The organism is Candidatus Pelagibacter ubique HTCC8051 (assembly GCF_000472605.1).
GTDB classification, from domain to species: domain Bacteria; phylum Pseudomonadota; class Alphaproteobacteria; order Pelagibacterales; family Pelagibacteraceae; genus Pelagibacter; species Pelagibacter communis_B.
This window is the reverse complement of sequence record NZ_KI421440.1, coordinates 230,687-288,357: the sequence shown is the minus strand read 5'-3', so window position 1 is coordinate 288,357 and position 57,671 is coordinate 230,687. Positions and strand designations below refer to the sequence as shown.

Sequence of the window (57,671 nt, the reverse complement as noted above, 5' to 3'; positions counted from 1 at the left end):
GTAAGCTTCTAAAACAGATGGAACTAATTTATCTAATTTCCAGCTATTAACCGGAATATCAAAATATTTATCTGCTTTAAAACCTATGCCATCAATAATTTTGATTTCAAATTTTTTTTCTTCAGTATAGAAATTATTTAAATGGTTAATATATTCTTTGATGGGATAAACACCGATAGTAAATAGAACTCGCCAACCCATACTTAAAAAAGGTGATATGCTCTCAACTTCTGCCGTTAATTCTTCACCATTAATTGAAATTGGAATATGCTTGTTTAAAAGTTGTTTGATATCTCCAGGATCTTTGTAAGTTACAAATGTAAAGTTATTCCATACTTTTTCACAATCATGTCCAGATTGAATAAAAAAGTTTAAGTTATCTCCATGGATTACTTCACCTGAAACTCTAGCATAAGACATTGAGTCTAATTTTTCTATTCTCCACTCTTCTTCCTGAATGTGAGTTTGAGCTTGTGCTTGATATACAATTACTAGTAAAAAAAGAAATAAATGTAAGGAAATAAAGATAAAAAAGCGTCTCATGATTTGAGCTCCACTTTAAATCCATTGTTTGTAAAGATTTTAATTATTTTTTCCCAAACTAAGCTGTTATGTGAACCTGGGCTTATTTCGAATTTGAATGTTTTTTTGTAGACGGGATCGCAATTATCATAAGCAACGTAAGCACTAACGTGACAGTACTTACAAACACGGTCTATTTCCATATATTGGAACTCCTATTATTGATTGATTTTTTTATGGTTAATATTTTGTAGTTTGTGATGGTTCCACTCCTCTTCTTATCAAGAGGTTTACGTAACAAGGAAGATAATGAAAATATCCGTAAACGTGAGAAAAGGAATGAAATCCAATGCATGATTCTATTTTAATCAATACTGTTTGTTTAAAATCTGCTCCAATATTGTTTTATTTATGAATGATAAAAAAAATTAAATACCCCATACTAGCAGTTAGACTCATGGTTAAAGATTTGTTAGTCTTTGATTATGATCTCACCAAAGTTAATAAATAAAGATCTTAAAACTAATTTATTTGAATATGATGGAGGAGATTTATGGGTTAGAGAGAATGTTTCTTACTGGGACGACCAAGATTACTGTTGGGATAATGATATTTTAAAGTTTATTAATGAGACAAAATCTATCAAAGAATTTTTATGGAAAATTAACTACACCATTCCTTATGAGTCTCAAATTAAAGATTTAAAAGATAATCAAGAATATAAGATAAGAAAAGATAATAGCTTTTATAGTGAAATAATTAAATATTCCAAAAAACAGTTAAATTTAGTTGATGATATTTTATTATATGATCCCAAAATCATAGTTAAATTTATCAATAAATTAGATAACGTAGAGAATATTTATATAGCTCTGAATATGATGTCTCCTTCAGATATATTTATGAATGAGGATGATGACTGGATACAGCAAGGGTTAAAGAATCCAGACTGGAATACAGCCGCTTATGATCCGTCTAATTCTGATGATTTAGATGATATTAAATATATTAAAGAAAACGTTGATCCGAGTATTAAATTTGACTTTGCATTTGATGAAAAACAAATGCAAATTTTAAAAGATAATAAAATTATATGAAAAAACTTTTAGGGATTGTGTTTCTGGGTTTATTGTTGAGTGGGAATGCTTATTCTGCAACATCCTCTCTTAAAGATTTTAAGATTGATAATACTAATCAACTATATGCTAAACGTAATATGAGTTATTTTATAAACCAAGGTTATAAATTGGTACTTCAAGAAACAAGAGGTATCAGAACTGCTTATGTACTAAAAAAAGGTAAAGATTATGTTGGTTGCCGTACAGAAAGTTTATCTAAAGAGGAAACTTGTTATATGATGGAGTTAATTAAAACTAAATGAAAACTTTTGGTATCCATAGTTCTTAGTTTGAACACAAACTGAACACATCCATATTGTTTTATAAAATTATATGTCGATACTAGAAACAATAATAATCTTTGAGTTAATGTTATTTGTTAGTTACATGATCACTAATTAAAGCAAATAGACTCAAAGTTAAGATTCTGCTAATCTTGGATTATGATTTGCTCTCAGTGCAGTAAAGAATTCACTCCAATTAAAAACGTTATAAACCCCAGGATCAGAGTAAGTCATAAATATTGTTCTAAAGAATGTAGTAAGGTGGGCTACAAAAAATATAATGATGAGTACAATAAAAAATATCAAAAATCAGGCAAGGCCAAAAAGGCAGGTCAAAAATACAGAAAGTCAGACAAAGGTAAAGAGAATATAAAAAAGCGTATTAGTTCAGAAAAATATAAAGAACATCAACGTGAATACGGTAGAAAACTCTACGCACAATCAGAAACATACTTAAGGAAAAAAAAAGAATTTCAAAAAGAATATTATCAATCAGATAAAGGTAAAAAGTGGAAAAAAGATAATAAAAGTAAGAGAAGAAAAAATGACCCACTTTTTAAACTTGAAGAAAATATGCGAACTCGTCTTCGTCATTTTTACAAGGCTAAAAATATAAAAAAAACAAACCCAACATTTAAAATGGTTGGATGTACTCCAGCTTTTTTAAAAAAATATTTAGAGAAACAATTTTACTCTCACCCTACAACTAATGAAAAGATGACTTGGAAAAATCATACATTTTATGGTTGGCATGTAGATCATAGAATTCCTTTAAGTTCAGTTAAAACTATAGAAGATAAGTATAAATTATGCCACTATACTAATCTGCAACCAATGTGGGCAAAAGAGAATATGGAAAAAGGTAATAAGATAATTTAATGAATTAAATGAAAATAATAAAAGATAAATTTTTTATATCACCAAGTGATTTAAACAACTTCGTAGCTTGTAAATACACTATCAAAAATGAGATTAAATTTCTTAATAAAGAAATTACAAAAAACACTGATCGAGTTAATGATAAACTCTGGAAAGAGATGGGTATTGAGCATGAAAAAAAGCATCATAAGATTTTAAAAACTAAATACAAAAAAAGTATTGAAATTAAGTCAGCGAAAGATGAGCAAACAAGGTTTAATGAAACAGTGGCTGCCATGCAAAAAGGCTATGATTTTATTTATCATGCTTACTTAATTGATGAAAATTTTAGAGGCGAAGCTGATTTTTTAATTAAAACAAACACTCTTTCAGATCTAGGAGATTATAGCTATGAGGTATATGACACAAAAATTACTAGAAACATTAGACCAAGACATATAACCCAAATTACTGCTTACTCCGACATGCTCGGTAAAGTACAGAAGTTATTACCAGAAAAAATGTATCTTATAGATGGTTCAGATGAGAAACATTCTTTTAAAACAATAGAATACATCGATCTATTTAATCATGGAAAAAAAGAGTTTATTAAACTTTTACCAAAAATTTCTAAAGAAAAAATTTACCCTGAAAAATGCTCTTATTGCAATTTATGTGATTGGAAAGATGTTTGTGATCAAATTTGGCAAAATGATAATTATATTAACCTAGTTGCAGGATCAAATAAATCTCAAATAGAAAAACTAAAAAAAAATAAAGTAAGAACTGTTGAACAGTTATCTAATACAAAACTAGTTGCAACAGATCTTAAAATTAATGCTGATAGTTTTAAAAAAATAAAATCTCAAGCAAAACTTCAAGAGGAGAAGAGAAAAACTGGAGAGGATAAAATTATAATCTTAGACCCTGATTATGGTAAAGGTTTTTATAAACTTCCTAAACCTGATGAGGGTGATGTTTTCTTTGATATTGAAGGTTTTCCAAGAATGGACCGTCCTTTTGAGTATCTTCATGGGCTTTACTATAAAGAAAAAGGTAAATTAAAGTTTAGAGATCTTTGGGCTAAAAATTACGATAAACAAAGTGAAAAAGATATATTCATTGAACTTATAAATTTTTTTGAAAAACATTTTCAAAAACATCCCAATGGACACATTTATCATTATGCACCTTATGAAAAGAGGGCTGTTAGAGAATTAGCAGCCGCATATTCAGCAGAATTTCCAAAAGGTGATGTGGTTAATGATGATTTGCTGAGAAGAGAAAAGTATGTAGATTTATTTAGTATTGTTAGCCAAAGTATTCGCACTTCTGAAAGAGATATGTCTCTTAAGTCTATCGAAAAATTTTACAATTTTAAAAGAAAAGCAGATATTGTTAAAGCTGATGATAGTGTTGTTAAATACGACAATTGGATAACAACCAAAAATGCTAAAAATAAAAAAGATATAATAAGTTACAATGAAGAAGATTGTATATCTACTTATGAGCTTAGAGAATTTCTAGTTAAGAACAAACCTGATAGTATTGATTGGTTTGCAAAAAAAGAAGAGATTAAAAAAGAGGATAAAGAACCCAATCCGTATAGACGTAAAACTCCAAATAAGCTCTCAAGAGAAGAGGTAGAGCTAGATCTTAATATTAAATTAGAAAAGAAGAAAAATAAAACTAATAAGGATTTTGTTGAACAATTAAAAAATTTCATAGGGTTTCATTGGAAAAGTAATAAACCTGAATTTTGGGAAGTTTTTGATAGAGCAGAAAAAACGCATCTGGAGCTTGAGGATGATACGGAATGCATTGCAAACTGTGTTTTAATTGATGATGAGCCAGAAATTACCAATGAGGGTTCAATATATTCTTATAGGTTTAATGACCAAAATTATAAACTAAAAGAAGGTAAAACAGCGTTTGATGCCCATCAGATTAAAGCTGTTGGTACGATACTATCTATTGAAGAAAATTTCCCTGATAAAAATGTAGTTGAAGTTTTTGTATCAAAAAGAAGAAAGAATCTAGAAATGCCCAGTTTATTAACATTGGGAAACACTACTCCACCACAAGTTCATCAACATGATCAAGCACTTAATAAATTTTTAGAGGACTATATTTTAAACGATGGAAAAAATTATAAATCAATAATGGATATGCTTGAACGTAAATGTCCAGATATCAAAGATATTAAATCAGGGTCAAAATTAATTAATGAAGATGAAAAACTAATTTCTCAATCTGCTGAAATTGTTAAAAATTTAAATAATTCATACCTAACTATCCAAGGTCCCCCTGGAACAGGTAAAACATATTCTTCAGCAAATATTATTATTGAATTAATGAAGGCTGGAAAAAAAGTTGGTGTCACTAGTAACTCACATGAAGCGATTAAGACATTACTTATTGCAATTGAAAAGCAGGCTGTGGAGCAAAATTTTGATTTTAATGGAATGAGAAAAGCCAGAAGTTCAGATAAATATGATTGGAAATTCATACAAGATATAACAACAGGTAAACCTCTTAACTTTAGTGATTATTCTCTTTATGCAGGAACGTCTTGGTTTTTTGTTGATCCTAGAATGAACAAAAGTTTGGATTATTTATTCATTGATGAAGCTGGACAAGTGGCATTAGGCACAACAATTGCAAATGCAACTGCAGCAAAGAATTTAGTTCTAATTGGAGATCAAATGCAACTCTCTCAACCAATGAGAGCTAAACATGAGGGATATGCAAAGTTAAGTTCATTAGATTTTATATTAGAAGATAACGATACTATTCCTGCTGATAAGGGTGTTTTTTTAAATATCACTAGAAGACTTAATAATAAAATTTGTAACTACATATCAACAAGCTTTTACGACTCTAGATTATCTCCTGATCCCATAACTGAAACTAGATCAGTTAATTTAAAATTGGACCCAATTAAAGATGAAGGTTTGTTTTATGTTCCAATAGACCACAGTGGTTGCTCTCAAAGATCAGATGAAGAAGCAGATTTGGTAGAAAAAACATATAACAAGATAATTGGTAAAGAATTTAAATCTGGCAAAACTAAAGGCAAGATATCAGCAAAAGATATTATGGTTGTTGCTCCTTATAATGCTCAGGCAAATAATATTAGAGAGAGACTTAAAAAGAAATTTAAAGATGATGTCAGAGTTGGAACTATTGACCTATTTCAAGGGCAAGAAGCAAAAGTAGTCCTAATATCTATGACCACATCTGATGTTGAAAGCTTACCAAGACATAAAGATTTTTTCTTCAGCAGGAATAGATTGAATGTAGCAATATCAAGAGCTGAATGTGTTGCTATTATTATATTTAATGAAAGCCTACTTCTTGCATCAGCCAACTCTATAAAAGAGATGAAATTAATGAATAGTTTTTGTAAGCTTTTAAAGTTTAAAACAAATTATAAATAGATGAAAAAAAAAAAATTATATTACCCTTTCTATGATGAAAAAATATCCAAACATTTAATTAAAAATAATTTTAATAATGATTGCAATGGTTTTTGGTTTATAGGTGGAGATCTCTTAAAAAGAAAATACGTTTTTAAACATTCAGAAATTGATGACAGTTTTAAAATATTATACCCTCAATTATTAAAGAAAAGTAGACTAAGTAAAAAATTAAAATTTTTCTTTTGGGCAATCAGATATTATGTACCAAATATTAGTCAAATTAAAAAATATAAAAAAGAAAAAACTTATAAACATGATTGGAAAATAACTTCACATCTTTTAGAGCTAATAAATTCTGACTATAATAATAGTAAAAAACTCTATGTATCATCAGATTTATTCATATCAAATAAAAAAGAAAATAAAGCCCCTCATGGAAAAGAAATGGAGGCAATTATATTAGTTACAAATCTTTTAAAAGATTTAAGAGAAATAAAATTTAGAATGGGTTTTTTGCAAAAAAGTATAGAATATGGTTGGCTTAAACCTAATAATAAACAAGATGAATATATTCAAAATAAACTTAAAAAATATGGTTGGTTCAGCCCAAAAATTGATATTAAGAATTACCTTTTAGATAAAAGTTCTATTTATAAAACTACTGATAAAGAAATAGATTATTTTAGTAAATTTAGTAAAAAAAGTATCACCGAAGTTGAAAAAATACATGAAATACTTCGTAAAAATTATGCTAGAGAAGTTAAAGGTAAGATTTATGGAACAAATCTTAAGGATTTAGTTTATTTAAGAAAAAAAATTAATCCTAAGATTAAATTTACATTTTATAAACTAGACAAGGTTGAAAAGAAAATTTTAAAGAAATATAAAATTATATAATAATAAAGTCTAATTATTATAAATCATAATAAGTAATCTCTGATATAATCTTATAATGACTAAATTTAAATTAGCTGAATTCTTTAGTGGCCCTGGCGGCATGGGTTATGGCGCAAGTATAAGCAAAATAAAGGATAGTTCCATTGAACATGCTTGGGCAACCGATTATGACCAAGATTCTTGCAACACTTATAAAAGAAATATTAAATCCAGAGATGTTTATTGTGAAAAAATAGAAAATTTCTTTAATTTAGTCGATAAAAAGAAAATTATTTTACCTAGGTTTGATTGCTTTGCTTATGGTTTTCCTTGTAATGATTTTAGTAATGTTGGTGAACAATTAGGATTTAAGGGAAAGTTTGGCCCTCTATACTCATATGGTGTTGAGTTAATTAATAGATACCACCCTAAATGGTTTGTGGCAGAAAATGTTGGAGGAATTAAAAGTTCCAATGAAGGTAAAAGTTTTACCAAGATTTTAAAAGACTTAGAAGAAGCAGGTAAAGGTTATGATTTAACTGTTCATAAGTATAAATTTGAAGAATATGGAATACCCCAAGCACGACATAGAATAATTATTGTTGGGATTAAAAAAGAATTAAAACTTAAATTTAAAGTACCTAAACCTACATTCAAAACAATAACTTCAAAAGAAGCTCTAAGTAACATCCCAAAAAACGCCTTTAACAATGAGCTTACTAACAATTCAAAACAAGTTATTGAAAGATTGAAATATATCAAACCTGGAATGAGTGCCTTTAATTCTATTATACCCAAACATTTACAGTTGAACGTAAAGGGAGCTAAGATCAGTCAAATCTACAAAAGATTAGATCCCAATAAACCATCATATACTGTTACAGGTAGTGGTGGTGGAGGTACTCACGTGTATCACTGGAAAGAAAACAGAGCATTAACAAATAGAGAAAGAGCTCGATTACAAACTTTTCCTGATAGCTTTGTTTTTGAAGGATCAAAAGAGAGTGTTAGAAAGCAAATTGGTATGGCAGTTCCAGTACTTGGTGCAAAGATAGTTTTTGAAGCTATATTAAAAACATTTGCTGGAGTAAAGTACCCTAGTATCGATTAGTTAATTAAATGTTAGTTAAACATAACAAAAATTTTAGACATTCTTGGATGATACCAAGAAATATAAGACGTATAGACTCTCATAAGATAGCAAGAATTCTTTGTTTAATTGAAAAAAATTTATCTGAAGATTGGGAAGGTAACATACAAAATCAAAAGAAATTTACAAAATTACTTGAAGAATATCTTATTAAAAGACCTGGAGATCAAAGAGATAAAAATTCAGGTGGAGCAAGAACTTATTTAAATCAATTGGAGAAGCTAGGGCTAGTATTTAAAAAAGATAAAAATTACTATTTAACAATTTCTGGAGAAACTATTTTAGAAGGATCAGAAGCCAAAAAGGTAATTCAAAATAATTTATTAAATCTTCAGTATCCATCTACTTATTCAAGAGGAAAAAATTGCAGATTAAATCCAGATATAAAAATTAAGCCATTTTTATTAATATTAAATATACTCGAAGATCCTGAAATTAAATATTTAACAGACTATGAAATAATTATCATTACAGTTTTAGGACACAATTTTAACTGCAAAGATATTTGTATTGATAAAATAAAAGAATTAAGAAATTTTACAGATGTAATCGCAGGTTTAAAAAAGATACTGACCCCATATTATCATTACATGACCTCAGTTAAGACAAAAGATCAGGGTATAAGTAAACTGATAAAAAATCACAAGGATAATGCAAATACATTTGGTAATTACCTTCAGGCTACTAACTTAGTAATTGAAGGTAGAAAAGTTGATAATAAAAAAACACTAAGATTAAATCAAGAATATTTAAATATTTTTCACCATCATTTAAAAAATAAGAATAAATTTATACAATTTGATAACGATGAGCAGTTTCAAAGAAATTTTGGAAAATATAACAAGCTTAAAGACACTAGAACTATTGAAAAAATTAAATCAATAAAGGGTGAAATTCCTGATGAAGAAAAAATCATAAAGCAATATTTTTTTGATAATAAGACATATGAAAATCCATCTTTAAATTCATTAGATGAAACATTTTATCAAAATTTGTATCAAAAATATGGTTTTGAAAAAGATAAAATAAATGAGGTTATTGAACCTATAATTCAAAAAAACTTTGAGGACATTTTTGTTGAATTCATTGAAATATCGAAACAAGGATTGAAATATAGCTTGAGATTTGAGAAGGATATTCAGAAAATTTTCCAAAACTATTGGGGTTTTTATTCTCATCATACAGGTCAAATTAAAAGAAACGAAGAAGGTGGAGGAGCATATTCTGATATTTTTATAGTAAATAAAGACATGGACAAATGCTCTTTAGTAGATGCTAAGGCTATAAAGAATTATTCTTTACCTAATGACGACAGGCTAAAGATGATAAATAGCTATGCAATAAACTATAAAGAGCTTGAATATAAATTTAATTACAAATCTCTTGAGTTAGATTTTGTTTTATACGTAGCTAGTACTATTAATAAAAAATCAAATATAGAAAAAAACTGTACATATATGAGCAAAGAGATAAAAGCACCTGTTTCAGCAATCTCTTCTTTTGATCTTGTTGCGCTAGCAAGAAAATATAGAGGTTTTGAATATCAAGATAAGATTAGGGAAATATTTAGTAAAAATGGTGTTATTAATGAAACAGACTTAAATTAATTTCTCTTACTTCAAAAAGATAAATATATCTAAATCTTGCCACTTTTATTGATTAAATTTAAAATTGTTAAAGTTCTTTAACGATAAAACTTCAGCAACACATAAACAATGAAACAACTAGAATTGGATTTTAATTCAATAAATCTTTCTGATCATTATGAAGCTTATCGAGTTATCGATGAGGGGAAAAATCAAATTTGTAGTTGGTCTGATTCATTAAGTGATGATGGAAAAAAGATAAGTTATGATGAGTATACTTATAACACCACTCAATGTATGGACTTTGAGAATTGGATTCATATTGATAAAAACGGTTTAGGCAAATCTGCATTCAAATGGTTTTGTATTTACCTAAAGAGTATAAATGGACGTGCAGACAGATTAGTGAAGCTTAAAAGAGTTTTAGACGATATGAATATACCTTTTGAAGAAGGAGACTGGCAAACTATTGATAGAGATTGTGAAAGAAGTAAATTGAATATAAACTAGTCCCACAACTAGACCAGATTGAGATAAATCAAGTTTTGAAGTGGTATGAATAAAGAAAACGCAAGTAAACTGTGGAAAATGATACAGGAAGCTGGCGATTATTTGGTAGGCCAACTACCTGATCACCCAAACCATCCTAAAGGCAGAAACTCATATGCACATGTTGCTATATGTGTGAAAGATCATTTTAATACTAGTTATAAAGATATTCCTGACGAAAAGTTTGAGGAAGTCGTAAAATACATTGAATTTTTAAAACAAAATCCTAGTTAGAATTTTTTAAAGTCTCTAGCAAGCTATCAACGTCTTCTTCTTGAGTGTTCCAAGCAGCAACTAATCGTACAGATTTACCGTCTAACTCTTCTTCATTCATTTTATAACCCTCTGAATTTAAATGTTCGATCATATTTCTTGGAAATTTTGCAAAAACTTCGTTAGCCTCTGTTGGGTATGAAAGTTTAATATCAGAATGATGAGCCAATCCTTCACTTAATTTTTTTCCCATCTTATTTGCATGTTTTGCATTTCTAAGCCAAACATCATTTGAAATATAAGCATCTAATTGAGCTGAAACAAAACGCATTTTTGACAACAAGTGCCCTGCTCTTTTCATTAAAAATGCAATATTTCCAACTAATTCTTTTTTAAAAAATATGATTGCTTCAGCTGCAAGACAACCATTTTTAGTTGCTCCAAATGACAATACATCAATACCTGATTTCCACGTCATCTCAGCTGGTGTTACATCTAGAGAAACTAAAGCATTAGCAAACCTCGCTCCATCCATGTGTATATTAAGATTGTGTTTATGAGCAACATCTGAAATTTTTTTAATTTCACCTAATTGATAAACCTCTCCAGTTTCACAAACTTGCGTAATGCTAACTGATGAAGGTTGAGTGTGATGAACAATTCCTTTTCCACCAATCGCTTCATCTAATTCTTTATCAGTTATTTTTCCATTAATTCCTTGTAATGCGACTAGTTTTCCACCCCCTGTATAAAACTCAGGAGCACCACATTCATCTGTATTAATATGAGATAGTTTATGACAATAAATATTTCCAAATGATGGGGTCATCGTTGACAGTGCCAAAGCATTGGCTGCGGTACCTGATGCTGTTGGGAAAACGATTACTTCTTTTTCAAAAATTTCTGAAAACTTGTCTTGTAATTCAGTGGAAATTTGGTCATTTCCGTATGGTGTACTATCGCCATCATTTGCTTTAATAATTGCATCAAGAACTTCAGGACATGCGCCAGCTACATTATCTGAAGCGAATTTTACCCGCTCTCTTTTTGTTTTAATTTTAGCCATATTATTGTTTTGGAAAATAATCTTTTAAAGTGCCTTCTCTATAAACATCTGCTGTACAGCAATGAAGTCCTCCACCAAATGCATAAGCATCTCTTAAGTCTACTGGAATAACCTCCATGCCTAATTTATCTAATTGCTCTTGTTGATATACTTCACTTTTTTCAACACACACTGTTTTAGGATCCAAAACTAATACATTCATTGATAGCCATGTCGATGAATAGCATAAAGGTGGTGGTTCATTATGAGCAGGTTGTGCACTATCAACAATTTCCCACCCGTTATCTTCAAATAATTTTCTTTGGTCTTTTGGTAATCTTCTTTGAGGGTTGTTTATAATTAATCCTTCTTTAATTGGAGTAAAAGTTGCATCGATATGAATTGGGTAAGGATCACCTGGAAAATTAACAGCATGAACTCTATGATCTTTATAATGTCTTTTTAACCAATCAATTCCTTTTAAATTCGTTGTAAAACCATGCTGAATAACAAGATCTTTACCAAATCTAAGTACATCTGCTGCATCAAATAATGGTTCTTCTTCAGTAGTTACAAAAAATTTATCTTCCGTCCATTCTAATCTTTTTTGAATACCAATTTTATCCGACAAATAATCTTTTCTATAATCTTTATCTGTTAACCTTGGTTTTGGTGCAGACTCATGTCTCATATTTGGGTCTTGGTTATAATATTCTTGTAGCAAAGGTCGGTAACAAAGATATTCAAACCATCTACAACGATAACTCATTGTTGCCTCTAATATTTCATTTCCTACTGTTAGTAAAACATCTCTTGGTGGCATACATCCAAACATCGTCTCAGCTTCCCAATCTGGTGTTGATGTTTTTTGATTAAAATCAATTGGAGTGGGACGATCTACCTTTACTCCTCTTTGAATAAGTATATTTGAAAAATCATCTAATAATTGATTAGCTTTATCAACTGTATCTTTGGTTCTTGGACCAAATTGACCTCTCATGTCGCTATCCTCAGGAACTTTAGCATCAAGTGCTGGTTCAGGAGCTGGTATACATGTACCATCAGCTCTACCAACAATTACATGTTTTAAAGGATCCCATTCATTCCAGCTGTTAACAATAGTTTTAGTATCACTCATTAGGATTAAATTTTTATAATATTATGCTCTGGGCCGAAAGGAAATTTTGTAATATTCTTAGTGCTATCTTTACCAATCACTAATATATCATGCTCTCTATATCCTCCTGCCCCAGGGTTTCCTTCAGGGATCATAATCATTGGCTCCATTGAGACCACCATATTTTCTTCAAGTACAGTATCAATATCCTCTCTAAGCTCTAATCCGGCTTCCCTTCCATAAAAATGAGATAGCACACCGAAAGAGTGACCATATCCAAATGTTCGATATTGTAAGTAACCAAGTTCAGCAAATAAATCATTTAATTCATGACAAATGTCAGAACATTTTACACCTGGTTTAATCAACTCTAATCCACGTTTATGAACTTTAACATTTGCCTCCCATGCTTTAAGGCTTTCATCATCAGCATGATCTAAAAATAATGTTCTCTCTAGTGCAGTATAATAACCAGAAATCATTGGAAAAGTATTTAGTGATAAGATGTCTCCTTTGATCAATTGTCTATTAGTTTTTGGATTATGGGCACCATCTGTATTTATACCTGACTGAAACCAAACCCAAGTATCCATATATTCAGCGTCAGGATAAGTTTTTACAATTTCTCGCTCCATACAATCACGTCCAGCTATAGCAATTTCAATTTCTGTATTTCCTTCTTTTATATTCTTAACAATTTCTTCACCACCTAGATCAGCAATTCTTGCTCCATTTTTAATCACTTTAATTTCTTCATCAGATTTAATCATTCTGAGTTGCATCAAGTCTTTTGAAACATCCCTAAAAACTGAAAAAGCAAAAATAGATCCTATTTTTTCCCTCGTGTCTAATGTGACATGATCATTTTCAAGGCCAATATTTTTTGGAGGATCATCCCTTCCAATAATTGAAACTATAGCTTTTAAAAAGTTGTCTCTTTTCCAATCCGTATAAATCACGTTATCACAATGCGATCTTCTCCAAGGTTGACTTGCATCAATATTTGCTGAAATTGTTGAAATCTTATTTTTAGTGACCACACAACCATAAGGCCTTCCAAATGAACAATAAATAAACCCTGTATAATAAGCAATGTTATGCATTGAAGTTAAAATAACCATATCCAAGTTATTTTGATCCATTACTGTTCTTAAATTATTTACCCTACGATCATATTCTGATTTTGAAAAAGGAAGTTTTACCTTTTCTCCATTTTTTAGTGTAAAAAAATCTGGTCTTTCCATGAAACTAGTTTAATCCAATATATCTTTTATTCCATCTCATTACTAAACTGTAATATGTAAGAGATATAAAAAGAAAAAAACCACCAATAATAGTATTGGTTGTTGGTATCTCATTAATTCCAAATAAAGGTAGCCAAACCCAAAAAATTCCTCCTATGACTTCTGTCAAAGATAACAAAGTTAGCTCTGCTGCTGGAATAGCTTTAGATCCAATAGAGTATAAAATTAGGCCTAAACAAACTAGAGTTCCATGGAGAGAAAATAGAGAACTGTTATAACTTGAAGCAAAGAAAACTAAATCTTGGCTTAAAATTACTATTGTTGCAAAAGTGAAACAAAAAAAACCTGCAAATGCAGTTGTTGTAAATTTAGGTGTTTCTTTACGCCATCTTAAACTTACAGAAAATACAGCAAAGCCTAATGAAGATGTGATACCAAAAACAAAACCTACAAAAGAAGTTTCGGTATTATTACCTACGGCCATTATACCTATACCAATAGTTGCAATGATAATTGATATCCAAACATTTAGAGAAATTTTTTCTTTTAAAAATAAGAAAGCAAGTAATGCAGTAAAAAATGGCATAGCAGCAAGACATAATAATGTTATTGCTGCACTTGTGTTTGTTATAGAAAACATGAAAGAAATCATTGCAATTCCTAAGCCAGATCCTCCTATAAGTCCGGATAAACCCATCCTCAAATAATTTTTGTAAAAATTTTTACCCTCTTCAAAAAATAAATATAAATTCAAAAGAATAAATATTGTAAGACCTCTTCCAAAGATGTACTGCCATGGAATTAAGTGAGGCTCATTCATGTATCTTACCACTAATGGTCCAAACGACCATATGAGACCAGCAAACAAAACAACTGGAACAGCTATTTTAGGATTTTTAAGTTGAAACATATTTGGATATTTAATTGTAAATAGATTTAACTACAACAAAAATGACATGGGTTATAAGAAAGTGCTATTAGATTGATTGGGAAAGAAACAATCAACAATCTCACCCTTTTTGAACTTTGATTTACCCGAAGGTAATAATGCCCAAATATTAGATTTTACAAATGACTTTATCCTAAAAGACTCTTGTCCTTTAAGAATTTCAACTTCTATTTTTCCATTTTTAGTTGTGTTCAACTTACTCTTGGCAAATCTAGTAAATTCTTTTTTCTTTGAGAAATCGTTTTTCAAAATGGCTTTAATAGGATTTTCACTATTAGCACCTAATATGTTTTCTAAATAAGGATGTACAAAAAATCTAAAACAAGCAGCAGATGACATTGGATTTCCAGGTAATCCAAAAATTGCTTTTTGTTTACCTTTTATCTTAGCAAACAAAATAGGTTTTCCAGGTCTAATTGCTACACCTTTAAAATAATCAGATAAATTAAAGCTTTGAATTGCATTTGGAACAAAGTCAAATTTACCTGCAGAAACAGCACCTGATGTGATGATAATATCAACTTTAGAAGTTAACATTGTTCTAATTTTCGACTTAAATTTTTGTTCATGGTTGTCTTTTAAAATACCTCCATTTTTAAAATTAAATAAAAAATTATCACTTAAATTTTTAATATAATGTCTATTTGAATTTCTAACTTTCCAATTTGGTATATTGTCATTATTAGAAATTTCATTTCCAGTAGAGAAAAAAAGAATATTAATCTTTTTTTTTACTATGATATTTTTGACACCTAGAGTTTTAAGAGCCAGAATATGGTTAGGCTGAATAATAGTATTTTTTTTTAAAATTATTTCTTTTTTTTTATAATCAGATCCTACAAATCTTACGTGATTATGCTTTTTCAATTTTTTATTAATCAAAATATATTTTTTATTCTTTTTGTTTGGAAAAAACACAATTTGTTCAATAGGTAAAATGGTATCAAAGCCTTTAGGAATAATACCTCCAGTCATTATCTCAACAGAATCAAATTTATTAATTTTTTTTTTAAATGGTTTGTTACCTGCTGCTATCAACCCTATAATCTTAAATTTTTGTGGTAAATTTTTTTTGATATTCCTAGTATGACTTGAGTTAATTGCATAACCATCAAAAGCAGCATTATCTCCAGATGGATAATTAATTGGTGAATAGATATTTTTAGATACAGCTCTATTTAATGAATTTATACTCTTAATTTTTTCATCTTTAATATTGATAATTGCTTTTTTTAAAATTTTTTTTGCGCGATCGTAACTAATCATTTTTTAATAATTCTCTAGCTTTTTCTAAATCCTCTTTTGTATTAATATTAAAGAATGGATCTCTATTTGAAAATTTCATATTAATAATTTTTACACCAACATTATTTGCCCACAATTCTACCTTTCTTTCTCCTTTGTCCAAATCTTTTTCTAACTTTTCTAAAAGCGTAACTGACCATAAACCAAATATATTATGACGTTTATCATTTGATTTGATAAAAAAAAGATCACTTTCATCTAAATTAATTTTCTGAATAAAATCTTTTAATATTTCTTTTTTAAAAAAAGGAGTATCAACAGGAAAGGTAGCAATCCATTGATAATTCTTTTTATTTATTTTATTCCATTTCATTGCGGATAAAACTCCACCTAAAGGACCAAGTCCTTTTTTATAATCTTCAATTATTGTGATATTTTCAGATTCATTGAATTTAATTGAATTGTTTGAAACAATTAAAATTTCGTTAAATTGATCAATTATTTCTGACAACATGTAATCAATTAATAGTTTATTAGCTAGATTTGCTTGTGATTTATCTTCACCAAATCTTTGTGACTTTCCGCCTGCTAGCACTGTGCCTAAAATCTTGTTATGGTCCATTAATCAAAATATAAAACATTCAAACTTGAATTAAAGAAATTAAATGGACTTAAGAATTTTAGAAATTGCCTCACACACGGAAAATCATAAAGTTCTTGAGAATTATACACATAAATCTAAACACAAAAATCCACTGTGTGGTGACGAAATGGAAATAAGCTTAGTTATAAAAGATGAGATTGTAAAAGATATGGCTTATCAATGTAAATCTTGTGTTTATTGTCAGGCTTCAGTCAGTTTGCTATCTAGAAAAATTAAAGAAAAAAAAATAGAGGAAATTAAAGCTTTTATTGTAACTGGAGAACAATTATTTGATGATGTAAAAGTAACAATAGAAAAAAATTGGAAAGATTTTATAGAAATATTTGATAAAAAAAATATTTCTAGAAAAGAATGTTTATTATTACCATTAAGAACTATTGCAAAAGCTTTAAAAATTTAAATGATAAAAATTACTAAACCTATTTTACAAAAAGCAATAATTGCTGGATTTTTTTCGGCGTTTACAATTGGCGTTTTAACAGTTCTTACATACAAAAGCACACTTGGTTTTTTTATTGCAGGATCTTTTGGATCTTCGATGGTTTTGTTATTTGGCTTTCCTGAGAGTCCATTTGCTCAACCTAAAAATGTTTTTTTTGGTCACTTAGTAACAGCTTTAGTTGGAGTAGTTTTTGTACATTTTGTGCCATTACCAATTTATATTAATATTGCTGCTGCGGTAGGTTTAGGAATTTTTTTTATGATACTATTAAATATTGTTCATCCTCCAGCAGGTGGAAATCCTATAATGGTAATTATTGGGAGCGCATCATACGATTATTTAATTAATCCAATTATTTTTGGATGTATTATTATTTTATTACTAGCGATAATTATTAACAAATATCTTTTGAAAAAAAATTATCCTTTAAAATAATTTTATGAATTCAAAATATAAGGTTCTAAAATTTTCTTCGGAAATTTTTAGAGATACTGAAGATTTAATATCTGTCGAAGAGCCGCTTGAAATTTCGTTAAAATATAAATTAGAGAATAAATGGAATAAACAAAACTTATCAATTACAATGAGGACACCAGGTCATGATAAAGATTTAGTAAGAGGATTTTTGTTTAACGAACAAATTATCACAAGCCTAAATGATATTCAAGCTATTGAAAGTTATGGAGACAAAGTTGGTCAATATAATATTCAAAATAAAATATTAGCAACTTTAACAAATGCAGAAAATATAAACATTACAAAAATAAAAAGAGATTTTTTAACAAACTCATCATGTGGTGTATGTGGAAAGTCATCTCTTGATGCACTTGAAATTATAAAAAAAGATAAAACACATTCATCTGAACCAAAAATCACTAAAGAAATTATAATTCAAAGCCCAGATACTTTGAGGGAAGCACAATCGGAATTCAGTAAAACAGGTGGTATTCATGCAAGTGGACTTTTTGATAGTAACGGAAGATTAATAGAACTTAGAGAAGATGTTGGGAGACATAATGCATTAGATAAACTCGTTGGTTGTGCGTTAAAAAATAACCAGTTGGACCCAAAAACCCAATTCATAACATGCTCTGGAAGACTTAATTTTGAGTTGGTTCAAAAGGTTTTAATGACAGATATAGGAATAATGATTGGTGTTGGTGCGCCAACAAGTCTTGCTATAGATTTGGCGAATAAATTTGACATTACCCTTATAGGTTTCGTAAAGAGGGACAGTTTTAATATTTACACAAATAACAAAAAAGTTATTGTGAGCTAATAAAAAAAAAGGGTAATTGTGTCAAAAAATATAAGTAATTTATCAGGAAGAATTGGCTTAAAAGATAACCTATTTAAGCAAATATCTGAAAATACTCTAAGTGATACCCCAAAAGATATAAAAGAAATTGCTAAAGAGTATAACCTAGGTGTTTCCACTCTTCATGGCGCTGAAAGTTTCTACGAATTTTTAAGACCTTCACACAGAGAAAAAAAAGCGTTTGTTTGTAATGGAAGTGCTTGCATGTGTGCTGGAACTCAAGAAAAATTAAAAGATACTTTAAAAGAAAAATTGGGTGATGATAAAGTTGGAGAAATGTTTTGCTTAGGACATTGCTATGAAAATAATGCCTTTCATTATGATGGTGAAAATTATGCAGGTAAAGACATTGAAAAAATTGATCAAATTTTAAAAGGTGAAGAAATTAAACAAGATAAATTTTTTTCAAAAAGTTATGCCACAACAAGCTTTTTAATGGATGATAAATTATCTTCTACTGAACAATTTAAAAATCAATTAAATAAATTTTTAAAAACTGATAAACAAGAAATTATTAAATCTCTACTAGACTCTAATCTTACAGGAAGAGGTGGTGCTGGTTTTCCAACTGGAATGAAATGGGATTTTTGTAGTAAAGCAAAAGGAGATAAAAAATATGTACTATGTAATGCAGACGAGGGTGACTCTGGTGCATTTTCAGATAGATACTTATTAGAAGATCAACCACTAAAAGTTATCTTTGGTATGGTTCTTTGTGGAATGGTAATTGGAAGTGATGAAGGTGTCTTATACATAAGGGGAGAATATCCAAAATCTATAGAAGCCATCAATGGCTGTATTAATGAGTTAAAAAAATTAAATTTATTAGGCAATAATATTTTAGGAACTGATTTTTCTTTTGATTTAGGTATTTGTATTGGTCAAGGTGCTTACATTTGTGGAGAAGAAACAGCTTTGATTGCATCTATAGAAGGAAGACGTGCAGAAGTAGATGTTAGACCTCCATTTCCAGTAACTGAAGGCTTATATAAAAAACCTACAGTGGTTAACAATGTTGAAACCTTAGCTGCTGCAACTGGTATTTTAATAAATGGGCCAGAAAAATTTGCAGCAATAGGAAATAAAAAGTCTGCAGGAACTAAACTTGTTTGTCTTGATAGTTTTTTTAACAATCCTGGTGTTTACGAAATAGATATGGGAACCCCTATGAAAAAAATATTTAATGAAATTGGTGGAGGGTATAAAGAACCAGTTAAAGCATTTCAAGTTGGTGGTCCACTAGGAGGTGTGGTACCATTAAGTGAAATTGATAATTTAAATTTAGATTTTCAAGAATTTACAGCTAAAGGTTTTATGTTAGGGCATGCAAGTGTTGTCAGTATTCCAAAAGATTTTTCAATGTCTGAATATATTCATCATTTATTTGAATTTTCAGCAGAAGAATCGTGTGGTAAATGCTTTCCCGGAAGACTTGGTTCATACAGAGGTAAAGAAATGTTTGACCAAGCAAGGAAAGGAACTGCTAAAATACCCCTTAAATTACTAAACGAATTGCTTGTAACAATGCAAAAAGGCTGTTTATGTGCTCTTTGTGGAGCAATTCCTACTCCAATAATGAATATTCTTAAGTACTTTGGTGACGAAATGAAAAATGATATGATGAAAGATAATTAATGAGTTCTGAAAAAAGAAAAATAGCTTACATCGATGGTAAACCATATGAAATTGGTGCTAATCACACATCTATATTAAAATTTGTTAAAAGCTATGTTGGAGAAAAAAAAGTTCCAACTCTTTGTGATGATCCAAATTTAGCTCCTTATGGTGCGTGTAGAGTTTGTTCAGTTGAAGTCGCTTTGGAAAAAGATGGCCCAACAAGAATGGTTGCTTCCTGTCATACTCCAGTTGCTGAAAACCAACATATATTTACATCCAATGAAGCAATAACAAGTCTGAGAAAAAATATTGTTGAATTAGTTTTAACAGATCACCCTATGGAATGTGATAGTTGTGAAGTAAATAATAATTGTGAACTTCAAACAGTTGCTAATGATTTAGGTATTTCAGATCACAGATATAACAGTCCAAAACAGCATAAAGGAATTCCAAGAGATACTTCTCATGATTATATGAGAATGAACTTAGATAATTGTATTAATTGTGGAAGATGCGTTAGAGCATGTGATGAAATACAAGGATCATTTGTTTTAACAATGAGTGGGAGAGGATTTGAATCAAAAATTACAACGGACAATGATATGATGTTTGGTGATAGTTCATGTGTTTCCTGTGGAGCCTGTGCACATACTTGCCCAACAGATGCTATCTCTGATGTATTTCAATCTAAATCTGCAGCTGTAGATAAAAAAGTTAGAACAACATGTTCATATTGTGGTGTTGGATGTAACTTAGAAGCATCAATTAAAGATGATAAAGTTGTGGCAATTGACACACCAAAAGAAACTGAAGTAAATGCTGGACACACTTGTATTAAAGGTAGATATGCATTTAGTTTTTATGATCATCCAGATAGATTGAAAACACCATTAATTAAAAGAAACGGTAAATTTGAAGAAGCATCATGGGATGAAGCATATGATTTTATCAAAAAAGAAATGAATAGAATTACAAATGATAATGGTCCAGATGCATTTGCTGGAATTTCATCTGCTAGATGTACTAATGAAGAAAACTATATATTTCAAAAGATGATTAGAGCTGCTGTTGGAACTAACAGTGTTGATTGTTGTGCGCGTATTTGTCATTCACCGACAGCATGGGGAATGCAACAAACATTTGGAACAGGTGCCGCAACAAATTCTACTGAGGATATTTACCATGCAGATTGTTTTATAGTGATTGGAGCAAATCCAACAAACGCACACCCAGTAACTGGTGCAAAAATAAAACAACAAGTTATGAAAGGTAAAAAATTAATTGTCCTTGATCCTGTTACTACTGAGTTAGCAAAACTTGCAGACTATCACATAAAATTAAGACCAGGCACTAACGTAGCTGTTTTAAATATGATGTTACATTTTATTGTTAAATCAAAACTCTATAATGCAGATTTCGTAAGAGACAGAACTGAAGGATTTGATAATTTTCTTAAGGAAATTGAGAGACAAGACGTAGATTATTTAGCAAATGTCGCTGGTGTGGATAAACAAATGGTTAAAGAAGCAGCAATTGCTTACGCAACAGCCAAAAACTCAATGGAATTTCATGGTTTAGGAGTTACAGAACAAGAACAAGGATCCAAAACTGTTATGTTAATTGCTGATCTTGCAATGATTACAGGCAATATTGGAAGAAAAGGTGTAGGTGTAAATCCACTTCGGGGACAAAATAATGTTCAAGGAGCAGCTGATATGGGTTGTCAACCACATCAAGGAGCTGGGTACTTCGAGGTTGCTGATGAAAAAAATCAAAAATTTTATACAGAGAAATATGGTGTAACTCATCCAACAAAACCAGGTTTAAAAATTCCACAAATGTTTGAGGCAGCAATTGATAAAGAATTAAAAGGTTTGTGGATTATTGGAGAAGATATTGTTCAAACAGATCCTAATAGCGCTCATGTTGTTGAAGCAATGAATTCATTAGAACTTTTAGTAGTTCAAGAAATATTTATGAGTGAAACGGCAAAACTTGCAACTGTTGTATTGCCAGGAACTACTTTTCTTGAAAAAGATGGCACTTTCACAAATACAGAAAGAAGAATTCAAAGAGTTAACAGAGCTGTTCCACCATTACCAGGTACAAAACCAGATGGTGTTATAGTAACAGATATGATGCAAAAATTAGGTTTCGATCAACCTACTTATGATGCAGACAAAATGCTAAAAGAAATAGCAGATGTGGTTCCTTTCTTCAAAGGTGTTACAAGAGAGAGACTTGGTAAACTTGGTCTGCAATGGCCAGTTCAAGAAGATGGAACTGATACGCAAATACTTCATACCGAAACATTTAAATTGGGAAAAGGGCAACTAAAAAATTTCGATTGGAAAGAGTCTACTGAAATACAAACAAATAAAAAAGAATATCCTTTGATCTTAACAACAAGTAGAGTTTTACAGCATTACAATGCGGCCACAATGACTAGGAGAACAAAAAACATCAATATTGTTGATGAAGATGTTCTTTTAATTCATCCTAAAGATGCAGAACATAGAGATATTAATACTGGTGATATTGGAAGACTATACTCTGGAAGAGGTGAGGTTGCTTTAAAAGTTGAAGTGACAGATAAAGTTAAAGAAGGAATTGTATTCACAACATTCCACTTTCCAGAACATATGGTTAATATGGTTACTGGCCATGGTAAAGATGAAGAAACTATGTGTGCTGAATATAAGGTGTCATCAGTAGAAGTACAAAAAATTTCAAACCAGTTTAAAACAGAAGTTAAACCTAAAGAACATCAAGCTGAAGTTAATTAATTAAAATGACCATTGGTTGGCATTTTGATAATACATATGCAAAATTACCTAAAACATTTATAGAAAAAATAAAACCAACTCCTGTACATGATCCAAATTTAGTAATTTTAAATAAAGAATTAGCTGAAGATTTAAACTTAGATTTTTCAAAAATAGACAATAAAGATTTAGCAAAACTATTTTCAGGTAACGTTCTACCAGGTGATACCAGTACAATTGCTCAAGCATATGCTGGACATCAATTTGGACATTTTACTATGCTTGGAGATGGAAGAGCAGTTCTTTTAGGTGAACATTTAGTTAATAATACCAAACGTTTTGACATACAGTTCAAGGGTTCTGGTCGAACTTCTTTTTCAAGAAATGGTGATGGTCGTGCAGTTTTAGGACCAATGCTAAGAGAGTACATAATTAGTGAAGCAATTCATGCTTTGAAAATTCCTACCACGAGAAGTTTAGCTGTGGTTAGCACTGGAGAAAAAGTCATAAGAGAAAATTTATTACCTGGTGCGGTATTAACTAGAGTAGCCTCAAGTCACATAAGAGTTGGAACTTTTCAATATATTGCAGCCAAACAAAATCTAAATTATTTGATTACATTAGTAGATTACACAATTAAGAGGCATTACCCAGAAATTCAATCTTCTAACAATAAAGCATTAGATCTTTTAAATCTTGTTATGGAAAAACAATGCCAACTTGTTGTTGATTGGATGCGAGTAGGCTTCATTCATGGAGTAATGAATACTGATAATATGACTTTATCAGGTGAAACTATTGATTATGGTCCATGTGCATTTATGGATCATTACGATCCAAAAACTGTTTTTAGCTCAATAGATAAATTTGGAAGATATTCCTTTTCAAATCAGCCACCTATTACTAAATGGAACTTAGCAAGATTAGCTGAATGTTTGATACCATTAATTGACAAGAATGAAGATACGGCAATTAAAATAGCGACAGAAATTATTGATAATTTTCAAAATATTTATGAATTAAAATGGCTTAATATGATGAGGGATAAACTTGGCTTATTTGGCGAAGATAAGAACGATATAAAGCTAATTAATAATTTATTAAATTGGATGGAAACAAATCAAGCTGATTATACCAATACGTTTTGTTATTTAATGAACATTAATTCTATTAAAAATGAGGTATACAAAGATAAAAATTTTATAGACTGGTTTAAGAATTGGCAAAAACGAATTTTGATCAATGGTGGGTCTCAAGAAAATTCTTTAGAACTTATGAAAAAAAATAACCCTATTGTTATTCCTCGAAATCATAAAGTAGAAGAAGCTTTAGAGGCTGCGAATAACAATGAACTTAAACCAATGAATAATTTATTATCTATTTTAAAAAAACCTTATGTAAAACAAGGTAATATAGAAGATTTTCAAGTCCCTGCCCCAATATCTGGAGAAAAATATCAAACTTTTTGTGGTACTTAAACTATAAAACGTATGGTTCAGGCCTGGCGCTATTTCCAAGCACTCTTTCAACTGCAAAATCACTAATATCAATTGTCTGGTACGATCCAGTTGTTATTAATTCAGTTAATGCTCTACCAATTCCTGGGGCTTGCATTAAACCTCTGCCAGTAAAACCGGATGCCATATAAACATTATCAAACTTTGGATGCTTACCTACAACTGCATTGTTATCTAGTTTATTACAATCATAGTAACCTGCCCAACCACCAGTAAGTTTTAATTCTTCAAATGCTGGTATTCTTTGTGCTAATGCAGGCCATACTAGTTCTTCAAAATCATTCCAGGCTGGCTCTAAATCTGTAGCATCAAAAACTGAATTTGGTGATCCTGCTAAGTACTCTCCACCCTCTGGTCTCCAATAAACTCCCGTTGTTAAATCACCTGATAAAGGCATTTCTTTTATATATTTTGGGCATTTAACTCTGAAAACAGTATGTTTTTGAGGAACTACTGGAATATCTTCTAACAGTTCTTTAGTCCAACATCCTGCTGCAGATACTATTGTTTTAGCTTTAATTTCAGAAATACTTTTTACTTCACCTTTGATAAATTCAGCTCCAAGTTCTATTGCCTTGCTTTTAAGAGCGCTATGAAACATAAATGGATCAATCCACCCTTCGCTTTGATTATCGGTGTAAGTTGCTGTTTCGATACCTTCACTATTTATATATGGAAAAACTTTAGATAATTCTGAACCTTTAATATTTTTTGTTCCAGCTTCACACTCTTTATGATTTTCTAAAGCTCTATATTGTTCTTCAGCATGTTCAGGACCAAACATCAATAAATATCCATTGGTGACCATACTTGCAGTAGGGTTAGGATTTTTTTCAGTTTTTAAAAGATCTGGAATTTGAAAGATAAACTCTCTAGCAAACTTACCAAGTAAAATATTTTCTTTTTGAAAAAATTGTCTTCTAAATCCACCTAATGATAATGGAAAAGAAGCAGTTTTATAAGTTGGGTCTCTTTCAATTACTTTTACTTTTCTACCTTCCTTAGATAAAAAATAGGCTGTAGCTGCACCTATTATACCACCACCAATTACTACAACATCATCCATAATTAATTTAAAATTATTAAACTAATATTTAGAGTTAGTGCAAAGCAACACCAAAGTAAATATGGAATCATTAAATAAGCACTAATCATCTTGACGCGTCTAAAACTTAAAATGAGATTGATTATCAATGCGATTAATATGATTAATACAACTAAAGCCAAAATCATGTTATGAAATGCAAAAAAAGTTATACTCCAAGTTGCATTAAAAACTAAGTGTATAAAATAGATGTAAATTGTACTCATTTCTCTATTTCTAGTGTGCCAATAAAGCCATATCGAAATAGTCATCATAAAGTACAAAATAGTCCAAACAGGACCAAACACCCAATCAGGTGGATTAAATATTGGCTTATTTAATAATGAATACCAAGGATTCATAAAATTAATTGTGGCTAAACCTCCAATTAAGGAAGCAGAAAAAGTAATGAGAAGAAACAGTATAAATGTTAATAATTTATTTTTAATCATGTTAATAATACATAACAAAAAATGAGCAAAAAAACTATTTGGATAACTGGTGGTAGTACTGGAATTGGTAGATCTTTAGCAATTAAGTTTGCAAGTAAGGGTTGGAATGTAGCTGTATCAGCAAGAAGATTAGAATTATTAAACGAACTTTCAAATACTTACGAAAATATTTCTGCTTTTCCTCTTGATGTGACGGATAAATTAAAATGCAAAGAAGTATTTAATGAAATTAAAAACAAGTTTGAAAATATAGATATATGTTTTTTTTCAACTGGCACATGGAATCCTAAAAAAGAAAAAGATATTGATATTGAACAAATGGAAGATGTGTTTAAAGTAAATTTTTTTGGAACTGTAAACAGTATCAAGGCTGTTGAAGAATATTTCAGGAATAAAAAAAGTGGCATAATTACTATAGTTTCATCTATAGCTGGTTATAGAGGATTACCAAACTCAACAGGATACGGACCATCTAAATCAGCTTTAAACAACTTAGCTGAAAGTTTATATTTTGATTTTAAAAGATATAATGTGCGTGTTTGCTTAGTTTCTCCAGGTTTTATTAAAACACCGATGACAGATAAAAATGATTTTAAAATGCCATTTTTAAAAACACCAGAATATGCCGCTGACCAAATTTATAATGGTTTAATTAACAAAAATATATTTGAAATACATTTTCCAAAAGCACTGACAATTACTTTAAAACTTTTAAGTTTTTTACCAAGTAAAGTTTATTTTGGTTTAATTGGTAGAATGACAAAATATCAAAAAAAATAATTAATCTTTAACAAATACAACAGTTAACTCTGCAACTTTAAATCCAAATTTTGTCATAGTAGCTCTATTAATTGCAACTCTGTCATCTTGTTTAAAAATCCAATCATCAAATGTAATTTTCATCTCTTTACCTTTGACTGGGACTAATAAAACATATTCAAATTTAAAAGCTGGTCCATAGGAATAACCTTTAGCTTTTCCAACAACATCACCTGCTGTACCTTCATAATTATGTTCATCTATTTTATTAATTGTCCATTCTCTATCTTGAACCTCACCATCATCCCAATTAAATTTTTCTTTTAAGATTAATTGTTTGCCGTTCCATGAGCCATTTAAATCAGCAGAAAACTGTCTTGTAACTTTTCCAGATCTATTTTGTAGTACACCCCAAGCTTTTACATTTCCTGTCATATATTCCTCAATGACTAATCTTGGCTCTTTATTTTTAAAATCTTCTGGTTTCATAGCGCTATTATTTGAACAACTTGTAATTAAGAATGTTGAAATTATCAATAAAATAGATCTAATTATATTTATATGACGCATTAGTATCTCCTTTTTGCATTATTTGTTCTGAAGTGAAAATTGAATTAAGTCAATATTTTTTGATTTAAACCCTGCTTCACAATATGAAAGATAAAATTCCCACATTCTTTTGAAGGTTAAATCAAATCCTTGATCTTTAATTAAACTCCACTTTTTATTAAATTCTTCTCTCCATATTGCAAGTGTATCTGCATAATGATCAGCATATGAAATATATGAATTCACGCTAAGTCCATTCTTGGATACAAGTTTATTGATGGTATTTTTATTTGGTAAAAAACCACCTGGAAAAATATATTTTTGAATAAAATCTTGTTTATTTCTATACCTATCGTAAAGACTATCATCGATTGTAATGGCTTGTATGGCAGCTTTACCCCCATCAGACAGATTATCTTTTATAGTTTTAAAATAACTTTCCAAATAATTTTGGCCAACTGCTTCAATCATTTCAATAGATGCTATAGAATTATATTTACTGTTTAAATCCCTATAATCTTTAATTTCAATATTTACTTTTTCATTAAGACCACAATTATGAATTCTCTCTTTTGCATATTCAAATTGTTTTTTCGAAATAGTAATACAATCTAATTTAACATCATAATTTTTACCTAAATATTCAGCAAATCCACCCCATCCACAACCTATCTCTAAAACCTTATCTCCACTACTCGGTTGAATTAAATTAATTAATCTTTGATATTTGTTGTTTTGAGCTTGAGCTAAATCTTTATTTTGCTCGTCAAATATTGCACTGGAATAAGTGAGTGTCTTATCAAGCCAAAGTGAAAAGAAATCATTTCCAAGATCATAGTGTTTTGCAATATTCTCCTTACTTCTACTTTTTGTATTTTTAACAAATTTATTTTTAATAAAGTTTAAAAATTTTAAATCTAATACTCCTGAAAACTTATGAATAATATTAATATTTCTTGCTGCTAATTCAATCAGATTAGATAGATTACTCGTTTCAAACTCATTTCTCATATAGCATTCTGCTAGCCCAACACTGCCACCTTTAATCAAATTATAGTTAAGAGCAGAAGATTTTATTTTCAAATCTGCTTTGAGCTTATCATCGTGATTTCCAAATTTTAAAACTTCGCCAGATATAGAGGTGATCTCTAAATAACCAATGCTTGTTCTTTTAAGAATATTAAAAATAATTTTGTCAGCAATTTTATGTAAAATCATTAATTTTCAATTGTTATATTATTTTTAATTTTAATTTTTTTTTTTATGAACTTAATTCCTTTTGCCCATAATTTAAACGCTTCAAAATGTATCGCTAAAATAATTTTAAATGTCATTATTGGGTGTTTTAAGTAAGATTTAATTAAATATTTTGTGTTAAAATCACTCCTAACTCCATCTTGAGAAGCATAAAGGATTTTATCTTCATTATCGTATTGATCAATTACAACTGAGATTTTATTTCCTGGTTTTAATAACCTAAAAAAATAATTACAATTCATTTCAATAAATGGTGATACATGAAATTTTTTTGTACAGTTGTTTTGTATCAAATTAGAGTCTTTTGCTACTTTAAAAATATATGTATGCTGTTCATCAAATGTATTCTTAACTTCATATAAAATTGAAATTAATTGATCCTTTGAATTATAAACATAAAAAACACTTAAAGGATTAAAAACAAATCCAAAAATTCTTGGATAACATAAAATTTTTATTTTAATATTATTAACTTGAATATTATTTTTTTCTAAATTTTTTTTTACCCATAATTTAAGTGAAGAACCATCTCTTTCACCATGATCTTTTTCATAAAAACTTATTAAATTAAATTTATTGAAAGAAAAAAAATTAACCTTTTTATCTAATATTTCTAATTCAGAAAGATCTATTAACAGAGAAAAAACTTTATATTTAAAATAGTGAACTTTAGGCTTAAACCTTTTATGAACTACATGTCCGTTGTAAATTGCTGAGTTAATCATTTAAGGTTTTAAGCATTTCTATAGAAGATTTTATTCCATCTTCGTGAAATCCGTAACCAAAATAACTTCCAGTAAATAAAGTATTATTAACATTTTGAATTGATTTTAAATTAGACTGATTTTGTAATGCATTTTCATCATAATATGGGTGAGTAAAGCTAATTTCATTGAATACTTTATTCTGATCTATTTCATAAAATGGGTTTATGGTTAAAAAGATGTTTTTATCAATTTTTAAATTCTGTAATTGATTAAGCCAATATGTAACTGATGAATTTTCATTATTATCAGGGCTTAATGAAGAATTCCATGAACACCAAGCATTTTTATTTTTTGGCATTACGCTTTCGTCAGAATGTACAACAGCCTTATTTGGTTTATATTTAAAATTACTTAAAATCTTCTTCTCTTTATCTGAAATATCTGAAATAATTTTTAAACTTTCATCCGCGTGTGATGCTAGAACAACTTTGTCATAAGTAAAAAATTCACTTTCTGAACCATAATAAATTTTAACACCATTACTATTTCTTATAATTTTGTTAATTTCATAATTCTTGAAATATTCGCCACTAATTTTGGAAAGTATTTTGCTAACATAAGTTTTACTTCGATTGGTAACTGTAAACCATTGTGGTCTATTTTTAAGTTTAAATAATCCATGATTTTTAAAAAAATTTAAAAAGAATACTAGTGGCATTTGTGAGGCTTCATATGGTGGCATAGACCATATAGCTGAGACCATAGGTATAATATGATAATTAATAAAATATTTGGATTTTCCAATTTTTTTTAAGTACTCACCTAAAGTAATCTTATCTAATGAGTTTGAATCTAATTTTTCACAATTCTTATAAAAACTAATAATTTCAAAAAACATTTTTATAAATTTTATATTTAATAAATTTCCTCTATTTGAAAAAATGCCATTTAAACCTTTGCCACAATATTCAATATTTGTATCTTTGACAGTAACTGAGAATGACATATCACTTTTCTCAATTTCAATTTCATTCTCTTTAAAAAAATTTATTAAATTTGGATATGTGACTTTATTGAAAACCATAAAACCAATATCAACAGCAACTTTTTCGTTATCATTAAACTTAACATCTAGTGTGTATGAATGACCACCAAAGCGATCCTGTTTTTCAAAAAGATCAACTTTATGTTTTTTTGAAAGATAATATGCAGAACTTAATCCAGATATACCTGATCCGATTACAGCAATTTTCATTAATAAATTATTCTATGCAGCAGTATCTTTATATTCATCTATTGATGGACATGAACATACAAGGTTTTTATCTCCATAGACATTATCAACTCTCGCAACAGGTGGCCAGTACTTAATCTGTCTTAAAAACTCTGATGGGTAAGCTGCTTCCTCTCTTTCATACTTATGTTCCCACGTGTTGGCAATAAGCTCAACATGAGTATGAGGTGAGTTTTTAATTGGATTGTCAACTTTATCGTATTCTCCTGATTTTACTTTATCAATTTCTTCTTTAATTTTTTTTAAAGTATTACAGAACCTGTCGATTTCTTGTAAGCCTTCGCTCTCCGTTGGTTCAATCATCATAGTTCCTGCTACCGGCCATGACATAGTTGGAGCATGAAAACCAAAATCAATTAATCTCTTTGCTATATCTTCTTCAGTAATACCTGTTTCTGATTTAATTTTTCTAATATCAATAATGCATTCATGAGCCACATTCCCGTTTTTACCTTTGTACAATATTGGGAACGCATCTTTTAATTTGTGAGCAACATAATTTGCATTTAAAATGGCTACTTGTGACGCTTTTTTAAGTCCCTCTGAACCCATCATTTTTATATACATCCAAGATATAGATAAAATACTAGAGCTTCCCCATGGTGCTGCAGAAACTGCACCCATACCTGTTACAGGTCCACAATCTTTTATTACTGAATGATTTGGTAAATAAACTTCTAAATGTCTCTTACATGCGATAGGTCCCATACCTGGTCCTCCACCACCATGTGGAATACAAAATGTTTTGTGTAAATTTATATGACAAACATCGGGACCAAACCTTCCTGGTTTTGCAATTCCAACAAGTGCATTTAAATTAGCACCATCCATGTAAACTTGCCCACCATTTTCATGAATGAGCTCACATATTTCAGAAATTTTTTCTTCAAAAACACCATGAGTAGATGGATATGTAACCATTAATGCTGCAAGATTTTCTGAATGAGTTTTTGCTTTTTCTTTCAAATCTTCAATATCAACATTTCCATGTTCATCACATTTTATAACTACCACTTTCATTCCAACCATTTGTGCACTAGCCGGGTTTGTTCCATGTGCAGAGCTTGGTATTAGACAAACATTTCTATTCTTATCTCCATTATTTTCATGAAATTTTTTGATAACCATCAAGCCTGCAAACTCTCCTTGGGCACCAGCATTTGGTTGCAAAGACACTCCTGAAAACCCAGTGATTGATCTAAGCCAATTTTTTAAGTCAGTAAACAATGTTCTGTATCCCTCCATTTGTTCTACTGGAGCAAAAGGATGTGGTTCGGAAAACTCTCTCCATGTAACTGGAATCATTTCTGCAACTGCATTTAACTTCATTGTGCAAGAACCTAAAGCTATCATAGATCTATTAAGAGCTATATCGGCGTCTTCTAACTTTTTAAGATATCTAAGCATATCTGTTTCAGAATGATAACTATTGAAAACAGGATGAGTTAAATACTCTGATGTTCTTAATAAATTTTTAGGTAAATTACTTAGATTTTCATTTAAATTTTCCTTAATCGCTTCTGAACAATTAAAAATTTTTAATAACTGATTAGCTCTATAAACATTTTTTCTCTCATCAAATGCAACCGAAAGCATTTCAGAATTAACTTTTCTTATATTTACATTTTGTCGTAGTGCGTTTCTAAAAATTGAATCTGTTTTATCTAAAGTTTTAATTGTTACAGTATCAAAGAAATGGTCCGAATATAATTCATAACCAGATTGTTTGATTTTATCTGCAAAATTTTTAGCTAATTGAGATGTATTTTCTGCAATTTTTTTTAAACCATCAGGTCCATGATAAATTGCATATGCAGCAGATACAATTGCAAGTAAAGCTTGAGCTGTACAAATGTTACTTGTCGCTTTATCTCTTCTTATATGCTGTTCTCTTGTTTGAAGTGAAAGTCTGTATGCTTTGTTTCCATGTCTGTCTACAGAAACACCAATAATTCGACCTGGCATAGATCTTTTATATTCATCTTTAGTTGCAAAGAAGCCAGCGTGTGGACCTCCATATCCCATCGGAATTCCAAATCTTTGTGAACTTCCAACGGCAATATCCGCTCCTAATTCAGCTGGTGTCTTCAGCTTAGCTAAAGCTAATAAATCACAAACCAATACAGCTTTTCCATTATTTTTGTGAATTTTGCTTATAGCCTCGCTTGGATCTTTAATATCTCCAAGAGTTCCAGGATACTGTAATATTCCACATACAATGTCATCTTTAATATCTGTTGTCTCATCACCTACCATAACAGTTAAACCTAAAGGCTCTGCTCTAGTTTTTATGACATCAATAGTTTGCGGATGACAATCTTTCGATACAAAAACAATATTAGAGTCATTTTTACAAATTCTGTAACTCAAACCAACAGCTTCAGCTGCTGCTGTTCCTTCATCTAATAAAGAAGCATTTGCAATATCTAAACCTGTAAAATCAATTATCATTTGTTGAAAATTTAACAACATTTCAAGTCTGCCTTGAGCAACCTCTGGCTGATATGGAGTGTAAGAAGTATACCATCCAGGATTCTCTAAAATATTTCTTAAAATTACGTAAGGAGTGTAAGTACCATAATACCCCATACCAATAAAATTTGAATAAATTCTATTTTGTTTAGAAATAACTTTTAACTTTCTCAAAGCTTCATATTCAGAATTTGGTTCACCAATCCCAAGATCTTCTTTAAGTAAGATTTTTTCAGGAACAGTTTTAGAAATTAAGTCATCTAAACTATCAAAACCAAGCTCATTTAGCATTTTTTGTTGATCTGCCATTGATGGACCAATGTGTCTTTTAATAAAATCTTTTTGAGAACTTTTAAGCATTTTAATTTCCACTCTCCTTTGCAAATTTGTCGTACTCTTCTTTATTCATTAAACTATCTAATTCATTACTATCTTTTATTTTTAATTTAAAGAACCAAGCTTCATTTTCTGGATCTGAATTTATCTTTCCAGGATCATCAACAATCGCTTGATTATTTTCCATTACTTCACCTGATATAGGTGTATAAACATCACTTGCAGCCTTAGTAGACTCTACAACTCCTGCATTACCATCTTTTTCAACAGATGAACCCACTTCTGGCAATTCAACAAAAACTATATCTCCAAGCATCTCAGTTGCATGTTGTGTGATACCTATTGTTCCAACATCGCCCTCTACTTTAATCCACTCATGTTCTTTAGAATATTTAACTTCGCTCATTAGTTTACTCCTTTCACATAACTTTTTTTATAAAATGGTAATCCACAAATATTTGCAGGATATTTTTTTCCTCTTACTTCCAGCAAAATTTTTGTTTCTTTTTTTGAAAACTCTTGATCAACAAAACCCATCGCTATTGGTCCATTAACGCTTGGTCCAAACGTGCCACTCGTTACTTCTCCAATCATCTGTTCGTTTTCATTAAAAATTTTAGTCTTTTCTCTAGCTATTAGTCTTCCCTCTGGTTTGATACCAATGCGAATTTTTTTAGCACCCTTTCTAATTTGGTTAATAACATTGTCAGAGCCAATAAAACCACCATTATTCAGTCTTTCCTTAGAAATTGCCCACTTGAGATTTGCCTCGATAGGAGTAGTTTCAGTACTAAGTTCGTGGCCATACAAGCAAAGACCAGCTTCAAGTCTCAATGTATCTCTTGCACCAAGGCCAATCATTTTAGAACCATTATCTAATAATTCTTTTGTAAATATTTCAGCTAAATCATTAGATATTGAGATTTCAAATCCATCTTCTCCAGTGTAACCAGATCTTGTTACGTATAATTTTTGATCTTTATATGTAAACCAATTACCAGACATAAAGTTCAGATCAGCAACTGTTTTTAAAATTTTATTTAAAATTTCAACAGATTTAGGTCCTTGTATAGCTATTAATGATCTTTGATCATCCAAAACCATTTTATATTTATCTTTTAGTAAGCTAGACAAAATTTTGAAATCATTGTCTTTACACGCAGCATTCAAAATTATTAGGAAACCATCTTCTAATTTAGTGATAATCAAGTCATCATGAACGCCAGCTTTATCATTCATTAAAAAACTATATTTAGATGAATTCAATTTTAAATTTTTAAGATCAAGTGGAAAAATTTTTTCTAAATCATTTGTCAAATTATCGTCACCATAAATAAATAGTTGTCCCATATGTGATACATCAAAAATTCCTGAATTTGCTCTTGTAAATTTATGTTCTTCAATGATTCCTGAGCTGTATTGAATTGGCATTTCATAACCAGCAAACTCTACAAACTTTGCTTTATTATCTTGGTGAAGTTTATTTAATGATGTTTTTTTTATTTCCATACTAACTCTTTGTACCCATCTGTATATTTGCCTGAGAGTTTTGCTCCTTCGGCGAGAACTTAATCTCTTTCCAGAGTTAATATGTTACGGTCCTTTTTACCTGAGAGTTTCCTGGGTAGTTGCTCCTTCGGTGCTACAAAATTTGTAGTCTCTCCCGTTAAAACATAACCTATCAATTATTTAAGAATGGTCAATGAGAAATACTTTTTTTATTCTTAACTAACATTGAATAAAACTGTATTAATACAGCAAAAAGAATTATTGCTCCACCAATTAATCCGTACATTGACGGTCTTTCGCTAACAAATACAAAAGCCCAAATAGGCCCAAGTACAGACTCTGATAACATAATAATTCCAACCATGGCAGAAGGTGTTGTTCTTGCACCTGTGGTAATAAAAATAAAACCTAAACCAACTTGAAAACAACCAGCTAAAAAACCTAAAAATATATCATGAGGTGAAATCATAATCTTTGTTGATAAAAGATAACCAACTAAACAAGAACATATTCCAGCAACAAATTGGGCAGGAACCATATCAACTGTTGGAAATTTTCTAACAATCATTATCAAAATTGCAAAAGTAATTGGCATTGTAAATGCTGCTAAATTTCCAGATAATTCACCTGGCGTTAAGGAGTTGCCAACCATTAACAAAACCCCAGTCATTGCAAGTATAATTGAAGTTAAAGTAATTGCTGAAATTTTTTCTTTTAAAAAAAAAAATCCAAATACAGCTAGAAATAAAATTTGAAGAGATATAATAAAATTAGTGTTGGCAACTGTTGTGTTATACATTGCAAAAACATAACTACAAAAACCGAAAGATAAAATAATTCCACCTATAAAGCCAGGAATTCCTGAATCTTTAAAAGCTTTAAATGTTTTTTTTCTATAGCTAATGATTAAAAAAGCTAAGACTGTTAATGAAAAAAATAAGGATCTCCAAAATAATATTTGCCATAAGGTTGCTCCCTCAAAAGATTTTACAATTAACCCACCAAAACTTAAACTACAAGCGCCAAGAAATACTAGTAAAGGTCCTGGAAGTTTTGTAATTATGTTCATTAAATTTGTGAAAGTAAATTCTGAGTTTCCATCTCATACAACTTAAATAAAGTTTCCGCATCAGATAATTCAATCTCTTTAAACTTTATTTTAGATCCAGGTGATATTTGAACTAACCTGTCATAATCAACACTAGCGACAACTGCAATTTTTGGATATCCACCAATTGTTCCATGATCTGATAGCATTATAATAGGATTACCATCAGCTGGAACCTGTATAACTCCCTTCAATAGACCTTCAGATTTAATATTTGTATTTACGATGTTTTCTATTTCTGGACCTTCTAATCTCATACCCATTCTGTCAGACAGTTTTGAAACCGTAAATTCTTTTTCCAGGAAATCCTTTTTTCCTTTCTCTGAAAAATAATCAAAATTAGTTCCCTTCATTATTCTAATATTTTCTATTTTTGAATTTAGGTAATTAATTTTCTTGTTATTTAAATTTTCATTAACCTCAGAAATTTTAATTTTCTGTTCATTTTCTAATTTTTTACCACCGTTAGAACCAATATTAGCTTTTGTATTAATTGAACAACTGTCCCATTGTAATTTTAAATCAAATTTGCCTGAAATTGCTAAGTAACCATAAACGGATTTATTTGTTGAAAGAATATTTATCTCATCCTCATTTTCTAGCTGATAAGTTTCATAACAATTTCCATCAATTTCCCTACTTCTTTGCTTTATTTTAAAGATCACATCTCCAGTAATAACAATATTTATTTTATCACCGTAAAATCTTAATAATGGACCCTGATAAGCAAACTCAATCACTGGTAAATCTAGTTTATTCCCTACTAGCTTGTTAGCTAATAAGTAATTTCTATTGTCCATAGCGCCACTGAATGGAATACCTATATGATATAAATTATTTCTACCTTTATCTTGAAAAGTTGTATTTACACCAGCTCTGATGATTTCAAAATAATTCTTACTCATTATAATTTTTATATTCCTCTAGTGTTATTTGTTTAAATTTGACTGTGTCACCTGGATTTATTAAATTTGGATTTATTTCTTTTGAGCTATCAAAAACTTCAATAGGTGTATTACCTATTATATTCCATCCCCCTGGGCTTTCAAATGTGTAAATATCAGCAAACTGTTCGGTTATACCAACAGATCCCTTTGGTACTTTTACTCTAGGAGTTTCTAAACGTTGTACCCTCATGTTTTCATCTAAATCACCTAAAAAAGGCATGCCAGCAATAAATCCTGTCATGTAACAAAAAAATTCTTTATTGAAAAAATTCTCTAAAATTTTGTCTTTAGTTAAATTTAATTTATTTTCTACTCTTGTCATGTCCAAGGAAAATGAAGGATCGCAACACACAGGAATTTCAATATTTTTGTTATTTATCTTTTGTGCCTCAGCCACATCAAGTTTTTCAATTTTGTCTTTAATTTCTTTATAATTTGTTACTTTAAGATCATATGAAATAATCAATTTATTATATGAAGGTGTAAGATTGTTAATTCCTTCAATATTTATTTCCTTGATAGTGTTAAAATATTTAATTACTTCAGAGTTAATCTTTTTATTAACCTCAGTTCCAAAATCACAGTAAAGAGCTGCGTCACCAAGATTTAATATATTTTTTATCATGCCATGTTATACTTCAACAATGGAGACTATGGAAATTAATATAAATTGTGATTTAGGTGAAAAATCTAAACATCATTCTAATAAGTATGATCCAGATTTACTTGAAATAGTAAATTCAGCTAATGTTGCTTGTGGATATCACGCTGGTGATGTTTCTACTATGCACGATGTAGTTCAAATATCAAAAAAAAATGGTGTAAGTATAGGTGCGCATCCATCGTTTAATGATCCTGAAAATTTTGGAAGAGAAAGAATGAACCTAAATAGTTCTGAAATTAAAAAATTAATTTATGATCAATATGATATTTTACAAAAAATTTCTATTCAACATGGTCAAAATGTAACTCATATAAAGCCACACGGAGCATTAAATAATATGGCCTGCGAAGATATTGAGTTAGCAACAACTCTAGCCAATGCGATAAATGAAATCAGTAAAGATTTGATTTATCTGGTTCCAACAGGATCAAAAATGGAAGAGGCTGCAAAAAAACTTAATATGAAAATTGCATGTGAAATTTTTGCAGATAGAAATTATGAGGATGATGGAAATTTAGTTTCAAGAAAAAAACCACATGCTTTAATTACTGATCCAGAAGAAGCTAAAAAACATGTGTTAAATATGGTTAAAAATCAGTCACTTAATTGTCACAGTGGAAAACAGATACCTTGTGAAATTGACTCAGTATGCATACATGGAGATAATGAAAGTTCATTAGCTACAGCTAAATCTATTAAAAATAATTTACTAGATAATGGACTTAAATTAAAACCTTTAAATTTAATGGAGAAATTCTTGTAATGATAAAAAAAATTTTATTAACTTTTTCAATTTTAACTTTACTCTCAACAAACTCTTATTCTGCAGGTTCAAGCGATGATAGTTCAAGTAAAGTAAAATCAAATTATGACAAAGCAGTATCATTAATTAAAACTGCTAAAAAATATGAAAAGAAAGGTAAATTAGAAAAGGCAAAAAAAAGATATGAAAAAGCTAAAAATTTACTAATCAAATCAAATGATAAAAAACCACTTCAAGCTGATACCTTAAACTATCTTGGTTTCACAACTAGAAAACTAGGAGATTATGAAAACGGTGAAAAATATTATCTTTTAGGTTTAGAAATTAATCCAAATCATGTTGGAATTAACGAATATTTAGGTGAGCTGTATGTAGTGACTAATAGACTAGATTTAGCAAAAGAAAGATTAAAAATATTAGAAAGCTGCAATTGTGATGAATATACTGAATTAAAAGAAATTATTGAGGGTACTAAAAAATCTAAATACTAATCTTTATGCTTGATATCCAAGATCCAATTGAAGCAAGAAAAGTAATAAGAGATAATAAATACACAGAACAGACAGCAGGATCTGCAAATAAATATGTTCAGGGAAATCTTTGTATTCTCCCAAGTAAGTATGCAATGGATTTTGCATCTTTTTGTCAAAAAAATCCAAAGCCTTGTCCATTGATTGGTTTTGGGACTAAAGGGGATCCCTCATTAAAAGATTTGGGCGATATAGATATTAGAACTGATGTTCCTCAATACAGAATTTGGGAAAAAGGAAAACTGATTGATGAACCTTATGATATTAAAAAATATTGGAATGAAGATTTAACAACCTTCGTTTTAGGTTGCTCTATGTCTTTTGAGCTACCATTAATTGAAGCAGGAATACCCATACAACATATTGAAAATAATACTATTGTACCAATGTATCGAACATCAATTGATTGCGAACCAGCGGGACAATTTTCTGGAAAACTTGTAGTATCAATGAGACCTCTGAATTCAAAAGATGCAATTAGATCAATACAAATCAGTTCTAGATTTCCAGCAGTGCATGGCGCACCCATACATTTAGGTGATCCAGACAAGATAGGTATAAAAGATATTATGAAACCAGAATATGGAGATCCACCAAGAACGATAAAGAATGATGAAATTCCAGTTTTCTGGGCTTGTGGGGTAACACCTCAATCAGTTTTGGAAAATTCAAAACCTGATTTTTGTATCACTCATAGTCCTGGAAAAATGCTTATCACTGATAAGTTAAATAACGATTTGGCTGCACTGTAATTAATTTCCTAAGAAAATTTTTGTTACTTTATCATTATCAATAAGATCTTTTGATTTTCCACCGATAACTAATCTTCCACTTTCCAATACATAGCCTCTATCAGCCATACTAAGTGCAAGTCTCACATTTTGTTCTACAAAGAGAATTGAAATTCCTTCTTTAACAATATTTTTAAATATCTTTATTAAATCTTTCATAACCATAGGTGATAAACCCAAAAAAGGTTCATCAACCATTAATAGTTTTGGTAAACCCATCATACCTCTTGCAATTGCAAGCATTTGTTGCTCACCCCCTGACATAGTTTTGGCGAGTTGATTTGACCGTGTCTCTAATTTTGGAAAAATTTTATATATTTTTTCTAAAGAATTAAATAATTCATCTTTTGCTTTTGGGTGCCAAGCACCAAGTAATAAATTTTGCTTTACTGTTAAGTGTGGAAAAACTCTTCTTCTTTCAAGTACATGCGAGATACCCAGCTCGGTTCTTTTATATGTTGGTATGTTAGAAATTAAATGATTTTCGAAATTAATTGTGCCGTTTCTGTGCTCAACTAAATTACTGATAGTATTTAATATAGTGCTCTTACCAGAGCCATTTGGACCAAGTAGAGCAACCATTTCAGCTTTATTTACTTTAATTGAAACGTCCCAAATAACTTGAAAATCATCATACAAAACATCAATATTTTTTATATCAAGCAGCATCGAAAGTTCCTAAGTAAGAATCTATTACTTCTTTATTTTTTTGGATCTCCTTTGGAGTTCCAAAAGCAATTCTTTTACCTTGATCCAAAGCCAAAACATTGTCAGAAATTTCCATAATTATATTAATATTATGTTCAATTGTAATTATGGTTACTCCAGTTTTTTTAAGTTTTTTTATAAGTTCAACCAAACCAGGAATTGTTTTTTGATCAACTCCACCTGTTACTTCATCCATTAAAAGTAGTTTAGGTTCTATTGCCATTGCTCTTGCCATCTCTAGTCTCTTTCTTTGCCCAGTTGATAGCTCTTTTGCAAAATGATGTCTTTTTTCAATCAAATCTACAAAGTCAATAATTTCAAGAGCCCTGTCCCTAGCTTTTTTTATATTCTGCTCTTTAACAAAAGCTCCAATCATAACATTTTCAAGCAAGGTTTGATCAGCAAAAGGTTTGAGTTTTTGAAAAGTTCTACCTACTCCTAAATTGCTAATTTTGTCAGGACTTAAACCAAAAATATTTTTTTCAAAAAAATTTACTTTTCCAGTATCAGCTTTTGTGTAACCTGTAATTAAATCAAATAAAGTTGATTTACCAGCACCATTAGGTCCAATAATTCCAAGTATACTTCCTTGATCTACGTTAAATGAAATATCATCATTTGCTTTTATTCCTCCAAAAGACCTGCTTAAATTTTCTACTGATAATATTATCATCTTTGTTTTTTTCTTTCCAAAATATCTTTGGGAATGAAGGAAATGAGACCATTAGGCCTAAACACACAAATAATCATTAAAATTAATCCATATAAAATTAAATCAACTGCGCCTCCAGTTCCTCCTAAATAAATTCTCGAATATTCAGAAATTGGTATAAGAATAGAAGCACCAACAATAGGACCCCAAACATTTCCTATACCACCCAGAACTGTGATCAATAAAACTATAATTGATATTTCAATATTAAAAACTCTATCAGGATCAATGATTAAAATATATTGAGCAAACAAACTTCCCATTGGTGCCATGATCATTGCTGAAATGACATAGGCAATAATTTTATAATTTGAAACATTAATACACAAACTTGAAGCTGCTTGTGGATCATCTCTTACTGCTCTTAGTCGGTAACCTAATTTAGACCTACTTAAAACCCATACAGCAAAAAAAGAAATTAAGAAAAAAACTAAAAAAATATAATAATAAGGAAGCTTGCTGCTATGAAATTGAAGAGCTGTCCAAGAATCTTCTGGGGTCATCGTAACCCATAAACCAGAAGCAGCGCCTACTAAGTCCCACCTTTGAAAAACTACTTGAAAACTTATGCCGATTAATAACGTTGCAATTGCAAAATAATGACCGCTTAATCTTAACATGGGGATACCAATTAAAACTGCAAAAACTCCTGAGATAAACATTCCAAAAAATATACTTATCCATGGTGTTATCCCGTACTCCATATAAAAAAATGAAGTTGCATATGCGCCAATACCAAAGAACGCTCCATGACCTAAACTAATTTGGCCAGAAAAACCTGCTATTACATTCCACGATTGAGCCATAACTGCATGCATAAAAATCATTATAAATAAGTGAAGATAAAAAGAATTTAAACCAACTAATGGTAAAGCTAATAAAAGAACAACTAAGCCAACAATTATGGATATAATTTTGTTGTTCGTATTCCAAAGTGGTTCAGATTTTGCAGCTATCAATTTATCCATTAATACCTACCAAACAAACCTTGCGGTTTATAAATTACAACTAATAAGTAAATTACAAAAACATATAAAAGTTTAAATGATGGATCTATGAGTAATCCGCCTAGAGATTCTACCAATCCAATTATAATTCCAGCATACAAACATCCTATGATGCTTCCAAATCCTCCAAGCGCAACAGCAACAAATGCAAATAAAGCAAAATTTATCCCCACATCGGTAAAGATAAAAAAATAATTTGCCATCATACCCCCTGCAACACCTACACAACCAAGTCCTATTGCCCATCCAATTGCAAACATTTTGTTTGATGGAATACCTAAAACTTCTGCTGCGTGCCTATCTTGAGCTGTTGCCTGCAAAGCTAATCCAGTTTCTGTTTTGGTAACAAATAAATATAATCCTATAAAAGCAACTAAACAAACAACACTCGCATAAAGTTGTGGTTGTCCAATAAACACTGAACCTAATTCTATTCGACCCTCCAATAAAGGTTTATCAACATTTCTAAAATCAGGAGTCCATAATAATTGTGCAATTGATCTTATGAAAATTGACAATCCAAAAGTTGCACATATTTGAATTAACATTTTAGCTTTTAAAATATATCTAATTAAAAAATAGTGGGTAATCACACCACAGAAAGCCATTAATAAAATAGTTATAGGAATAGAAAAAAGTGGATCTAAACCAAATAATGACCAAAGCCAAAAAGATGAAAACATAGATAACATCAAGTGCTCTCCATGAGCAAAATTAACTATTTCCATCAATCCAAAAATTAAACTTAGACCTGCTGCAATTAATGCATAGATCAAGCCCATCATTAATCCAGTAACTATTGCTTGAAGAATAATTTCAGAAGTCATTTCAGTATTTAATCATCTATATATAGGCAATTATTTATTAAATAAACATATCTTAATTATAATAATTCTTATCTGATTTTTAAAAAGTAAATCATTGAATTGAAATCTCATATGGTATTAAAATGTTATTTTAAAAAACAAATACGAGGGGAAATAAATGAAAAAATTAGTTCTTACAGTATTCACTTTTTTATCATTAGTTTTTGCACCTGTTATCAGTTATGCAGATGATGTTAAAATTGGAGTACTTTATCCGCTAACTGGGCCTGTTGCTCAAGTTGGTAAGGATGCTGTTGCAGCTGTTAAAACTGCTTTAGATATCATTAACAATAGTCATAATATTCCAGGTATGCCACTGGCAAAAGATGCTGGTTTAAAAGGTTTAGGTGGTGGAAAAATATCTATTGTTGTCGGTGACCACGGTGGAAAGCCTGATGTTGGTGTTGGTGAAACAGAAAAAATGCTTAATTCTGATAAGGTTCATGCAATGTTTGGAGCTTACTACTCATCTGTAACAGGTGCAGCGAGTCAGGTTTCTGAAAGAGCAGGAATACCTTGGGTTAACGGAGAGTCTACGTCTCCTAAATTAACTACTAGAGGATTTAAATATTTCTTTAGAGTTACACCTCATGATGGTGAGTTTACTCAATTAATGTTTGAATTTATGAATGATTTTAATTCAAAAAATAGCAACAAGTTAAACACACTTGGTATTATTCATGAAGACACACTATGGGGATCAGATAGTGGTGGAACTCAAAGCAAAATGGCTAAAGATCAAGGTTTTAAAGTTGTAGAAAAAATAAGTTATAAAGCAAAAACAACTACTCTAAGTTCTGAAGTACAAAGATTGAAAGCAAAAAACCCAGATGTGTTATTGCCTTCATCTTATACAGCTGATGCTTATTTATTTTTAAATACAGCTAAAGAACTTGATTATAACCCAAAACTTTTAGTTGCTCAAAATGCTGGTTACACAGATCCTAAGTTTATAGCTACTATGGGAAGCAAGGCTGAAGGTGTGATTACTAGATCACCTTTTAACACTGACTTAGCAACTACTATCCCAATGATTGGAACGGTAAATGATCTTTTCAAAACACATTCGGGTGGAAGAGATTTATCTGATGTGCCTGCTAGAGCATTTACTGGATTTATGGCTTTAGCTAATGCAATCAATAACGCAGGATCTACTGACCCTGAAAAAATCAGACAAGCATTGGTTAATCTAGATATGTCATCTGACTCTCTAATTGTTCCTTATAGAGGAATTAAATTTGGTGCTGATGGTCAAAATGAAAAAACAAGAGGTATTTTAATGCAAGTTCAAGGCGGAAAATACTGTACTGTTTATCCATTTGAGCTAGCTGCATGTAAATTACAGTACCCAATGCCTACCTGGTCTCAAAGATAGGTTTTAATATTATTTAAGGCGATCATTAATTTGATCGCCTTTTTTTTATTCTTTTGATTGAAATATTAAAAATTTAAAATATTATTTAACTATCTTGATAGAAGAAGGCATAATATTACTACAAATTATATTCATAGATATTATCTTAGCTGCAGATAATGCTATTATAATTGGATTGATAGCCGCTAACTTTGTTCCAAAATATAGAAAACAAATAATTTTATGGGGTGTTGCTGGTGCTCTCGTCTTTAAAGTTATTTTTGCAATATTTGCTACCTACCTTTTTGAATTTTACTTCATAAAAATTTTAGGAGGATTACTTTTAATTTGGATTGTTAATGATCTTAGAAAAGATTTAGTTGAAATGAAAAATAAGGTTAAAGCTCCAACTAAAAAAGCTAAGTCACCATCTTATATAAACAGTATATACAAAGTATTATTTGCAGACATTACTATTAGTTTTGATAATGTAATTGGAGTAGTTGGTGCAGCTAAGGGTTATTTTGGGTTTATGATTTTTGGCCTTGTTTTATCGGTAGTTCTTACGGGAGCTCTTGCTACATATATGGCAAATTACATACAAAAACATATCTGGATTGCGTATGTAGGATTAATCTTTATTTTAATAGTTGGATTGCAATTAATAATTGGTGGATTAGTTGATTTAGAAATACTTAAAATTAACGAAGAATTTATTAAATATTTTTAATTAATATGAGTGTTTCTTAAGTGGAAATTTCTTTTTTCTAACATCTCCAGCATAGCTAGCTACAGCTTTTGTCATCTCTTTTCTAATATTAAAATATCTTTTAACAAATCTAACGTTTATTGGATTAAGTCCAATTAAATCATCAAATACTAAAATTTGTCCATCACAATTTTTTGATGCACCGATTCCAATAGTTGGAATATTAACTTTTTTTGTAACCATTTTAGATAATGATGTTTCGACACACTCTAATACAATTGAAAAAACTCCTGCTGATTGTAATAATTCTGCATCTTTTATAATTTTATTTCTTTCCAAAATCTTTTTACCTTTAAATTTAAATGTTTTATCTGATTGAGGCAGTAGTCCTAAGTGTCCCATTACAGGAATATTATTTTTAGTTAAAAGTTTAACAATTTTATGAATTTTTTTTCCACCTTCTAGTTTAACTGCATCACATTTTGTATTTGAAATTATTTTTTTTGCATTTTTAAGAGCTTCTTTAGAATTTCTATATGTGTTGTGTGGCATATCAACAACCATTAAGCTTTTTTTAATTCCCATTCTAACACTTTTAGAATGTTCTATCATTGTCTTTAGGCTTACTTGTCTTGTTGATTTATAATTATATAAAACTGAACCAAGCGAGTCTCCTACTAGAATTATATCGCAAAACTTATCTAAGATTGAAGCAACATTTTTTGAATAAGCAGTTAAACTAACAATCTTTGATTTATTTTTTTTTTTAATTATATCTTGTATTTTCTTTTTCATCGACTTACCAAGAGCCGGTATTTTCCATTGAAGCCCAAGGTTCTTTCGGCTCTAAATTTCCTTCTTGAAGTATTTCAATTGAAATTTTGTCTGGAGATCTAACAAATGCCATGTGACCATCTCTTGGTGGTCTATTAATTGTATAGCCCATATCCATTAATCTTTGACAAGTTTCATAAATATTATCTACTCTGTAAGCAAGATGACCAAAATTTCTTGAACCTTCTCCAAGTTCATCTCCATCCCAATTATATGTTAGTTCAATTTCTGCTTTTTCATCATTTGGAGCAGCAAGAAAAACTAAAGTGAACCTACCCTTTTCGTTTTCCATTCTTCTTGTTTCTTTCAAGCCTAATCCATCGCAAAAAAATTTTAGTGATTGATTAATATCTTTAACTCTGATCATTGTGTGTAAATATTTCATAAGATTAATTTATAGTTTAAAATTACTCTAATTCAATACTTCTAAATTTTATTTACTAAGTTCATTTTGAATTGCTAATTTTAGCCATCCAATCCTTTGCCAAAGAAGTCGAATTTCGTTTGTCGTATTCTGATAAACAATAGAAAGTTAAATCTAAACTAAAATAAACACATGCTAGTAAGCTTAATTTTATTAGTTGGGTGTCACTTAAATCGTGCATTTTTTGAATATGACGAATAAATACAGCATCAGACCAAATATGTTGTGACGGAAGGTTTTTATTATCATTTAAAACGATTGGTTTAAGAGCTCTTCCCGCTAATCCTAAAAATTTATTAAACATTATATCATGCTGACTTAAATAATTACAAACATCTCCAAACAAAGGTTGATTTTCATAATGTTGCACAAACTCCACCTCGCAAACTATTTTTAAAACATCTTTAAGAGCATTTGACCCCCCTTTAAAAACATCTAATTCAGCTCCTTGAACATCTATCTTTATAAAATCAATATTTTGAACATCATGTTTATCTATAAAATAATCTAAACTTATAGTGTCTATTTCAGTTTCTTCTTTAAGGTAAGCTACCTCAAAATTATTATACAATTTAATTAAGTTCTCATTAGGTTTGTACAAACTAGAACACATAGGATGTTGTGTTATATATAATTTTCTTTTTTCGTTAGATTTGCCTAAAGCGTAAGGATAATATTTAACTCCTTTTGATGAATTAGAATTCATTTTTTCACAAACTGCTTTATCTAATTCAAATCCAATAATTTTACTTGAGGGAAAATAATCTAAAAGTTCATAAAAAGGTTCTTTTTCATTTTGTATTTGAACCGCTCCAATTTCAATTATTGTAAAATTAATTTTAATGTTGGTAAGTTTAATATGCTCAACAAGTACATTTAAAGCTTTATTCATTCTAACTCAATCGTACTAGGTGGTTTTGAAGTAATATCATAAACAACTCTATTAATTCCTCTAATACTATTCACTATTTGATTTGAAATTGTTTCCATAAAAGACTTTTTAAACTCATAAAAGTCTGCTGTCATTCCATCTTCAGAGGTAATAGCTCTAAGTAAACATAAGTACTCATAAGTTCGATTATCTCCCATAACACCTACAGTTTTAACGGGTAGTAAAGCTGCATATGCTTGCCAAATTTTATGATAAAGGCCATGATCCTTTAGAGCTTGAATAAAATAATAATCAGCTTCCTTAAGTATTTTTATTTTATCATTTGTAATTAAGCCAGGCATTCTAATAGCTAAACCAGGTCCTGGAAATGGATGTCTTGAAATAATATCCTTGCTTAAATTTAATTCTAAACCCAATTTACGAACTTCATCTTTAAAGAGAAACTTTAAAGGTTCAACAAGTTTTAGTTTCATCTTTTTTGGAAGTCCCCCTACATTGTGGTGTGACTTAATTTTGGATGTTTGACTACCTGTTACTGATTTACTTTCAATTAAATCTGGATAAAGAGTTCCTTGAGCTAAAAATTTTACATCTTTTATTTTTTTTGCATATCTTTCAAATATTTTTATAAAAAGATTACCAATAATTTTTCTCTTTTTTTCAGGGTCAGAAACATTATGAAGTTTTTTTAAAAATTCTTTTTCTGCATTTACATAAATTAAATTCATTTTTAGGCGCTTTTTAAAAGTCTGCACAACCTGTACTTCTTCATTTTTTCTCAAAAGACCTGTGTTTACAAAAATACAATATAGTTTTTTACCAACAGCTTTATTAAGTAATTGGGCAACTACACTACTATCAACACCACCTGACAAAGCACAAATTACTTTTTCTGATCCGACTTGATCTTTAACTTCCTTAATAAGTTGAATTTTTTGATCTTTAGAAGACCAATTACGTTTAATTTTACAAATTAAAAAAATAAAATTACTTATAAGTTTTTTACCATTTTCAGTATGTGTTACTTCTGGATGAAATTGTATTCCATAAAAATTTTTTAATTTATTTTCTACAATTGCAAATTTTGAATTATTGCTAGAAGCTATTACTTTGAAGTTTTTTGGAAGTCTTGATACCTGATCGGCATGACTCATCCAAACTTTTTTAGATTTTTGTTTATTAAAAAAATTCTTGATTAATAGACTTCCATTTTTTTTATATATATTTGCTAGTCCAAATTCACGATGCTTTGATTGTTTTACCCTACCTCCATTTAGCTTAGAAAGTATTTGGTGGCCAAAACAAATACCTAAAATAGGAATTCCTAAATCTATAATTTTTTTATCAAATGAATATTTATTTATTTGATAAACATTTAACGGTCCTCCAGACAAAATTATTCCTTTAATAGTCTGATCAATATCTTTTAGTTTTATTTTTTTATGACTTATGATCTCTGAAAAAACACCCAATTCTCTTATTCTTCTTGCAATTAGTTGGGTAAATTGAGAGCCAAAATCTATAATTATGATTTTATTAAGATTATGATCAAGACTCATTATCTGGTTCTATATTTTTAAGAGACTTTTCAATTTCATCGTTTTCTTTACATAATTTTTTACAAACTTTTACAAATGTTTGAGACAGATCTTTGACTCTTGAATAATTTGATTTATCTAAAGCTATTTTCATCAACATTAAAATAACTTCCTCATTATTTGGCTCTATCAATAATGCTGTATTTAAATTATATTCTTCTTTTCTCTGATTTTCCTCATGATTATAAATTTTTGCTAAATATAGATAGGATTTAGCGTCCTTTGGATTAAAAACAATATTTCGTTCTAAAAGAAATCGTGCATCATCATACTCTTTTTCTTGATACATTTTTAATGCTTCTTCAAAAAAGTTTTCTTTACTTGAGGCAATATTTGCTGAAAAAACTAAAAAAAATATTAGAATAATTATTTTAAAAATTTTATTCATTAATATTTACTATCATTTTTAACCATATCTACGTTATGAACCATGCTTTCATAAAATCCTGCTTTAGTAATTTTAACAAAGTTTGGTTTTAATCTTAGTTTTAGAATATTTTTCGAACCAAGATAGCCCATGGATGATCTTAGTCCACCTATTAATTTATAAATGATACTTTCAACATCACCTTTATATTTTGAAAATCCCTCAACACCTTCTGGAACATATTTTGATGTATCTTTTTGTTTTGTTTGAAAATATCTGTCTGCTGACCCTTTGTTCATCGCTCCTATCGAACCCATTCCCCGAAAGCTTTTAAATAATTTTCCATTTTTTTTAATCAATTTTCCTGGTGCTTCATCAGTGCCTGCAAATAATGATCCTATCATTACAGCATCAGCTCCTGCTGCAAATGCTTTTGCAAGATCTCCTGAATATTTTATTCCTCCATCCGAAATAATTTTTACATTTTTATTTTTTAATCCATTTCTTACTGACAATATTGCGCTCAACTGTGGTACACCAATTCCAGCAACTAATCTTGTTGTACAAATTGATCCTGGGCCAATTCCAACTTTAATAATATCTACACCTAATTTAATTAGAAATTTTGCAGCTTCTGGTGTTGCTATATTTCCAGCACATAAAGCAACTCGTTTATTTTTAAATCTTTTAATAAATTTAATTATCTCTCCCACTTTTTTAGTATGTCCATGAGCAGTATCGACTACTATTAAATCAACATCTTCTTTAATTATTGCTTCAGCTCTCTTAAATTCATTTGGTCCAGCTCCTACTGCGGCACCAACTAATAATTTTTGTTTTTTTACCTTTTTAATCTCTAAAATTTGATTTTTAATATCTAAGTTTCTATGAATAACTCCTATTCCTCCTGATTTTGCAATAGCAATTGCCATTTTACTCTCGGTAACTGTATCCATTGCGGATGACAATAAAGGAATTTTAAGCTTAAGGTTTTTGGTTAATTGAGTAGCTGTATTAACTTCGGAAGGTAATATCTCTGAGTACTTCGGAGCTAGTGTTACATCATCAAAGGTAAGTGCTTCTTTTATAGGAACCATAATCTTTTATATACGATTCCTTTGAAAATTAAAGTCTCTATCTAAGCTTGCTGCAAATTATAAAACTTTCCTTAGAGTCTTTTCTGCTAGATTTTGGTTTAAAAACCTTAACTTCTTTAAAATATTTTTTTCCTTCTGCGACTATTTCGTTAAATGTTCCACCCATGAATATTTTTGAAATGAAATAACCGTTGTTCTTTAATTGATCTTTTGCAAAAAACATTGCTTCTTTGCATAGTTCTCCTGTTTGAATAGAGTCTATATTTTTAATACCAGTCGTATTTACAGCCATATCTGACATAACAACATCTATTTTATCTTTAATATGTTTTTTAATTTCGTCTTGAATGCCTTCTTCAGTAAAATCACCTTGGATTTGAACAGTATTACCAATAGGCTCCATTTCTTTTAAATCTATTGATATTAATCTACCACTTTTTGCTACTTTTACTGCATATTGAGACCAACTGCCTGGAGCTGCCCCTATGTCTATAACTGAAATACCTCCTTTAAAAATTTTAAATTTATCGTCTATTTCAATTAATTTATAAGCAGATCTTGCCCTATAACCGTCTACCTTTGATTGTCTTACATAGGTATCTCGTCTTTGTTTGTTAACCCAATTTTTAGAAATCTTATTTTTTTTCAATTAACTATTGAACCTTAAGCTTTTACTCAGAGTTTTTCCTTCAAGTGATTTAATATCTATTTTTATTTCTTTATTTAGCCTCATGTCTTTTTTATCTTTCCAGATACCTGCTGCTAAATGCATTATTCCAATTTTGTAATTTGGTAAATAGGGTTCAACAAATGTTGAATTTTCTTCATCAAATTTTGGTAGAAGGTTACTTGTTATCCAATTACAATTTAAAGGTAAAAATTCTGTTTCAACATCATCTATATAAACAGACATATTCATTGCTAATTGTTCAGAACCAAATATATCGCCACCTTTTAATGTTAATTTTAAATTTTCTTGCCAAATTTTCCAAATTTTTGAGTCTTTTTCTAAAGAAAAAACTCCAATATTGATATGTGGTGCAAACGCTAATTTTCTAGCTTTCAGGTAGCCAAGTTTTGATTTAACTGCGTGTTTAAAATTTTGAGATTTAATAATTGCTAACTTTCCAAAAATCCAACTAACCTTCGATGTTATTTTATAGCCAGGACCAATAGTTTGCGTGATACCTAATTTATTATTATCACATGCTTTAAAATACAATTCCACAGACTCCCAATCATTCACCCATGCATCACAATCAATCCATAAGTATTTTTCATAATTAGGAAAGTATTTTGGCAAGAATGCTCTGGAGACTTGGCTTTTAAGCCATTCTCTTCCTTTAACTTTGGAATCCGGTACTTCTATATCCCACTCTGCTTGTTTTATTTCATCTACTTTTTGACTAAGTTTAGATTTTTGATCTTCTGTCAAACCAGCATCTAAGATACAAATCGATGTTTCTTCACTATTTTTGAAGCTTTTTATTGAGTCAATTAATTCATTTAATAGTTCAAAATAATTAGAGTCTGCTAATGATACAATAACTTTTGATTTCATCACAATACATCTTCTAAATCATCATCTTCGTTGGAAATTTCATCCTTGTTATTTCTTTTATTTTTTAAATAATGAAAAAAACTTATTGGAAGTAATAATAGGTAAACTGCTACACTTACTGAAATAGCCTTGAATGGATAAATTAATAATAGCCCAAAAAAGAGTACAATACCAAATAGAAGGAAAATTGTTGTTTTTCTTGGTATGACTATTTTTTTAAAAGAGTAAGTTGGAAATTTACTTATCAACAACATTGATGTCACTACAAAGGCTACTGGAACTAATATTTGATAGTTGATTTCTATATAATTAAATCCACTTAAATAAATTATTAGAGGGGATAAGACTAAAATTCCTCCTGAAGGAGAAGGAACACCCTCAAAAAAATTATCTCTCCATGAAGGTTCTTGATTAGAATTAATATTAAATCTAGCCAATCTTAATGCAACACAAATTACATATACTAAACATAGCAACCAACCTAGTCTTCCCAAAGAATTTAATATCCAAAAATACATAATAAACGCAGGTGCTACTCCAAAACTTATCATATCAGTAAGCGAGTCTAATTCTTTGCCAACCTTAGATGTAGCATTTATTAATCTAGCTATTCTACCATCTAATCCATCTATCAATGCTGCAAACATAATTGCTATAATTGCCATTTCAAATTCTCCACTAAAAGCAAATCTTATTGATGTTAATCCAATACAAACACCAATTAAGGTTAGCATATTGGGTAAAATCATCCTTACATTTTTTTTATCTGAAATAATTTTTAAATTAGGTTTCGGCTGTTCCATTATTATTTTCTTGCTATTAAAGTTTCACCTGAAATTGTTTTTTGTCCTACTTTAACAAGAGGTTCATAGTTCTCATAAAAAACATCGGCACGACTACCAAACCTTATCATACCAATTCTGTCACCTTGATTTAAATTTTGGTCATTATTTGTTTCACAAACAATTCTTCTTGCAATCAAGCCTGCTATTTGAACAACTATTATATCATTTCCACTATTATCTTTTATTTTATAATAATTTCTTTCATTATCTTCACTAGCTTTATCTAAAGACGCATTAAAAAATTTTCCTGGTTTATATAAAATTTGTTCTACTTTTCCTGAGCATGGAGTTCTATTTACATGACAGTCAAAAACATTCATGAATATACTTATTTTCTTAAATCTTTTATTTTCCAAACCAACTTCTTTTGGCCCATCAACTTCTTCAACTTTAATCACTTCGCCGTCTGCTGGACTAACTAAATAGTTATCGTCTTCAATGATGACTCTCTCAGGGTCTCTAAAAAAATAATATACCCAAATTGTTAACAGCAAACCAATTGCTCCTAGAAAACTGCTAAAGGATAATAAGATAATAGTTATAAATCCTGCTATAACTAAAAATTTATAACCTTCTGCATGTATCGGTGGAAATATTTTACTAAACATATTCTTCTATTTGCTAATTTTTGATTAATATGTATATAAACCAATCAAATTCAATTAATAAGATAAATTTATTTTAATGAGTAAAATCAAGGTTATTAATCCAGTCGTTGAGCTAGACGGTGATGAAATGACTCGTATTATATGGGATTTCATTAAGAATAAGCTTATACTTCCTTATCTAGACATTGGTATCAAATATTACGACCTTGGTATGAAAAGTAGGGATCATACAGATGATCAAATCACCATAGACTCAGCAAATGCCATAAAGAAAATTGGTGTTGGAATTAAATGTGCAACAATTACTCCTGATGAAGCTCGTGTTGAAGAATTTGATTTAAAGAAAATGTGGAGATCTCCTAACGGAACTATAAGAAACATTATAGGTGGTACAGTTTTTAGAGAGCCTATTATATGTAAAAATATTCCAAAACTAGTTCCTTCTTGGACTGATCCAGTAGTCATAGGAAGGCACGCTTTTGGAGATCAATATAGAGCAACAGATTTTAAAGTTCCTGGAAAAGGCAAAATGGAAGTTAAGTGGACATCTGAAGATGGAAAAGATGAAATAAAATATGAAGTATTTAACTTCACAGGTCCTGGTGTAGCGCTTTCAATGTACAATTTAGATAAATCAATTGAAGATTTTGCAAGATCCTGCTTCAGCTATGGATTAATAAAAAAATGGCCAGTTTATATGTCTACAAAGAATACAATTTTAAAAAAATACGATGGTAGATTTAAAGACATATTCCAAGAAATTTTTGAGAATGAATATGAAGAAGATTTTAAAAAAAATAATCTAACTTATGAACACAGATTAATTGATGACATGGTTGCTTGCGCAATGAAATGGAGTGGTAAATATATTTGGGCTTGCAAAAATTATGATGGTGATGTTCAATCTGATACAATGGCTCAAGGTTATGGTTCCTTAGGACTAATGACCAGTACATTGCTAACACCTGATGGAAAAGTAATGGAGGCAGAAGCTGCTCATGGAACAGTTACAAGACATTATAGAATGCATCAACAAGGAAAAGAAACTTCAACAAACCCAATTGCATCTATTTTTGCTTGGACAAGAGGATTAGCTCATAGAGGAAAGCTTGATTCTAATAATGAATTAATTAAGTTTGCCCAAACAATTGAAAAAGTTTGTATTGAATGTGTCGAAAATGGAGCAATGACAAAAGATTTAGCAATACTTATTGGTCCTTCAAGCAAATATTTAACTACAAATCAATTTTTAGATGAAATTGATGGTAATCTTAAAAAGAAATTAAATTAAAGACTTAAGTTTTTCAAAAGCCTCATCAATCTTTGATTGATCTTGGCCACCAGCTTGAGCAAAATCTTTTCTACCTCCACCACCTTGGCCTCCAATAATCTCTGATCCTACTTTTACAAATTTAACTGCATCAAACTTGTCTATTAAATTTTCAGTAACACCTACTGCAATTCCAACTTTCTCATCTTTGCTTGCAAAAACTATTACAATTCCGTCACTTAATTCTTTTTTACCTTTATCAACAAGTTTTCTTAATTCTTTTGGAGGAAGTCCATCAACTTTTTGAAGTCTTATTTTAACTTCATTTATTTCTTCATCTTTAATAATATTTTTTGATTTATCATCCAAAATTGAATTAACAGAAATTGTCTCCAATTGTTTTGATAAATTCTTAATTAGCGTTTTTTGATCTGACTGATCTAAATTTGGTTTTCCTCCTAATTTAGTTATTTGTTCTGTTAACTCAGTAATAAGTTCATCATTCTTTTCAGATGAAATATTTAATAACTTTTCTTTATTATTTAAATAATCGTCTAATTGCTTGTCTCTTAAAGCTTCAATTCTTCTTACACCCGCAGCAATAGAAGATTGGCTAATTATCTTGAATTTACCTATATCACCTGTATTTTTTACGTGTGTTCCTCCACAAAGTTCTGTTGAAAAATATTTTCCATCTTCATCTCCCATAGAAAGAACTCTAACCTCTTCTCCGTATTTTTCTCCAAATAAGGCTAAAGCGCCATTTTTAACTGCCTCATCAGGTGTCATTAATCTTGTTTTTACATCAGAATTTTTAGAAACCATTGAGTTAACAAAATTTTCAATCTTTTCAATTTCTTCATTCAAAATAGGTTTCATATGACTAAAATCAAATCTTAATCGACTTGGCTCAACTAATGAGCCTTTTTGAGTTACGTGAGCTCCTAATACTCTTCTTAAAGACTCATGTAACAAATGGGTAGCAGAATGATAAGATCGAGTATCATTCCTTCTTTCAACATTTATCTTTAATTCAACACTATCTTCTAACTTAATCGATCCACTAACAACTTTTCCATAATGAACAAATAAATCTCCAAGTTTCTTTTGGACATCTGTTACTTCAAATTTGAAATCATTTGTTGTTATGGTGCCTGTATCACCTACTTGACCACCAGACTCACCATAAAATGGAGTTTGATTTACTACTATCATTCCCTCATCATCCTTTAATAAAATTGAAACTTCTTTGTGATTTTTTAACAAACATTTTACAACACCCTCCGATTGATCATTTTCATAACCAAGAAATTCTGTTGCACCAATTTTTTCTTTAATACCATACCAAATTTTTTCGATTGCACTATCTCCAGAACCTTTCCAATTTTTTCTAGCTAATTCAATACTCTCTCTCATTAAAACGCCAAATCTTTCTTTGTCAAATTCTAGTGATTTTGATTTTAAAATATCTTCTGTTAAATCAATGGGAAAACCATAGGTTTCATAAAGTTTGAACGCTATATCACCTGGTAAAACTTTATCTATCTTTGAAATTTCTTCATTTAAGATTTTAATCCCTCGATCTAGAAGAACTAAAAACTTTTCCTCTTCCATTTTTAAAGTTTCTTTAATTAAAGACTCGGCCCTAACTAGTTCAGGATAGTTACCTGACATTTCATTTTTAAGTGTATCAAATAAATTAAAAAAAACTGGGTCTTTAGATCCAAGCAAATGTGAATGTCTCATTCCTCTTCTCATTATTCTTCTAAGGACATACCCTCTACCTTCATTAGAAGGTAGTACACCTTCTGCAATTAAAAAAGCACTAGCTCTTAAATGATCTGCAATAACTCTAAAGCTTGATTGATTAGATTGATCTTGTTTAATCTTAATAATTTCTGAAGCTGAGCTTATAATTTTTTTAAAATGATCTGTTTCATAATTATCATGTGTTCCTTGCAATAAAGCTGCAACTCTTTCTAGGCCCATTCCAGTGTCAACAGACGGTTTTGGAAGATCAATTCTTTTATCTTTTGAAATTTGTTCGAATTGCATGAAAACTAAATTCCATATCTCAATAAATCTGTCTCCATCCTCATCTTTTGTTCCAGGTAGCCCGCCAGCTAAATGATCACCATGGTCATAAAAAATTTCCGAGCATGGTCCGCAGGGACCAGTCTCACCCATTGACCAAAAATTGTCAGATGTTGCAATTCTAATAATCTTATCATCACTAAAACCAGCTATTTTCTTCCAAAAATTGAAGGCTTCATCATCTTCATGATAAACTGTTACGTAAAGTCTATTTTTATCTATACCAAAATCTTTAGTAATTAAATCCCAGGCATAATGAATTGCCTGTTCTTTAAAATAATCTCCAAATGAAAAATTTCCTAACATTTCAAAGAAAGTATGGTGTCGTGGTGTGTATCCAACATTTTCTAAATCGTTATGTTTTCCACCTGCTCTTACACATTTTTGTGAAGTAGTAGCTCTTTGATAATCTCTTTTCTCTAAACCAGTAAATACATTTTTAAATTGTACCATCCCTGAGTTTGCAAACATTAAGGTAGGATCGTTATTTGGAACTAAATTACTAGACTCAACAATCTTATGATCATTCTTCTCAAAATATTTTAAGAATGTATTCCTTATTTCGTTTAAAGATTTGTCAGCCATATTTTTAAAATACAGCTTTTTTATTTTATGTCTAGATAACAGTAAGGGAAAAAAGGCGCTTAAATTAAGCGCCTTTTAATAATTAAAGATGACTTTAACTAATTTTTTTTAGTAGGAACTACTTCCTCTTTAGCTTCTGCCTTTGGATCTTCTATTTGATCTTTTGCAGCTTTTTCTGGGTCTAGAGGGTTTCCTTCAATTTTTTTTGAAATTACTCCTGCTTTTTCTCTTATTGCCATTTCTATTTCTGCAGCAATATTAGGATTTTCTTCTAAATAGATCTTAGCATTTTCACGACCTTGACCTATCTTCTCTCCTTTATAAGCATACCAAGCACCAGATTTTTCAACTATTCCAGCTTTTGCTCCAAGATCAACTAGCTCACCAACTTTGCTAATACCTTTTCCGTACATTAGA

General features: G+C 29.8%; 57 protein-coding genes and 1 riboswitch (2 of these 58 running past the window's edge). Of the genes, 22 read left to right on the top strand and 35 right to left on the bottom strand.

The features are described from left to right. On the bottom strand, nt 1–543 hold the 5' portion of the coding sequence (locus tag F754_RS0101490; RefSeq protein WP_023648147.1) for a hypothetical protein. Its footprint begins 36 nt before the window's first position; the window shows 543 of its 579 coding nt (coding positions 1–543); its start codon is at nt 541–543; the stop codon falls past the left edge of the window. A 464-nt stretch (nt 544–1,007) separates the two neighbouring features. Here F754_RS0101490 and F754_RS0101480 point away from each other — a divergent pair, with 464 nt between their 5' ends. The 9 genes from F754_RS0101480 to F754_RS0101435 all read left to right on the top strand — a co-directional run bounded on the left by F754_RS0101480 (nt 1,008) and on the right by F754_RS0101435 (nt 10,599). Next, nucleotides 1,008–1,619: a hypothetical protein gene (locus tag F754_RS0101480; protein ID WP_023648146.1), complete on the top strand. Its 612-nt coding sequence runs from the start codon at nt 1,008–1,010 to the stop codon at nt 1,617–1,619. After that, on the top strand, nt 1,616–1,903 hold the full coding sequence (locus F754_RS0101475) for a hypothetical protein (RefSeq protein ID WP_023648145.1): 288 nt from the start codon (nt 1,616–1,618) through the stop codon (nt 1,901–1,903). Before F754_RS0101480 ends, F754_RS0101475 begins: the two co-directional genes overlap by 4 nt. Before the next feature lie 180 nt (nt 1,904–2,083). After that, nucleotides 2,084–2,803: a hypothetical protein gene (locus tag F754_RS0101465; protein WP_196228282.1), complete on the top strand. Its 720-nt coding sequence runs from the start codon at nt 2,084–2,086 to the stop codon at nt 2,801–2,803. Between the two features lie 8 nt (nt 2,804–2,811). Next, nucleotides 2,812–6,222, top strand: coding sequence for a TM0106 family RecB-like putative nuclease (locus tag F754_RS0101460; RefSeq protein WP_023648143.1), 3,411 nt, complete (start codon nt 2,812–2,814; stop codon nt 6,220–6,222). Beyond that, complete coding sequence (locus tag F754_RS0101455; RefSeq protein ID WP_023648142.1) at nt 6,223–7,101, top strand: hypothetical protein; 879 nt, start codon at nt 6,223–6,225, stop codon at nt 7,099–7,101. Nucleotides 7,102–7,156: 55 nt separating this feature from the next. Next, nucleotides 7,157–8,191 (top strand): DNA (cytosine-5-)-methyltransferase, encoded by a 1,035-nt coding sequence (dcm, locus tag F754_RS0101450; RefSeq protein WP_027303414.1) that lies wholly within the window; start codon nt 7,157–7,159, stop codon nt 8,189–8,191. Nucleotides 8,192–8,199: 8 nt separating this feature from the next. Beyond that, entirely contained in the window at nt 8,200–9,837 is a 1,638-nt protein-coding gene (locus F754_RS0101445) for a hypothetical protein (protein ID WP_023648141.1), read from the top strand. A gap of 108 nt (nt 9,838–9,945) precedes the next feature. After that, a complete protein-coding gene (locus F754_RS0101440; RefSeq protein ID WP_023648140.1) occupies nt 9,946–10,326 on the top strand; it encodes a hypothetical protein in 381 nt (126 codons plus the stop codon). A 45-nt stretch (nt 10,327–10,371) separates the two neighbouring features. Next, nucleotides 10,372–10,599 (top strand): hypothetical protein, encoded by a 228-nt coding sequence (locus tag F754_RS0101435; protein ID WP_023648139.1) that lies wholly within the window; start codon nt 10,372–10,374, stop codon nt 10,597–10,599. Here F754_RS0101435 and F754_RS0101430 read toward each other — a convergent pair. From F754_RS0101430 to F754_RS0101405, 6 genes are read right to left on the bottom strand one after another with little or no spacing between them, the layout of a single operon-like run. Then, nucleotides 10,592–11,644 carry a low specificity L-threonine aldolase gene (locus F754_RS0101430; protein WP_023648138.1) on the bottom strand — a complete coding sequence of 351 codons (1,053 nt, stop codon included), beginning with the start codon at nt 11,642–11,644 and terminating at the stop codon, nt 10,592–10,594. The genes F754_RS0101435 and F754_RS0101430 overlap by 8 nt on opposite strands. Before the next feature lies 1 nt (nt 11,645). Next, nucleotides 11,646–12,761 carry a serine/threonine protein kinase gene (locus F754_RS0101425; protein WP_023648137.1) on the bottom strand — a complete coding sequence of 372 codons (1,116 nt, stop codon included), beginning with the start codon at nt 12,759–12,761 and terminating at the stop codon, nt 11,646–11,648. Between the two features lie 5 nt (nt 12,762–12,766). After that, nucleotides 12,767–13,984, bottom strand: coding sequence for an aminopeptidase P family protein (locus F754_RS0101420; RefSeq protein WP_023648136.1), 1,218 nt, complete (start codon nt 13,982–13,984; stop codon nt 12,767–12,769). Between the two features lie 4 nt (nt 13,985–13,988). After that, entirely contained in the window at nt 13,989–14,894 is a 906-nt protein-coding gene (locus tag F754_RS0101415) for a DMT family transporter (RefSeq protein WP_023648135.1), read from the bottom strand. A gap of 51 nt (nt 14,895–14,945) precedes the next feature. Then, the gene (locus tag F754_RS0101410; protein WP_023648134.1) at nt 14,946–16,199 is read right to left on the bottom strand and encodes a molybdopterin molybdotransferase MoeA; all 1,254 of its coding nucleotides are present in this window, start codon (nt 16,197–16,199) and stop codon (nt 14,946–14,948) included. Next, nucleotides 16,192–16,800: a molybdenum cofactor guanylyltransferase gene (locus F754_RS0101405; protein WP_023648133.1), complete on the bottom strand. Its 609-nt coding sequence runs from the start codon at nt 16,798–16,800 to the stop codon at nt 16,192–16,194. Before F754_RS0101405 ends, F754_RS0101410 begins: the two co-directional genes overlap by 8 nt. Before the next feature lie 43 nt (nt 16,801–16,843). Between F754_RS0101405 and F754_RS0101400 the strand changes: the two genes are divergently transcribed. The 6 genes from F754_RS0101400 to F754_RS0101375 are packed head-to-tail and all read left to right on the top strand — an operon-like array spanning nt 16,844 to nt 24,462. Continuing rightward, nucleotides 16,844–17,242, top strand: coding sequence for an iron-sulfur cluster assembly scaffold protein (locus F754_RS0101400; protein WP_023648132.1), 399 nt, complete (start codon nt 16,844–16,846; stop codon nt 17,240–17,242). After that, the gene (locus F754_RS0101395; RefSeq protein ID WP_023648131.1) at nt 17,243–17,719 is read left to right on the top strand and encodes an HPP family protein; all 477 of its coding nucleotides are present in this window, start codon (nt 17,243–17,245) and stop codon (nt 17,717–17,719) included. Nucleotides 17,720–17,723: 4 nt separating this feature from the next. Then, complete coding sequence (fdhD, locus tag F754_RS0101390) at nt 17,724–18,563, top strand: formate dehydrogenase accessory sulfurtransferase FdhD (RefSeq protein ID WP_023648130.1); 840 nt, start codon at nt 17,724–17,726, stop codon at nt 18,561–18,563. Nucleotides 18,564–18,581: 18 nt separating this feature from the next. Then, on the top strand, nt 18,582–20,237 hold the full coding sequence (locus tag F754_RS0101385; RefSeq protein ID WP_023648129.1) for an NAD(P)H-dependent oxidoreductase subunit E: 1,656 nt from the start codon (nt 18,582–18,584) through the stop codon (nt 20,235–20,237). Further along, nucleotides 20,237–23,005 carry a formate dehydrogenase subunit alpha gene (gene fdhF / locus F754_RS0101380; protein WP_023648128.1) on the top strand — a complete coding sequence of 923 codons (2,769 nt, stop codon included), beginning with the start codon at nt 20,237–20,239 and terminating at the stop codon, nt 23,003–23,005. Before F754_RS0101385 ends, fdhF begins: the two co-directional genes overlap by 1 nt. 5 nt (nt 23,006–23,010) lie before the next feature. Further along, complete coding sequence (locus tag F754_RS0101375; RefSeq protein ID WP_023648127.1) at nt 23,011–24,462, top strand: YdiU family protein; 1,452 nt, start codon at nt 23,011–23,013, stop codon at nt 24,460–24,462. Between the two features lies 1 nt (nt 24,463). Here the strand turns inward: F754_RS0101375 and F754_RS0101370 are convergent, their stop codons facing one another. Beyond that, nucleotides 24,464–25,567, bottom strand: coding sequence for an FAD-binding oxidoreductase (locus F754_RS0101370; protein ID WP_023648126.1), 1,104 nt, complete (start codon nt 25,565–25,567; stop codon nt 24,464–24,466). Between the two features lie 2 nt (nt 25,568–25,569). Continuing rightward, nucleotides 25,570–26,037 carry a tryptophan-rich sensory protein gene (locus F754_RS0101365; RefSeq protein WP_023648125.1) on the bottom strand — a complete coding sequence of 156 codons (468 nt, stop codon included), beginning with the start codon at nt 26,035–26,037 and terminating at the stop codon, nt 25,570–25,572. Nucleotides 26,038–26,058: 21 nt separating this feature from the next. Here F754_RS0101365 and F754_RS0101360 point away from each other — a divergent pair, with 21 nt between their 5' ends. Continuing rightward, the gene (locus F754_RS0101360; protein WP_023648124.1) at nt 26,059–26,817 is read left to right on the top strand and encodes an SDR family NAD(P)-dependent oxidoreductase; all 759 of its coding nucleotides are present in this window, start codon (nt 26,059–26,061) and stop codon (nt 26,815–26,817) included. Here F754_RS0101360 and F754_RS0101355 read toward each other — a convergent pair whose 3' ends face one another. The 10 genes from F754_RS0101355 to F754_RS0101310 form a co-directional block, all read right to left on the bottom strand. After that, the gene (locus F754_RS0101355; protein WP_023648123.1) at nt 26,818–27,366 is read right to left on the bottom strand and encodes a DUF3833 domain-containing protein; all 549 of its coding nucleotides are present in this window, start codon (nt 27,364–27,366) and stop codon (nt 26,818–26,820) included. It abuts the gene before it with no gap. A gap of 18 nt (nt 27,367–27,384) precedes the next feature. Continuing rightward, nucleotides 27,385–28,563, bottom strand: a complete 1,179-nt coding sequence (locus F754_RS0101350) for a cyclopropane-fatty-acyl-phospholipid synthase family protein (protein ID WP_023648122.1) — start codon at nt 28,561–28,563, stop codon at nt 27,385–27,387. Further along, nucleotides 28,563–29,327, bottom strand: a complete 765-nt coding sequence (locus tag F754_RS0101345) for a DUF1365 domain-containing protein (RefSeq protein WP_023648121.1) — start codon at nt 29,325–29,327, stop codon at nt 28,563–28,565. Before F754_RS0101345 ends, F754_RS0101350 begins: the two co-directional genes overlap by 1 nt. Then, nucleotides 29,320–30,564, bottom strand: a complete 1,245-nt coding sequence (locus F754_RS0101340) for an FAD-dependent oxidoreductase (protein ID WP_023648120.1) — start codon at nt 30,562–30,564, stop codon at nt 29,320–29,322. Before F754_RS0101340 ends, F754_RS0101345 begins: the two co-directional genes overlap by 8 nt. A 12-nt stretch (nt 30,565–30,576) precedes the next feature. Then, entirely contained in the window at nt 30,577–33,435 is a 2,859-nt protein-coding gene (gene gcvP, locus F754_RS0101335) for an aminomethyl-transferring glycine dehydrogenase (RefSeq protein ID WP_023648119.1), read from the bottom strand. 1 nt (nt 33,436) lies between these two features. Further along, nucleotides 33,437–33,817, bottom strand: a complete 381-nt coding sequence (gcvH, locus tag F754_RS0101330) for a glycine cleavage system protein GcvH (protein ID WP_023648118.1) — start codon at nt 33,815–33,817, stop codon at nt 33,437–33,439. After that, the gene (gene gcvT, locus F754_RS0101325) at nt 33,817–34,920 is read right to left on the bottom strand and encodes a glycine cleavage system aminomethyltransferase GcvT (protein WP_023648117.1); all 1,104 of its coding nucleotides are present in this window, start codon (nt 34,918–34,920) and stop codon (nt 33,817–33,819) included. The genes gcvH and gcvT overlap by 1 nt, the downstream gene beginning before the upstream one ends. Before the next feature lie 77 nt (nt 34,921–34,997). Continuing rightward, nucleotides 34,998–35,087: riboswitch (glycine riboswitch) on the bottom strand. Nucleotides 35,088–35,110: 23 nt separating this feature from the next. Then, on the bottom strand, nt 35,111–35,989 hold the full coding sequence (locus F754_RS0101320; RefSeq protein ID WP_023648116.1) for a DMT family transporter: 879 nt from the start codon (nt 35,987–35,989) through the stop codon (nt 35,111–35,113). Then, entirely contained in the window at nt 35,989–36,933 is a 945-nt protein-coding gene (locus tag F754_RS0101315; protein WP_023648115.1) for a biotin-dependent carboxyltransferase family protein, read from the bottom strand. The genes F754_RS0101320 and F754_RS0101315 overlap by 1 nt, the downstream gene beginning before the upstream one ends. Further along, nucleotides 36,926–37,600: an allophanate hydrolase subunit 1 gene (locus F754_RS0101310; RefSeq protein WP_023648114.1), complete on the bottom strand. Its 675-nt coding sequence runs from the start codon at nt 37,598–37,600 to the stop codon at nt 36,926–36,928. The genes F754_RS0101315 and F754_RS0101310 overlap by 8 nt, the downstream gene beginning before the upstream one ends. Nucleotides 37,601–37,628: 28 nt before the next feature. On the opposite strand from F754_RS0101310, the gene F754_RS0101305 reads away from it, so the two are divergent. The 3 genes from F754_RS0101305 to F754_RS0101295 are packed head-to-tail and all read left to right on the top strand — an operon-like array spanning nt 37,629 to nt 39,684. Beyond that, nucleotides 37,629–38,402 carry a LamB/YcsF family protein gene (locus tag F754_RS0101305; RefSeq protein WP_023648113.1) on the top strand — a complete coding sequence of 258 codons (774 nt, stop codon included), beginning with the start codon at nt 37,629–37,631 and terminating at the stop codon, nt 38,400–38,402. A gap of 2 nt (nt 38,403–38,404) precedes the next feature. After that, nucleotides 38,405–38,893: a hypothetical protein gene (locus F754_RS0101300; RefSeq protein ID WP_023648112.1), complete on the top strand. Its 489-nt coding sequence runs from the start codon at nt 38,405–38,407 to the stop codon at nt 38,891–38,893. A 5-nt stretch (nt 38,894–38,898) separates the two neighbouring features. After that, the gene (locus F754_RS0101295) at nt 38,899–39,684 is read left to right on the top strand and encodes a putative hydro-lyase (protein WP_023648111.1); all 786 of its coding nucleotides are present in this window, start codon (nt 38,899–38,901) and stop codon (nt 39,682–39,684) included. Here the strand turns inward: F754_RS0101295 and F754_RS0101290 are convergent, their stop codons facing one another. The 4 genes from F754_RS0101290 to F754_RS0101275 are packed head-to-tail and all read right to left on the bottom strand — an operon-like array spanning nt 39,685 to nt 42,977. Next, nucleotides 39,685–40,392, bottom strand: a complete 708-nt coding sequence (locus F754_RS0101290) for an ABC transporter ATP-binding protein (RefSeq protein WP_051332829.1) — start codon at nt 40,390–40,392, stop codon at nt 39,685–39,687. It abuts the gene before it with no gap. Further along, nucleotides 40,382–41,104 carry an ABC transporter ATP-binding protein gene (locus F754_RS0101285; RefSeq protein ID WP_023648109.1) on the bottom strand — a complete coding sequence of 241 codons (723 nt, stop codon included), beginning with the start codon at nt 41,102–41,104 and terminating at the stop codon, nt 40,382–40,384. Before F754_RS0101285 ends, F754_RS0101290 begins: the two co-directional genes overlap by 11 nt. Then, nucleotides 41,101–42,111: a branched-chain amino acid ABC transporter permease gene (locus F754_RS0101280; RefSeq protein WP_023648108.1), complete on the bottom strand. Its 1,011-nt coding sequence runs from the start codon at nt 42,109–42,111 to the stop codon at nt 41,101–41,103. The genes F754_RS0101285 and F754_RS0101280 overlap by 4 nt, the downstream gene beginning before the upstream one ends. Beyond that, nucleotides 42,111–42,977: a branched-chain amino acid ABC transporter permease gene (locus tag F754_RS0101275; protein ID WP_023648107.1), complete on the bottom strand. Its 867-nt coding sequence runs from the start codon at nt 42,975–42,977 to the stop codon at nt 42,111–42,113. The genes F754_RS0101280 and F754_RS0101275 overlap by 1 nt, the downstream gene beginning before the upstream one ends. Before the next feature lie 157 nt (nt 42,978–43,134). Here F754_RS0101275 and F754_RS0101270 point away from each other — a divergent pair, with 157 nt between their 5' ends. Both F754_RS0101270 and F754_RS0101265 read left to right on the top strand, forming a co-directional pair. Further along, nucleotides 43,135–44,391, top strand: coding sequence for an ABC transporter substrate-binding protein (locus tag F754_RS0101270; RefSeq protein ID WP_023648106.1), 1,257 nt, complete (start codon nt 43,135–43,137; stop codon nt 44,389–44,391). A gap of 94 nt (nt 44,392–44,485) precedes the next feature. Further along, nucleotides 44,486–45,100, top strand: a complete 615-nt coding sequence (locus F754_RS0101265; RefSeq protein ID WP_023648105.1) for a YjbE family putative metal transport protein — start codon at nt 44,486–44,488, stop codon at nt 45,098–45,100. On the opposite strand, the gene panB is transcribed toward F754_RS0101265, so the two are convergent. The 10 genes from panB to F754_RS0101215 form a co-directional block, all read right to left on the bottom strand. Next, the gene (gene panB, locus F754_RS0101260; RefSeq protein ID WP_023648104.1) at nt 45,101–45,874 is read right to left on the bottom strand and encodes a 3-methyl-2-oxobutanoate hydroxymethyltransferase; all 774 of its coding nucleotides are present in this window, start codon (nt 45,872–45,874) and stop codon (nt 45,101–45,103) included. Nucleotides 45,875–45,878: 4 nt separating this feature from the next. Next, nucleotides 45,879–46,298, bottom strand: a complete 420-nt coding sequence (locus F754_RS0101255; RefSeq protein WP_023648103.1) for a VOC family protein — start codon at nt 46,296–46,298, stop codon at nt 45,879–45,881. Between the two features lie 61 nt (nt 46,299–46,359). Further along, nucleotides 46,360–47,229, bottom strand: coding sequence for an FkbM family methyltransferase (locus F754_RS0101250; RefSeq protein ID WP_027303412.1), 870 nt, complete (start codon nt 47,227–47,229; stop codon nt 46,360–46,362). Next, nucleotides 47,226–48,788, bottom strand: coding sequence for a glutamine-hydrolyzing GMP synthase (guaA, locus tag F754_RS0101245; RefSeq protein WP_023648101.1), 1,563 nt, complete (start codon nt 48,786–48,788; stop codon nt 47,226–47,228). The genes F754_RS0101250 and guaA overlap by 4 nt, the downstream gene beginning before the upstream one ends. Beyond that, nucleotides 48,778–49,215, bottom strand: coding sequence for a hypothetical protein (locus tag F754_RS0101240; RefSeq protein ID WP_023648100.1), 438 nt, complete (start codon nt 49,213–49,215; stop codon nt 48,778–48,780). Before F754_RS0101240 ends, guaA begins: the two co-directional genes overlap by 11 nt. Next, complete coding sequence (locus tag F754_RS0101235; RefSeq protein WP_034390932.1) at nt 49,215–50,291, bottom strand: IMP dehydrogenase; 1,077 nt, start codon at nt 50,289–50,291, stop codon at nt 49,215–49,217. The genes F754_RS0101240 and F754_RS0101235 overlap by 1 nt, the downstream gene beginning before the upstream one ends. Before the next feature lie 37 nt (nt 50,292–50,328). Continuing rightward, a complete protein-coding gene (locus F754_RS0101230) occupies nt 50,329–50,940 on the bottom strand; it encodes an RlmE family RNA methyltransferase (protein ID WP_023648098.1) in 612 nt (203 codons plus the stop codon). Further along, nucleotides 50,941–51,852: a glycosyl transferase gene (locus F754_RS0101225; protein ID WP_023648097.1), complete on the bottom strand. Its 912-nt coding sequence runs from the start codon at nt 51,850–51,852 to the stop codon at nt 50,941–50,943. Beyond that, on the bottom strand, nt 51,852–52,655 hold the full coding sequence (pssA, locus tag F754_RS0101220) for a CDP-diacylglycerol--serine O-phosphatidyltransferase (protein WP_023648096.1): 804 nt from the start codon (nt 52,653–52,655) through the stop codon (nt 51,852–51,854). Before pssA ends, F754_RS0101225 begins: the two co-directional genes overlap by 1 nt. A 2-nt stretch (nt 52,656–52,657) precedes the next feature. Continuing rightward, nucleotides 52,658–53,305, bottom strand: coding sequence for a phosphatidylserine decarboxylase (locus F754_RS0101215; RefSeq protein ID WP_023648095.1), 648 nt, complete (start codon nt 53,303–53,305; stop codon nt 52,658–52,660). A 76-nt stretch (nt 53,306–53,381) separates the two neighbouring features. Between F754_RS0101215 and F754_RS0101210 the strand changes: the two genes are divergently transcribed. After that, a complete protein-coding gene (locus F754_RS0101210; protein ID WP_023648094.1) occupies nt 53,382–54,596 on the top strand; it encodes an NADP-dependent isocitrate dehydrogenase in 1,215 nt (404 codons plus the stop codon). On the opposite strand, the gene alaS is transcribed toward F754_RS0101210, so the two are convergent. After that, nucleotides 54,588–57,254: an alanine--tRNA ligase gene (gene alaS, locus F754_RS0101205; RefSeq protein WP_023648093.1), complete on the bottom strand. Its 2,667-nt coding sequence runs from the start codon at nt 57,252–57,254 to the stop codon at nt 54,588–54,590. The genes F754_RS0101210 and alaS overlap by 9 nt on opposite strands. A gap of 98 nt (nt 57,255–57,352) precedes the next feature. After that, a protein-coding gene (recA, locus tag F754_RS0101200; protein ID WP_023648092.1) for a recombinase RecA crosses the window boundary here: on the bottom strand, nt 57,353–57,671 show its final stretch. The gene runs 830 nt beyond the window's last position; 319 of the gene's 1,149 nt are visible here — the last part of the coding sequence; the start codon falls outside the window, past its right edge; it ends in the stop codon at nt 57,353–57,355.

Coding starts and splice junctions, on each gene's coding strand:
- gcvT (WP_023648117.1), bottom strand. CDS start 34,920: ATGGAAATAAAAAAAACATCATTAAATAAACTTCACCAAGATAATAAA.
- F754_RS0101270 (WP_023648106.1), top strand. CDS start 43,135: ATGAAAAAATTAGTTCTTACAGTATTCACTTTTTTATCATTAGTTTTT.
- F754_RS0101440 (WP_023648140.1), top strand. CDS start 9,946: ATGAAACAACTAGAATTGGATTTTAATTCAATAAATCTTTCTGATCAT.
- F754_RS0101425 (WP_023648137.1), bottom strand. CDS start 12,761: ATGAGTGATACTAAAACTATTGTTAACAGCTGGAATGAATGGGATCCT.
- F754_RS0101415 (WP_023648135.1), bottom strand. CDS start 14,894: ATGTTTCAACTTAAAAATCCTAAAATAGCTGTTCCAGTTGTTTTGTTT.
- F754_RS0101320 (WP_023648116.1), bottom strand. CDS start 35,989: ATGAACATAATTACAAAACTTCCAGGACCTTTACTAGTATTTCTTGGC.
- F754_RS0101235 (WP_034390932.1), bottom strand. CDS start 50,291: ATGGTTCCTATAAAAGAAGCACTTACCTTTGATGATGTAACACTAGCT.
- dcm (WP_027303414.1), top strand. CDS start 7,157: ATGACTAAATTTAAATTAGCTGAATTCTTTAGTGGCCCTGGCGGCATG.
- F754_RS0101255 (WP_023648103.1), bottom strand. CDS start 46,298: ATGAAATATTTACACACAATGATCAGAGTTAAAGATATTAATCAATCA.
- F754_RS0101215 (WP_023648095.1), bottom strand. CDS start 53,305: ATGTTTAGTAAAATATTTCCACCGATACATGCAGAAGGTTATAAATTT.
- alaS (WP_023648093.1), bottom strand. CDS start 57,254: ATGGCTGACAAATCTTTAAACGAAATAAGGAATACATTCTTAAAATAT.
- F754_RS0101290 (WP_051332829.1), bottom strand. CDS start 40,392: ATGCTGCTTGATATAAAAAATATTGATGTTTTGTATGATGATTTTCAA.
- F754_RS0101465 (WP_196228282.1), top strand. CDS start 2,084: ATGATTTGCTCTCAGTGCAGTAAAGAATTCACTCCAATTAAAAACGTT.
- F754_RS0101400 (WP_023648132.1), top strand. CDS start 16,844: ATGGACTTAAGAATTTTAGAAATTGCCTCACACACGGAAAATCATAAA.
- F754_RS0101480 (WP_023648146.1), top strand. CDS start 1,008: ATGATCTCACCAAAGTTAATAAATAAAGATCTTAAAACTAATTTATTT.
- fdhD (WP_023648130.1), top strand. CDS start 17,724: ATGAATTCAAAATATAAGGTTCTAAAATTTTCTTCGGAAATTTTTAGA.
- gcvP (WP_023648119.1), bottom strand. CDS start 33,435: ATGCTTAAAAGTTCTCAAAAAGATTTTATTAAAAGACACATTGGTCCA.
- F754_RS0101365 (WP_023648125.1), bottom strand. CDS start 26,037: ATGATTAAAAATAAATTATTAACATTTATACTGTTTCTTCTCATTACT.
- F754_RS0101370 (WP_023648126.1), bottom strand. CDS start 25,567: ATGGATGATGTTGTAGTAATTGGTGGTGGTATAATAGGTGCAGCTACA.
- F754_RS0101295 (WP_023648111.1), top strand. CDS start 38,899: ATGCTTGATATCCAAGATCCAATTGAAGCAAGAAAAGTAATAAGAGAT.
- pssA (WP_023648096.1), bottom strand. CDS start 52,655: ATGGAACAGCCGAAACCTAATTTAAAAATTATTTCAGATAAAAAAAAT.
- F754_RS0101475 (WP_023648145.1), top strand. CDS start 1,616: ATGAAAAAACTTTTAGGGATTGTGTTTCTGGGTTTATTGTTGAGTGGG.
- F754_RS0101405 (WP_023648133.1), bottom strand. CDS start 16,800: ATGGACCATAACAAGATTTTAGGCACAGTGCTAGCAGGCGGAAAGTCA.
- F754_RS0101340 (WP_023648120.1), bottom strand. CDS start 30,564: ATGAAAATTGCTGTAATCGGATCAGGTATATCTGGATTAAGTTCTGCA.
- F754_RS0101350 (WP_023648122.1), bottom strand. CDS start 28,563: ATGATTTTACATAAAATTGCTGACAAAATTATTTTTAATATTCTTAAA.
- F754_RS0101420 (WP_023648136.1), bottom strand. CDS start 13,984: ATGGAAAGACCAGATTTTTTTACACTAAAAAATGGAGAAAAGGTAAAA.
- F754_RS0101430 (WP_023648138.1), bottom strand. CDS start 11,644: ATGGCTAAAATTAAAACAAAAAGAGAGCGGGTAAAATTCGCTTCAGAT.
- F754_RS0101410 (WP_023648134.1), bottom strand. CDS start 16,199: ATGATTAGTTACGATCGCGCAAAAAAAATTTTAAAAAAAGCAATTATC.
- F754_RS0101455 (WP_023648142.1), top strand. CDS start 6,223: ATGAAAAAAAAAAAATTATATTACCCTTTCTATGATGAAAAAATATCC.
- F754_RS0101375 (WP_023648127.1), top strand. CDS start 23,011: ATGACCATTGGTTGGCATTTTGATAATACATATGCAAAATTACCTAAA.
- F754_RS0101280 (WP_023648108.1), bottom strand. CDS start 42,111: ATGGATAAATTGATAGCTGCAAAATCTGAACCACTTTGGAATACGAAC.
- F754_RS0101460 (WP_023648143.1), top strand. CDS start 2,812: ATGAAAATAATAAAAGATAAATTTTTTATATCACCAAGTGATTTAAAC.
- F754_RS0101310 (WP_023648114.1), bottom strand. CDS start 37,600: ATGATAAAAAATATATTAAATCTTGGTGACGCAGCTCTTTACTGTGAT.
- F754_RS0101445 (WP_023648141.1), top strand. CDS start 8,200: ATGTTAGTTAAACATAACAAAAATTTTAGACATTCTTGGATGATACCA.
- F754_RS0101355 (WP_023648123.1), bottom strand. CDS start 27,366: ATGCGTCATATAAATATAATTAGATCTATTTTATTGATAATTTCAACA.
- F754_RS0101345 (WP_023648121.1), bottom strand. CDS start 29,327: ATGATTAACTCAGCAATTTACAACGGACATGTAGTTCATAAAAGGTTT.
- guaA (WP_023648101.1), bottom strand. CDS start 48,788: ATGAGTCTTGATCATAATCTTAATAAAATCATAATTATAGATTTTGGC.
- gcvH (WP_023648118.1), bottom strand. CDS start 33,817: ATGAGCGAAGTTAAATATTCTAAAGAACATGAGTGGATTAAAGTAGAG.
- F754_RS0101360 (WP_023648124.1), top strand. CDS start 26,059: ATGAGCAAAAAAACTATTTGGATAACTGGTGGTAGTACTGGAATTGGT.
- F754_RS0101210 (WP_023648094.1), top strand. CDS start 53,382: ATGAGTAAAATCAAGGTTATTAATCCAGTCGTTGAGCTAGACGGTGAT.
- fdhF (WP_023648128.1), top strand. CDS start 20,237: ATGAGTTCTGAAAAAAGAAAAATAGCTTACATCGATGGTAAACCATAT.
- F754_RS0101275 (WP_023648107.1), bottom strand. CDS start 42,977: ATGACTTCTGAAATTATTCTTCAAGCAATAGTTACTGGATTAATGATG.
- F754_RS0101395 (WP_023648131.1), top strand. CDS start 17,243: ATGATAAAAATTACTAAACCTATTTTACAAAAAGCAATAATTGCTGGA.
- F754_RS0101315 (WP_023648115.1), bottom strand. CDS start 36,933: ATGAGTAAGAATTATTTTGAAATCATCAGAGCTGGTGTAAATACAACT.
- F754_RS0101240 (WP_023648100.1), bottom strand. CDS start 49,215: ATGAATAAAATTTTTAAAATAATTATTCTAATATTTTTTTTAGTTTTT.
- F754_RS0101285 (WP_023648109.1), bottom strand. CDS start 41,104: ATGATAATATTATCAGTAGAAAATTTAAGCAGGTCTTTTGGAGGAATA.
- F754_RS0101305 (WP_023648113.1), top strand. CDS start 37,629: ATGGAAATTAATATAAATTGTGATTTAGGTGAAAAATCTAAACATCAT.
- F754_RS0101225 (WP_023648097.1), bottom strand. CDS start 51,852: ATGAAATCAAAAGTTATTGTATCATTAGCAGACTCTAATTATTTTGAA.
- F754_RS0101435 (WP_023648139.1), top strand. CDS start 10,372: ATGAATAAAGAAAACGCAAGTAAACTGTGGAAAATGATACAGGAAGCT.
- F754_RS0101250 (WP_027303412.1), bottom strand. CDS start 47,229: ATGAATAAAGCTTTAAATGTACTTGTTGAGCATATTAAACTTACCAAC.
- panB (WP_023648104.1), bottom strand. CDS start 45,874: ATGAAAAAGAAAATACAAGATATAATTAAAAAAAAAAATAAATCAAAG.